This is a genomic window from Pseudomonas sp. GW823-FHT06B06 (assembly GCF_058795195.1).
Window position 1 is genome coordinate 171,174 of the sequence record NZ_JBXAHO010000003.1, and the last position, 57,074, is coordinate 228,247.

50 protein-coding genes, 2 tRNA genes and 1 pseudogene (2 of these 53 cut by a window edge) are annotated in these 57,074 nt (G+C 59.6%); 40 read left to right on the forward strand and 13 right to left on the reverse strand.

Annotation, left to right across the window (positions count from 1 at the left end):
- From AC1Q8Q_RS03790 to AC1Q8Q_RS03825, 8 genes are all read right to left on the reverse strand, one after another.
- Nucleotides 1–758, reverse strand: partial view of a fumarylacetoacetate hydrolase family protein gene (locus AC1Q8Q_RS03790; RefSeq protein WP_492614839.1) — the 5' portion only. Its footprint begins 94 nt before the window's first position; the window shows 758 of its 852 coding nt (coding positions 1–758); it begins with the start codon at nucleotides 756–758; its stop codon lies beyond the left edge, outside the window.
- A gap of 56 nt (nucleotides 759–814) precedes the next feature.
- On the reverse strand, nucleotides 815–1,693 hold the full coding sequence (locus AC1Q8Q_RS03795; protein WP_492614840.1) for an SDR family NAD(P)-dependent oxidoreductase: 879 nt from the start codon (nucleotides 1,691–1,693) through the stop codon (nucleotides 815–817).
- 106 nt (nucleotides 1,694–1,799) lie between these two features.
- The gene (locus AC1Q8Q_RS03800; RefSeq protein WP_151141948.1) at nucleotides 1,800–2,378 is read right to left on the reverse strand and encodes an HD domain-containing protein; all 579 of its coding nucleotides are present in this window, start codon (nucleotides 2,376–2,378) and stop codon (nucleotides 1,800–1,802) included.
- Nucleotides 2,379–2,468: 90 nt separating this feature from the next.
- On the reverse strand, nucleotides 2,469–3,200 hold the full coding sequence (locus AC1Q8Q_RS03805) for an SDR family NAD(P)-dependent oxidoreductase (protein ID WP_020799097.1): 732 nt from the start codon (nucleotides 3,198–3,200) through the stop codon (nucleotides 2,469–2,471).
- 37 nt (nucleotides 3,201–3,237) lie between these two features.
- A complete protein-coding gene (locus AC1Q8Q_RS03810) occupies nucleotides 3,238–4,569 on the reverse strand; it encodes an MFS transporter (protein WP_020799098.1) in 1,332 nt (443 codons plus the stop codon).
- Between the two features lie 113 nt (nucleotides 4,570–4,682).
- Nucleotides 4,683–5,738: a beta-keto acid cleavage family enzyme gene (locus AC1Q8Q_RS03815; protein ID WP_033040775.1), complete on the reverse strand. Its 1,056-nt coding sequence runs from the start codon at nucleotides 5,736–5,738 to the stop codon at nucleotides 4,683–4,685.
- Nucleotides 5,739–5,795: 57 nt separating this feature from the next.
- On the reverse strand, nucleotides 5,796–6,644 hold the full coding sequence (locus tag AC1Q8Q_RS03820; RefSeq protein ID WP_020799100.1) for a TauD/TfdA dioxygenase family protein: 849 nt from the start codon (nucleotides 6,642–6,644) through the stop codon (nucleotides 5,796–5,798).
- Nucleotides 6,645–6,654: 10 nt separating this feature from the next.
- Nucleotides 6,655–7,635, reverse strand: a complete 981-nt coding sequence (locus tag AC1Q8Q_RS03825) for a quinone oxidoreductase family protein (RefSeq protein WP_020799101.1) — start codon at nucleotides 7,633–7,635, stop codon at nucleotides 6,655–6,657.
- Nucleotides 7,636–7,664: 29 nt separating this feature from the next.
- Here AC1Q8Q_RS03825 and AC1Q8Q_RS03830 point away from each other — a divergent pair, with 29 nt between their 5' ends.
- A complete protein-coding gene (locus tag AC1Q8Q_RS03830; protein WP_231989915.1) occupies nucleotides 7,665–8,792 on the forward strand; it encodes an AraC family transcriptional regulator in 1,128 nt (375 codons plus the stop codon).
- 955 nt (nucleotides 8,793–9,747) lie between these two features.
- Nucleotides 9,748–10,552, forward strand: a pseudogene (locus AC1Q8Q_RS03835) (tyrosine-type recombinase/integrase); the annotation flags it as partial.
- 60 nt (nucleotides 10,553–10,612) lie between these two features.
- On the opposite strand, the gene AC1Q8Q_RS03840 reads toward AC1Q8Q_RS03835, so the two are convergent.
- Nucleotides 10,613–10,699: transfer RNA gene (locus tag AC1Q8Q_RS03840), tRNA-Leu, on the reverse strand.
- Between the two features lie 414 nt (nucleotides 10,700–11,113).
- Here AC1Q8Q_RS03840 and AC1Q8Q_RS03845 point away from each other — a divergent pair.
- Nucleotides 11,114–15,253 (forward strand): CheR family methyltransferase, encoded by a 4,140-nt coding sequence (locus AC1Q8Q_RS03845; protein ID WP_492614841.1) that lies wholly within the window; start codon nucleotides 11,114–11,116, stop codon nucleotides 15,251–15,253.
- Between the two features lie 454 nt (nucleotides 15,254–15,707).
- Complete coding sequence (acnB, locus tag AC1Q8Q_RS03850; protein ID WP_492614842.1) at nucleotides 15,708–18,308, forward strand: bifunctional aconitate hydratase 2/2-methylisocitrate dehydratase; 2,601 nt, start codon at nucleotides 15,708–15,710, stop codon at nucleotides 18,306–18,308.
- A 191-nt stretch (nucleotides 18,309–18,499) separates the two neighbouring features.
- Here acnB and AC1Q8Q_RS03855 read toward each other — a convergent pair.
- Nucleotides 18,500–18,573 (reverse strand) — tRNA-Cys (locus tag AC1Q8Q_RS03855).
- A gap of 680 nt (nucleotides 18,574–19,253) precedes the next feature.
- Between AC1Q8Q_RS03855 and AC1Q8Q_RS03860 the strand changes: the two genes are divergently transcribed.
- The 10 genes from AC1Q8Q_RS03860 to AC1Q8Q_RS03905 all read left to right on the forward strand — a co-directional run bounded on the left by AC1Q8Q_RS03860 (nucleotide 19,254) and on the right by AC1Q8Q_RS03905 (nucleotide 27,804).
- The gene (locus tag AC1Q8Q_RS03860) at nucleotides 19,254–20,147 is read left to right on the forward strand and encodes a LysR family transcriptional regulator (RefSeq protein WP_092234976.1); all 894 of its coding nucleotides are present in this window, start codon (nucleotides 19,254–19,256) and stop codon (nucleotides 20,145–20,147) included.
- A gap of 488 nt (nucleotides 20,148–20,635) precedes the next feature.
- Nucleotides 20,636–20,848 (forward strand): AlpA family transcriptional regulator, encoded by a 213-nt coding sequence (locus AC1Q8Q_RS03865; RefSeq protein ID WP_046482923.1) that lies wholly within the window; start codon nucleotides 20,636–20,638, stop codon nucleotides 20,846–20,848.
- 36 nt (nucleotides 20,849–20,884) lie between these two features.
- Nucleotides 20,885–21,748 (forward strand): ParA family protein, encoded by an 864-nt coding sequence (locus AC1Q8Q_RS03870; protein ID WP_092234975.1) that lies wholly within the window; start codon nucleotides 20,885–20,887, stop codon nucleotides 21,746–21,748.
- Nucleotides 21,732–21,992, forward strand: coding sequence for a hypothetical protein (locus AC1Q8Q_RS03875; protein WP_092234972.1), 261 nt, complete (start codon nucleotides 21,732–21,734; stop codon nucleotides 21,990–21,992). The genes AC1Q8Q_RS03870 and AC1Q8Q_RS03875 overlap by 17 nt, the downstream gene beginning before the upstream one ends.
- Complete coding sequence (locus AC1Q8Q_RS03880; RefSeq protein ID WP_492614843.1) at nucleotides 21,985–23,691, forward strand: ParB family protein; 1,707 nt, start codon at nucleotides 21,985–21,987, stop codon at nucleotides 23,689–23,691. Before AC1Q8Q_RS03875 ends, AC1Q8Q_RS03880 begins: the two co-directional genes overlap by 8 nt.
- A gap of 11 nt (nucleotides 23,692–23,702) precedes the next feature.
- A complete protein-coding gene (locus tag AC1Q8Q_RS03885; protein ID WP_092237371.1) occupies nucleotides 23,703–24,263 on the forward strand; it encodes a DUF2857 domain-containing protein in 561 nt (186 codons plus the stop codon).
- Nucleotides 24,263–25,453: an STY4528 family pathogenicity island replication protein gene (locus tag AC1Q8Q_RS03890; RefSeq protein ID WP_103404717.1), complete on the forward strand. Its 1,191-nt coding sequence runs from the start codon at nucleotides 24,263–24,265 to the stop codon at nucleotides 25,451–25,453. Before AC1Q8Q_RS03885 ends, AC1Q8Q_RS03890 begins: the two co-directional genes overlap by 1 nt.
- Before the next feature lie 619 nt (nucleotides 25,454–26,072).
- Complete coding sequence (locus AC1Q8Q_RS03895; protein ID WP_092234963.1) at nucleotides 26,073–26,900, forward strand: PFL_4669 family integrating conjugative element protein; 828 nt, start codon at nucleotides 26,073–26,075, stop codon at nucleotides 26,898–26,900.
- Nucleotides 26,897–27,412: a DUF3158 family protein gene (locus AC1Q8Q_RS03900; RefSeq protein WP_092234960.1), complete on the forward strand. Its 516-nt coding sequence runs from the start codon at nucleotides 26,897–26,899 to the stop codon at nucleotides 27,410–27,412. Before AC1Q8Q_RS03895 ends, AC1Q8Q_RS03900 begins: the two co-directional genes overlap by 4 nt.
- Nucleotides 27,409–27,804 (forward strand): single-stranded DNA-binding protein, encoded by a 396-nt coding sequence (locus tag AC1Q8Q_RS03905; RefSeq protein ID WP_092234957.1) that lies wholly within the window; start codon nucleotides 27,409–27,411, stop codon nucleotides 27,802–27,804. The genes AC1Q8Q_RS03900 and AC1Q8Q_RS03905 overlap by 4 nt, the downstream gene beginning before the upstream one ends.
- Nucleotides 27,805–28,005: 201 nt before the next feature.
- On the opposite strand, the gene AC1Q8Q_RS03910 is transcribed toward AC1Q8Q_RS03905, so the two are convergent.
- Nucleotides 28,006–28,203, reverse strand: coding sequence for a DUF7740 domain-containing protein (locus AC1Q8Q_RS03910; RefSeq protein ID WP_235861014.1), 198 nt, complete (start codon nucleotides 28,201–28,203; stop codon nucleotides 28,006–28,008).
- 463 nt (nucleotides 28,204–28,666) lie between these two features.
- Here AC1Q8Q_RS03910 and AC1Q8Q_RS03915 point away from each other — a divergent pair, with 463 nt between their 5' ends.
- The 17 genes from AC1Q8Q_RS03915 (at nucleotide 28,667) to AC1Q8Q_RS03995 (ending at nucleotide 47,464) form a co-directional block, all read left to right on the forward strand.
- Nucleotides 28,667–29,710, forward strand: a complete 1,044-nt coding sequence (locus AC1Q8Q_RS03915) for an ATP-binding protein (protein ID WP_310650596.1) — start codon at nucleotides 28,667–28,669, stop codon at nucleotides 29,708–29,710.
- 1,671 nt (nucleotides 29,711–31,381) lie between these two features.
- Nucleotides 31,382–33,406: a DNA topoisomerase III gene (locus AC1Q8Q_RS03920; protein WP_103404718.1), complete on the forward strand. Its 2,025-nt coding sequence runs from the start codon at nucleotides 31,382–31,384 to the stop codon at nucleotides 33,404–33,406.
- 1,536 nt (nucleotides 33,407–34,942) lie between these two features.
- Nucleotides 34,943–35,656 carry a DUF5983 family protein gene (locus tag AC1Q8Q_RS03925; protein ID WP_092234949.1) on the forward strand — a complete coding sequence of 238 codons (714 nt, stop codon included), beginning with the start codon at nucleotides 34,943–34,945 and terminating at the stop codon, nucleotides 35,654–35,656.
- Nucleotides 35,657–35,965: 309 nt separating this feature from the next.
- Nucleotides 35,966–36,766: a GTPase gene (locus tag AC1Q8Q_RS03930; protein WP_092234946.1), complete on the forward strand. Its 801-nt coding sequence runs from the start codon at nucleotides 35,966–35,968 to the stop codon at nucleotides 36,764–36,766.
- An 83-nt stretch (nucleotides 36,767–36,849) separates the two neighbouring features.
- Nucleotides 36,850–37,212 (forward strand): DUF3085 domain-containing protein, encoded by a 363-nt coding sequence (locus AC1Q8Q_RS03935; RefSeq protein WP_092234943.1) that lies wholly within the window; start codon nucleotides 36,850–36,852, stop codon nucleotides 37,210–37,212.
- Between the two features lie 143 nt (nucleotides 37,213–37,355).
- A complete protein-coding gene (locus AC1Q8Q_RS03940; protein ID WP_028622303.1) occupies nucleotides 37,356–38,198 on the forward strand; it encodes an adenine nucleotide alpha hydrolase family protein in 843 nt (280 codons plus the stop codon).
- A gap of 319 nt (nucleotides 38,199–38,517) precedes the next feature.
- The gene (locus AC1Q8Q_RS03945) at nucleotides 38,518–39,069 is read left to right on the forward strand and encodes an STY4534 family ICE replication protein (protein ID WP_092234940.1); all 552 of its coding nucleotides are present in this window, start codon (nucleotides 38,518–38,520) and stop codon (nucleotides 39,067–39,069) included.
- Nucleotides 39,070–39,332: 263 nt separating this feature from the next.
- A complete protein-coding gene (locus AC1Q8Q_RS03950) occupies nucleotides 39,333–40,160 on the forward strand; it encodes a DUF932 domain-containing protein (RefSeq protein ID WP_092234937.1) in 828 nt (275 codons plus the stop codon).
- Nucleotides 40,161–40,482: 322 nt separating this feature from the next.
- Entirely contained in the window at nucleotides 40,483–40,755 is a 273-nt protein-coding gene (locus tag AC1Q8Q_RS03955; RefSeq protein WP_050483106.1) for a hypothetical protein, read from the forward strand.
- Between the two features lie 133 nt (nucleotides 40,756–40,888).
- Nucleotides 40,889–41,197, forward strand: coding sequence for a hypothetical protein (locus AC1Q8Q_RS03960; protein ID WP_092234931.1), 309 nt, complete (start codon nucleotides 40,889–40,891; stop codon nucleotides 41,195–41,197).
- A gap of 235 nt (nucleotides 41,198–41,432) precedes the next feature.
- Nucleotides 41,433–42,017, forward strand: coding sequence for a PFGI-1 class ICE element type IV pilus protein PilL2 (pilL2, locus tag AC1Q8Q_RS03965; RefSeq protein WP_169870711.1), 585 nt, complete (start codon nucleotides 41,433–41,435; stop codon nucleotides 42,015–42,017).
- Complete coding sequence (locus AC1Q8Q_RS03970; RefSeq protein ID WP_028622307.1) at nucleotides 42,014–42,670, forward strand: hypothetical protein; 657 nt, start codon at nucleotides 42,014–42,016, stop codon at nucleotides 42,668–42,670. Before pilL2 ends, AC1Q8Q_RS03970 begins: the two co-directional genes overlap by 4 nt.
- Before the next feature lie 9 nt (nucleotides 42,671–42,679).
- Nucleotides 42,680–43,423, forward strand: coding sequence for a TIGR03759 family integrating conjugative element protein (locus AC1Q8Q_RS03975; RefSeq protein ID WP_028622308.1), 744 nt, complete (start codon nucleotides 42,680–42,682; stop codon nucleotides 43,421–43,423).
- On the forward strand, nucleotides 43,402–43,989 hold the full coding sequence (locus AC1Q8Q_RS03980; RefSeq protein ID WP_028622309.1) for a transglycosylase SLT domain-containing protein: 588 nt from the start codon (nucleotides 43,402–43,404) through the stop codon (nucleotides 43,987–43,989). The genes AC1Q8Q_RS03975 and AC1Q8Q_RS03980 overlap by 22 nt, the downstream gene beginning before the upstream one ends.
- Nucleotides 43,986–44,537 (forward strand): integrating conjugative element protein, encoded by a 552-nt coding sequence (locus AC1Q8Q_RS03985; protein ID WP_092234928.1) that lies wholly within the window; start codon nucleotides 43,986–43,988, stop codon nucleotides 44,535–44,537. Before AC1Q8Q_RS03980 ends, AC1Q8Q_RS03985 begins: the two co-directional genes overlap by 4 nt.
- 10 nt (nucleotides 44,538–44,547) lie before the next feature.
- Nucleotides 44,548–46,722: a type IV conjugative transfer system coupling protein TraD gene (gene traD, locus AC1Q8Q_RS03990; protein WP_092234926.1), complete on the forward strand. Its 2,175-nt coding sequence runs from the start codon at nucleotides 44,548–44,550 to the stop codon at nucleotides 46,720–46,722.
- Nucleotides 46,715–47,464: a TIGR03747 family integrating conjugative element membrane protein gene (locus AC1Q8Q_RS03995; RefSeq protein ID WP_092234923.1), complete on the forward strand. Its 750-nt coding sequence runs from the start codon at nucleotides 46,715–46,717 to the stop codon at nucleotides 47,462–47,464. Before traD ends, AC1Q8Q_RS03995 begins: the two co-directional genes overlap by 8 nt.
- A gap of 15 nt (nucleotides 47,465–47,479) precedes the next feature.
- Here AC1Q8Q_RS03995 and AC1Q8Q_RS04000 read toward each other — a convergent pair whose 3' ends face one another.
- Nucleotides 47,480–48,769 (reverse strand): type II toxin-antitoxin system HipA family toxin, encoded by a 1,290-nt coding sequence (locus tag AC1Q8Q_RS04000; RefSeq protein ID WP_167362631.1) that lies wholly within the window; start codon nucleotides 48,767–48,769, stop codon nucleotides 47,480–47,482.
- Entirely contained in the window at nucleotides 48,766–49,089 is a 324-nt protein-coding gene (locus AC1Q8Q_RS04005) for a helix-turn-helix domain-containing protein (protein ID WP_024718120.1), read from the reverse strand. The genes AC1Q8Q_RS04000 and AC1Q8Q_RS04005 overlap by 4 nt, the downstream gene beginning before the upstream one ends.
- Before the next feature lie 376 nt (nucleotides 49,090–49,465).
- Between AC1Q8Q_RS04005 and AC1Q8Q_RS04010 the strand changes: the two genes are divergently transcribed.
- The 9 genes in view from AC1Q8Q_RS04010 to AC1Q8Q_RS04050 are tightly spaced (at most 16 nt apart) and all read left to right on the forward strand, a layout consistent with a single transcriptional unit that may run on beyond the window.
- Entirely contained in the window at nucleotides 49,466–49,822 is a 357-nt protein-coding gene (locus AC1Q8Q_RS04010; RefSeq protein ID WP_092237365.1) for an integrative conjugative element protein, RAQPRD family, read from the forward strand.
- A complete protein-coding gene (locus AC1Q8Q_RS04015) occupies nucleotides 49,819–50,052 on the forward strand; it encodes a TIGR03758 family integrating conjugative element protein (RefSeq protein WP_092234917.1) in 234 nt (77 codons plus the stop codon). The genes AC1Q8Q_RS04010 and AC1Q8Q_RS04015 overlap by 4 nt, the downstream gene beginning before the upstream one ends.
- Before the next feature lie 16 nt (nucleotides 50,053–50,068).
- Nucleotides 50,069–50,431, forward strand: coding sequence for a TIGR03745 family integrating conjugative element membrane protein (locus AC1Q8Q_RS04020; protein WP_092234914.1), 363 nt, complete (start codon nucleotides 50,069–50,071; stop codon nucleotides 50,429–50,431).
- Nucleotides 50,432–50,441: 10 nt separating this feature from the next.
- A complete protein-coding gene (locus AC1Q8Q_RS04025) occupies nucleotides 50,442–50,843 on the forward strand; it encodes a TIGR03750 family conjugal transfer protein (protein WP_092234911.1) in 402 nt (133 codons plus the stop codon).
- Complete coding sequence (locus tag AC1Q8Q_RS04030) at nucleotides 50,840–51,532, forward strand: PFL_4703 family integrating conjugative element protein (protein WP_103406366.1); 693 nt, start codon at nucleotides 50,840–50,842, stop codon at nucleotides 51,530–51,532. Before AC1Q8Q_RS04025 ends, AC1Q8Q_RS04030 begins: the two co-directional genes overlap by 4 nt.
- Nucleotides 51,529–52,437: a TIGR03749 family integrating conjugative element protein gene (locus AC1Q8Q_RS04035; protein ID WP_103406365.1), complete on the forward strand. Its 909-nt coding sequence runs from the start codon at nucleotides 51,529–51,531 to the stop codon at nucleotides 52,435–52,437. The genes AC1Q8Q_RS04030 and AC1Q8Q_RS04035 overlap by 4 nt, the downstream gene beginning before the upstream one ends.
- The gene (locus tag AC1Q8Q_RS04040; protein WP_103406364.1) at nucleotides 52,427–53,863 is read left to right on the forward strand and encodes a TIGR03752 family integrating conjugative element protein; all 1,437 of its coding nucleotides are present in this window, start codon (nucleotides 52,427–52,429) and stop codon (nucleotides 53,861–53,863) included. Before AC1Q8Q_RS04035 ends, AC1Q8Q_RS04040 begins: the two co-directional genes overlap by 11 nt.
- The gene (locus AC1Q8Q_RS04045; protein ID WP_103406363.1) at nucleotides 53,844–54,278 is read left to right on the forward strand and encodes a TIGR03751 family conjugal transfer lipoprotein; all 435 of its coding nucleotides are present in this window, start codon (nucleotides 53,844–53,846) and stop codon (nucleotides 54,276–54,278) included. The genes AC1Q8Q_RS04040 and AC1Q8Q_RS04045 overlap by 20 nt, the downstream gene beginning before the upstream one ends.
- Nucleotides 54,278–57,074, forward strand: partial view of a conjugative transfer ATPase gene (locus AC1Q8Q_RS04050; protein WP_103406362.1) — the 5' portion only. The gene runs 68 nt beyond the window's last position; 2,797 of the gene's 2,865 nt are visible here — the first part of the coding sequence; its start codon is at nucleotides 54,278–54,280; the stop codon falls past the right edge of the window. Before AC1Q8Q_RS04045 ends, AC1Q8Q_RS04050 begins: the two co-directional genes overlap by 1 nt.

Sequence of the window (57,074 nt, forward strand, 5' to 3'; positions counted from 1 at the left end):
GGCTTGATCCCCATTCCAACGCCTGGCGGCGTACCCGTGGTGATAATATCGCCAGGGTAAAGTCGCATGAACTGGCTGATATACGCGACGATGGTGGGCACATCAAAAATCATCGTCGCCGTGTTGCCTGTTTGCCTGCGAACGCCATTCACATCCAGCCACATGGATAAGTTCTGTACGTCGCCTATTTCATCTTTGGTGATGAACCATGGGCCAATCGGGCCAAAGCTGTCGCAACTCTTTCCTTTATCCCAGGTACCCCCACGCTCCAATTGATAGGCTCTTTCCGAAACATCATTAACCAGGACGTAGCCCGCTACATACGCCAGTGCATCCTTTTTTTCGAGGTAGGCGCCTTCGCTGCCAATAACAATGCCGAGTTCGACTTCCCAATCGGTTTTTTTACTATCGGGTGGAAGGATGATTTCATCATGGGGGCCCGTGACACAGGAGTTGGCTTTCATGAACACTATCGGTTCCGAGGGAATCGGCAGATTGGCCTCCTGTGCATGATCCCGGTAATTCAAGCCGATCGCGAGTAACTTGCCGGTTACCCGCAGGGGCGTTCCCAACCTTGGATTCCCCTCCACGGCCGGGAGAGTCGATGGATCGATATCCTGTAGATGCTCCAGGGATGATGGCGTGAATATACTTGCGTCGATGTCGCTGAGAATACCGCTCAGGTCCCTGATGATGTCCTGGCTATCGAGCAGGCCAGGCTTCTCCTTGCCCTTTTCTCCGAATCTTACCAGTCGCATAGTTTTGTCCAGATGTTGAAGTGGGGGTGTCGTACTCAACAGCAAGTTCGCACTGTTTAAAGGACTGCTCCCCCATTGGGACTGATGACCTGCCCCACGAAATAGTGATCGCCTGCAAGGAACGTCGCCACGGACGCATATTCATCGGTTGTCCCGAACCTGCCCGCCGGTATGACTTGCCAGAACCTGCGCCGGCCTTCCTCGCCGATGGAGTCGAGATACTCTTCAAAGAAGGGAGTCGACACCCCGCCCGGTGCCAAGGCATTGACCAGGATGTTGCCGCCGGCAACTTCCGCCGCGACCGATTTGGTGAAGGCAATGACGGCGCCCTTTGACGCGCTGTAGTGCGGACTGTGCGCGCTGATTGCCGACATCCCGGCGATCGAGGCAAGGTTCACGATGCGACCATAGCGTTGCTCCTGCATCAGCTTGAGCGCTTCGCGCGTGCAATAGAACATGCCGTGCACATTGACATCCCAGTACCGATGCCACTCCTCGTCGGTTATTTCACTGGTGAAACCCAGTGATTGCCTCGGTTGCGCAGTGGTGATGTAGGCGTAATGCTTGTTACGTCGTACCGCATCAGCGGCCCCGGTGGGCGCCAGCGCCGCGTTATTCACCAGAATGTGCAACGTGCCAAAACGCTGGACAATGTCGGCGAACAGGGCGACCACCTGGCTGCTCGAGGAGATGTCGCAGTGCAGGGCCAAACAGTTGGCACCCGCCGCTTCAACGGCCTTGCGGGTTTCCTCCAGGGCGGGGATATCTATATCGCAGATGACAACATCCGCACCGGCCCGCGCGAAATGCCGGGCAATGGTTCCCCCCAGGCCTCGGCCCGCGCCGGTAATCAATACGACACGGCCTGCAAAGTTGCGCGTGCTAGCCTGCGCCATTTCAAATGGCGCGTGTTCAAGTTGCTCGTCCAATTGCATAAATGACTCCGGTATCTGGATGACGTGAGACAAGTATCTGCAGAAAACCAAATTCGCTTTTGACGATTTGGGGTAATAATTTTACATTTTGGGGTTGGCGGGTGTTTCAGCGCTCAAACATGGGCCCATAGAGGGACAACTTTGGCTTGGCCAATACACGGCGTAACATCGGCTCAAAGAAGCTCAAGGGTAAAGTTTCACCTTCGGGATCGAAGGCGGGACTGTCGTACAATTCGATAAATTCTGCCGTGCGCGCATAGTTCGACTGTTCCTTGAACATGTCGCGCATGTTGCGATCCATTCCAATGCGGTGAAAGAAATTATAACCCTGGAAAATTCCATGGTTCTGGATCATCCAGTGATTTTCTTCGCTGACAAAGGGTTTGAGGATGGCCGCCGCCACTTCGGAATGATTGTAGGCGCCCAGCGTATCACCGATGTCATGCAGTAACGCGCACACCACATACTCTTCATCGCGACCATCACGATAGGCGCGCGTAGCCGTTTGCAGGCAGTGATCCAGACGATCAATCGGAAAGCCGGAAAAATCACCCGAGAGCAAATTCATGTGCGCGATGATTCGATCAGGCAAAGCGCTGGCAAAGTTTTTAAATTCTGCAGATATGATATCCCAGTCTTCCTGGGTGCTTTGATCCATCCGGGTAAACAATGCAGTTGCACTCATTTAACGCTTCTCACAGGATGAGTTTCAGTTAAAGCGACATTCATGGGTTAAGTTAAAGTCGTCACTGGGTCCAAGACGACGTCTTACCCATCAGATCGCCCGGCGCATAAGGCTATAACTCTGAGCGGTAGGTCCTGCATCAGGCATATTTGCCAGGAACAAGGCCAGCGACACCACGTCTTCCGGGGTCTTGAACCACTCCCCCGGGGGAATCGCCGCATCACGCGTCATCTCGGTCTGTACAGGCCCTGGAATCAGTTCGTTGACGCTGATGTTGTATTCCAGCAACTCCACCGCGAGCGACTGGGTGAGCATCCACATGCCGCTCTTGGAGCAGGAGTAAGCCGAAAAACCGGGGGTGGCACGGTGGCGCTGGCCAGAACCGATCATGATGATTTTCCCGGCACCGCGCCGGCGCAGGTAAGGGATGGCGGCATGAGCGGTGTGGTAGGCACCGGTCAGGTTGATGTCGATGGTCTTGCGCCACTGCGCCGGGTCACTGTCCTCGATCCGTCGTTGCTCGATGGCGATGCCGGCGTTGGCGACCACGATATCGACGCCGCCGAATTCATCGCTGGCGCGCTGGTACAGGGCGGCGACTGCGGCGTAGTCACCCACGTCGACTGTCTGGGCGACAGCCTGGCCGTCTGCTTCGATGATCATGCGCACAGTCTCGGCTATTTCCGCCGTGCTGCGGGCACTGCAAACCACCGCGGCGCCGGCCTGCGCATAAGCCAGGGCAATGGCGCGGCCAATGCCACGGCCAGCGCCGGTGATGACGGCGACTTTACCCTTGAGCGGTTTTGAATGGATGTGATTCATCGTCTGCATTTCCTTACGGGATGTGAGAAGTGTTTTTTCAACGCGATTGATGGCAACTTGAGGATTCATGGCGGCGCAGGTCGTGGAGGTAATGGGACCTTGCGAAAGCAAACGCCAGTGCTGAGCCAATCGAGACTAACGGGACCCACTGCAACGCGCCGAGCAGGCCGATCCTGTCGGCGAGCAGGCCGGTCAGGTAGGGCCCTGGCGCGGCACCCAACAGGTTGCCGGCCAGCGCCAGGGTAGCGATCGCGGTTCCGTGAAGAGAGACGTGCACCAGATCGGTGACGATGGCGCCCGCTGAGCCATAAGTGCCAGCCGCAAAGAAAACGCCCGCGATGATCACCGCGAACTGTCCGGTGCCGGGTGGCAAGCGCATGCTGATCATCAGCAGCAGGCAGGAGCCCAGGCAGTAGAGAATGGCGGGCAACGTTTTGTTTTTGTCCGACTTGCGCCCCACCCAGTCAGTGAACACGCCGCACAGTCCCATGCCGAGCCCGCTGGCGATCAATAACACTGCCGCCGCCAGTGCCGACTTGTCAGCGGGTAAATCGTAGTAGCGGTTCAGGTAACTGGGCATCCAGGCAATGATGGTGTAGGCGGTGAAGAGCTGAAGGCCACTGCCAACATAGGTGAACACCAGCGTCGGCGCGCCAAACAACGTCTTGAGAAGTGAGCGCAATCGAATTTTTTCAACACGTTTGCCTTCGACCGGCGACTCGACTAACTGAAGGGGCCTGTGCTGCGCCAGGCGTGTTTCAGTAATGGTGAATGCAAAGAACAGGATCAATAGAAACCCGAGCGCCGCCATGGCAATCAACGCGGCGCGCCAGCCAAAGTGATTCGCTATCACGCCGCTTGAGGCCAGGCCCAGTACCGAGCCAAACATGCCGGCAGAGGTAAAGGCCCCGGTCAGCGTGGCACGCATGGAAGACGGGAATACACTCAAGATAATTGCGAGCCCCACGCTGCCGTAGCCGGCCTCGCCAATACCGACAAACAGTCGGGCCAGCAGCAGCTGGTTATAGTGCTCTGCCAGTCCACAGGCCAAGGTGCTCAGGCTCCAGAACAGCGCCATGATCACCACACTTTTAACCCGCCCCCAGCGGTCCGCCATCAACGCGGCCGGAACAGCCAGCAAGCCAACCGCAAGCCCCACGATGCCACTGAGCAGGCCGAGTTGCGCATCGCTCAAGGCCCACTCGGCCTTCAGTTGTGGAAAGACTGCATTGAGTGCCTGTCGCGACATGTAATCGGACAGCATCAATGCGTAGATAACGATAAATACCAGCCAGCAATAGGCTCGCGGGCGTGAAATCCCACGCGCAGGATTCGCCGCAACCGATATGGAAAACTTCTCTGCCTGCATATCGCCCCCATTATTTTTATCCACGCAACTCAAGGGAATTGCGCACGGCTGCATCGGTACAACCGGGCAGGAAGGCGCTGGCGCCTTACTGCCCGTGCTCACGCTGAGGCGAACTATCGACCGTGGGCCGAGGGGACGATCGGGCCCGCAGTGCGGTTGGGCAGCATGCCGTTTGCAGCGAGCGTTTCGTCTGCATCCTTGTACCAGGTGCCGATGCGGTAGATTTGGCGCGCCTCTTTGCCGGTCGCAATTTCGCGGCCCAACTCTTTAGCCACACGCACGGTTTGCTTGACCTGATCCACTGAGCCGAAGCGCTGGCCATGTTGACCAATGATGGTGTCTTCGTTGCCGCAGCGCGGGTGCAAACCCATGGCCAATGCCATCATGTTGAACGGCAGCACATTCTTGAGCAGAGACTCGGCGGTCAATGTGCAAGCTTGCGGGACACGCTGTACGAAGTTCATGAAGTTGAACGGATTGGGCCCCTCAAATCCTCCACCTACCCCGATCCAGGTCAAATTCAAAGGACCGGTGTAGAGGCCTTTGCGCACCAGGCGCTGCAGGGTTTCCAGCGCGTGGATACCCGTTAACTGGAAGTGCGGCTGAATCCCGGAGGCCTGCAGGCGGCGCAGGTGCTCTGCCACCCAGGCAGGTCCTGCGGGCACTGTCATTTCGCTATAGGCTGCGCCGAGTAGCGGATTGCCCAGCGAAGTGCCCTCGATGTATTCGGGATAGAGCAACTCCATGATGTTCATCTGCGTGGTGTTGATCGCTACCGTTACCTGGTCGGGTTTCGGATCAAGGTCTGCCAGCATGTGGCGCGTGTCATCGGACAGCCACTTGGCAGCCTGGCCATCGTTTTCCGGGGCGAATGAAATCGAACCGCCGACCTGGATGATCATGTCCGGCACAGCCTCGCGCACACCGGCGATCAGCTCGTTGAATTTGGACAGGCGTTTCGATCCCTTGCCATCAAGTTCCCGCACATGCAGGTGCAGCACAGTGGCGCCAGCGTCGTAACACTCGACTGCCTTTTCGATGTGTTCTGCCATGGTGACAGGGATATCTTCCGGGAAGTCCTCAGGCATCCACTCGGGACCGTACGGGGCGACGGTAATAACTACTTTTTCCTGGTTTTCCGGGTGCAGCGAATCGTCTAGAAATTGCATTTTCTATCTCACTGTCAGCTAGTTGGATCGGATTGGAAAAAAGCTGTGTCTGCCCGTTCAGTAAGGCCGGTCACCGATGATCGTGGCGCGGTCCATCTGGCGATGGCACGGCGGGTAATCCATCACGGCGTAATGCTGGGTGCAGCGGTTGTCCCAGATGGCCATGCTGTTTTTCTTCCAGCGCCAGCGCACTTGATATTCAGGGATGTACGCCTGGCTGATCAGGTATTGCAGCAGGTCACCACCCGCCTGGTTGCAGTCCTGTCCGTAACGCACACGTTCCTTGGTGTGGTAATTCACGAAGTGCGTCGCAAAGGCATTGACGAACAGCACCTTTTCGCCGGTTTCAGGGTGAATGCGCACGACTGGATGCTCTGCATCCGGAAACTGGGCCTTCAGCGCATGGCGTTTTTCACGCGGCATCGCCGCGCCGAAACTCGACTGGATGCTATGACTGGCAATCAGGTCGCCGATCTGCGCCTTGACCTGATCCGGCAAGTTGTCATAGGCCAACACCATATTTGCCCACATCGTGTCACCGCCGACTGGCGGGCACTCCACGCAACGCAGTACGGCCCCCATGGGCGGTGCCTGGCGCCAGGTCGCATCGGTATGCCAAGTGTTCTCGTAGCGATCGAGCGGGACGTCCGGGCGCTTGTAGATTTGCACCAGGCCGGGCGCCTCGGGGTCGGTCGGCGCTACCGGGTGGTCCTCCAGATCGCCAAAGCGGCGTGCAAAGCTCGCATGCTCAGCCCGGGTAATGTCCTGATCACGCAAAAACAGCACCCGATGCTTGATCAACGCTTCGCGGATAAGCCCGAACACTTCATCGTCGTGGATGGCGTCGGCGACATTGACATCGATCAGCTCGGCACCGATGGAACAGGTCAGTTGTTCAACTCGCATGGCGACCTCCTCAGATCACAAAAATCGAGGAGCCTGTGGTTTTGCGCGCTTCCAGATCGCGATGGGCCTGCACCGCGTCCTGTAGCGCGTAACGCTGGTTGATCGGGATGTTGATGCGACCGGCTGCAACATGACCGAAGATTTCCGCAGCGAGTGCGGCCTTTTCCACCGGGTCGACGATGTAATCAGCCAGCGCCGGGCGGGTCAGGAAAGGTGAACCCTTGGTGGCAAGGATTTGCGGATCAAAGCCTGAGACCGGGCCGGAGGCGAAGCCCAGGCAAACGACCAGACCGCGCCGCTTGACCGAATTCAAAGAGGCGTCGAAGGTGTCTTTCCCCACGCTGTCGATCACCACGTTGACGCCAACGCCATCGGTCAATTCACGGACCCGCGCGGCCACGTCTTCGTGGCTGTAGTTGATCGTATGGTCACAACCATGGGCCCGCGCAATCTCGGCCTTGGCTTCGCTCGATACGGTGCCGATAACCGTCACACCGAGTAGCTTGGCCCACTGCGACACAATCAGTCCAACACCGCCAGCCGCCGCATGCATGAGGATAGTGTCGCCCGCTTTGAAGTCATGGATGCGTCGCATCAGATAGGACGACGTCAGCCCGCGCATGGTCATCCCCGCCGCTGTTTCGCACGAAATGGAGTCGGGCAGCTTGATCAAGGGCGCCGCGGGTATCAGGCGCTCGGTGCTATAGGCGCCCAATGTGTTAAGGAAGCCGGTGTAGGTGACACGATCGCCGACCGCAACATTACTCACCCCTTCGCCAACGGCCTGGACTACGCCTGCGCCTTCCACGCCCATGCCGGCGGGAAGCGGCATCGGGTACAACCCGGAACGGAAATAGGTGTCGGCAAAATTCAGGCCCACCGCTTCATGACGCAATCGAACTTGCCCTGGACCCGGATCGCCAACCTCCATTTCTTCCCAGCGCAAAACATCCGGACCACCTGTTTCATTCATACGAATAACGTGTGCCAAATTGATTCTCCTCGAATACGAAATGCCGAATGTTTGCGCTCAATATCAGTGTGCTTAGCGCCACTCGTAGAAAAAGTATCCGCGAATGGCCTTTGTTGGACTTGACATTTCGGGGTATTTTTTTTACATCTCGAGGCAAAAATGGAGTTCCAATGCCGAGTTTGCTTAGAAGTTCAAGCCTGACGAATTTTATCGACGTTGCGATCTCCGTCGGACTCGACCCCTATCGACAGTTGCGCAAGGCAGGCATCACCGATGCCGCGTTGATGGACCCAAGCATCATGATCCCGGCGAAATCGGTCATGCACTTGCTGGAAGACTCTGCGTATGCGGCGAAGGTCGAAGACTTTGGCCTGCGCATGGGCCAAACCCGCCAGCTGGAAAACCTCGGTCCCCTGGCCATTGCCCTGCGCGAGGAGCAGACGCTGCGCAAAGCCTGGCAATCGTTGACACGTCGTCTCGGGCTCACCAACGAATCAATGGACTTGAGCATTGAAGAAGCCAACGGCGTGGCGATTTTCAGGCAGGAACTCACGGACAATATGGGGGGATCGGTAAGACAAGCCACCGAACTCGTCACGTGCGTGATTTTCCGAACGTTGAAACAACTGCTTGGCCCCACCTGGAAACCTCGCAGTGTCTGTTTCACGCACCAGGCGCCAGTCAATCTGGCGATGCACCGGCATGTGTTTGGACCATCGGTTCGGTTCAATCATGAATTCGACGGCATCGTATTGGCCACCACCGATTTGGATGCAGCGATCCAGTCGTATGACCCATTGATTGCGCGCCATGCCCGGGAATTCCTCGACGCCAAACTGGCCCAGTCCGACGTGACGATGCCTGACAAGGTGCGCAAACTGGTCTTCGCGCTATTGCCAACGGGCGAGTGCGTAGCCGAAAAACTGGCCCAGCAGCTTGGCGTGGACCGCAAGACCCTGTATCGCCACCTCGCCCATCACAATCAAACCTACTCATCCATTGTCGATGACGTTCGGGTCGACCTGGTAAACCGCTATGTCGTGAACCGCGAGCGACCGCTTTCAGAAGTCGCCATTCTTCTGGGCTTTTCTTCCCTGAGTGCCTTTTCCAGATGGTTCTCGGGTCGCTTTGGTTGCAGTGTGACGACATGGCGTCGGGAGAAGCAAAAAGCGTAGCCAACAAAAAAGGGCCTACCGCGAAAACGGTAGGCCCTTGATATTCATGGTGCCCGAAGCCGGAATCGAATAACACCTATTTTGACCAATGTTTACTGCACGATAAGGTAATGACACCCATCCTATATACCTACATGTGCACTTAAAACCACAGCCTGACTCACCCTCACCTACCCATTGAGGGTGGATCAACATCTCGCAGTTTGGTGTCAGCTTTTCTTGCCCGATGGAGCGTTACCCCTGGCGCCGCCTGAGGGATTAGCCGTTGTGCTTGGCCAATTACCACCGTGCCCTGGATGACTCGAAGGGCCGCGCGAGGAACCGCTGGCTCCCTTGCTCGCCCTACCAGAATTGCTTGAGCTTTTACTACCTCCACTTTTGGACATGATGATCTCCTCGATTATGGGAACTGCCCATCAAGAGTAGGCGATCACGGGCGCGCACCAACGCCCCACTTGTCCGGACCACTCCACTTCAACGAATCACGCCAGCCGGCGAGAAGGGAAGAAGATAGAGGCATGGCGGCAGCTTAAACCTGGATCAGAAGGCTAGCCTGCTGCGAATCAATAGTTGGGATCTGCCCCGAGCCCTGTGAATGTAAAAGCCAAGCCCGAGTCAGCTTCACGTCGAAGCGCCAGCCGTGGGTTTCCATCCATACAACCGCTGTATGGGTAACTCGATAGTGTCCGCATTCTGGACATGCTCTTTCCTGGTAATCATCACCAACATCGACCTCCGAAGCAGGCTCAAAGCAAATTAGGCATTCCATATCTACCTCCATTGGCTGAGCCTTTAAATATAGACGATTCCCACCCCTCCACCGCCCGGGCATGACCCGGCATAGGACGCCCCATGCCCACAGAAAACAAACCGGCCGAGCCGTTCCAGCGCGAAGAACGCTATATCGTCATCAAGCGCAGCGACATTGAGCGACTCTCTCCAGGAGATCGCCGGGTACGTCGCCGAAAAATACCTGGTCGACGTCGCGCCAACCAAGAAACCAGCAACGCAAAAGGACAACGTCAGGGAAATGAAAAACCTGATGGCATTCTTCGACGACCCACCGGCCCCGCTCGAAACGATCCAGCCGCTGCATGTCCGCCAATACCTGACCTGGTGCAAGGCCGCGCCGGTACGTGCCAACAGGGAGAAGGCCCTGCTCAGCGCAATCTGGAACTTCGCCCGGGATATCGGCTGTACCGCGCTCGCCAACCCTTGCGTATGAATCAAGGGCTATAAGGAGACGGGACGGGGCATCTACATCGAGGACGCACTGTTCAAGCGCGTGTACGAGAAAGCGGATGCCGGCCTACGGCATGCGATGGACTTCAGCTATTTGACTGGCCAGCGGGTTACCGACACTCGATTTGGATGAGCGAGACGTTCGCGAAGGTCAGATATGGGTGCTGCAGGGCAAGACAAACGCAAAGCGCCGAATTGAAATCACTGGCGAGCTGAGGGTTTTGATTGATCGAATCATGTCCCGGAAGTCAGAACACAAGGTCCGCTCGACGCGGCTGATCGTTTCTGAGGATGGCACACCAATGTCGGTGGCGATGCTACAGGGGAGATTTGACTTGGCCAGGGAAGCGGCCGGGGTCGAAAAGTCCGAGTTCCAAATGCGCGACTTGCGCGCCAAAGCCAGTACGGACAAAGCCGAATCAAGCGGCGATATTTTGCAGGCTAGGGATCAACTTGTGCATACGACCGTCGTAATGACGAGTCTCGCCAACCAAGTGAATTGCGGACCAATCCAATAATTGCGGACCAGAAACGAACAAGGGCTTGCTTAGCTTCCGCTCGCAAACCCTTGAAATATATGGTGCCCGAAGCCGGAATCGAACCGGCACGCCCTTACGAGCGGGGGATTTTAAGTCCCATGCGTCTACCAGTTTCGCCATTCGGGCGGTAGCGCGGTGAAGCAGAGGGGGGAATATATACATCCCGACCGAGTGAAGCAAGTTTGCAACGGTGTTTTTCGAACACTGCCCGCAGTCGGCTGCGAAAAAAAAAGCGCCTTAAATCATGCATCTACAGTGATTTTCTACAGCATCTCGCAGAATCGATAGCGCACTTGCACCCAAGGCATCACGAAAACGACATTATCTCCCAATGTTTCAAAAGCCAGCGCAATCCCACCTTTTCAGTGCGCCTGCTCGCTGCCATGCCAGACAACCCCGAAACCTGATCTATGCTGGTGCCAGCAGCGCCGCTGTTTGGCTTAGCAATGCGGCGCTACCCACATTATCCTTACCCCTTTCATGAACCCGTTTGAATTGGCGTGGGCAGGCTGCTGCGGTCGCCATTTAAGGCCTTAATGTATGACGTCTTCCACGAAGCACGCACCCGATGCCCCCCAGCGCAGAGAGTTGACCCCCAGTACCCTGGACTTTCCTGTGGTAGGCATCGGCGCTTCCGCCGGCGGGCTTCAGGCCGTGAAGTCATTTTTTCAACACATGCCCGATGACAGCGGCATGGCCTTCGTGGTGATTCTTCATTTGTCACCGGATCACCACAGCATCGTCGACCGGATCATTCAGGATGTCACTGCGATGCCGGTGCTGCAGGTGACCGAAACGACTGATATCAAGAAGAACACCGTCTACGTCATCCCGCCTGCGCACCACCTGGCAATGAGCGATGGACACCTGTCGGTGACTTCGACCGATCGGTACCCTGGCTTGAGCATCGCCATCGACCTGTTCTTCAGGGACCTGGCGGATGTGCACAAGGAACGCGCCTTTTGCCTGGTGCTTTCGGGCACTGGTTCTGATGGCGCGGTGGGGTTGTCGCGAATCAAGGAGCAAGGCGGCGTCACGTTGGTGCAGGCACCCGAAGATGCCGAGTTCGACGGCATGCCGCGCGCGGCCATCGACACCCGGATGGTCGACCTGGTGCTGCCGGTGGTGCAAATGCCGGAAAAGCTGCTGGAGTTGTGGCGCAACTCGCAAGCCATTCGCCTGCCGAACGCCAACGATCCTGACGCCAGTATCGGCCCGGCTCCCGGCGAGCGCGACGCCGCCGTCGCGGAACAACGGCTGCAGGACATACTGCTACAACTGCGGGCAGGCACTGGCCATGACTTCAAGCACTACAAGCGCGCGACGGTGTTGCGCCGCATCGAGCGGCGCCTGCAAGTGACCGCGCAACCGGATCTGGCCGCCTATTACCAGTACCTGCAGGCTCATCCGCAAGAAACCAGGGAACTGCTGTGCGACATGCTGATCGGCGTGACCAATTTCTTTCGCGACCGCGAAGCCTTCCAGGCGCTGGAGCGCGATGTCGTACCGAGCCTGCTCAAATCGTTGGGGCCACAGCGTGACGAGATACGCGTCTGGTCGGCAGGCTGCTCGACGGGCGAAGAAGCCTACAGCCTGGCGATGATGTTGACCGAACAGCTGGCGCAGCATGACAGCCCCGCCAAGCTGCAAGTCTTCGCCACGGATATCGATGACCGGGCCATCGCCTTCGGTCGCAACGGCGTCTATCCCGAAGCGATCGCAACCGACGTCCCGCCGTCATACATGCGCCAGTACTTCAGCCGCGAACAACAGCACTTTCGCGTGCGCAAGGAAGTCCGCGAGAAAGTGCTGTTCGCCAAGCACAGCCTGTTGCTGGACCCGCCGTTTTCGCAAATCGACCTGATCGTCTGCAGGAACCTGCTGATTTACCTCGACCGCGACGTACAACGCGACATCATGCAAATGTTCCATTTCGCCTTGCGCCCGGGCGGCTACCTGTTCCTGGGGACCTCCGAGTCCGCTGACGCTTGCCTGGACCTGTTCACCCCCGTGGACAAACGCAACCGCATCTTCCGCGCCAAGAGTGGCCTGACCCATACCCGACGGGCACCGGCCATGCCTCGCGGTGGCTACGTGCGCACGACCATCGCCAGCAGCCCCGTCGTCGCTCAATCCGCACGCAAGACGTCCTATGCCGATATCCATTTGCGCGCCCTGGAAAAGGCCGCGCCGCCGAGCATCATCGTCGATGCCAATGCCAATATCCTGCACATCACCGAAGGTGCTGGGCGCTTCCTGCGTTATGTGGCGGGCGAGTTGTCGCGCAACTTGCTGACGCTGGCCCATCCGGACCTGCGACTGGAGATCCGCACCACGCTGTTTCAGGTGCAGCAGGCCGGCACGCCAGCGACCTCGCGCAAAGTGCGAATCGAGCGTGAGCGGCGCAGCTATCTGGTCGACCTGACCGCTCACCCCTACAAGGACGACGAGACCGAAAACGAATACGTCCTGGTGATCTTTGAGGAGCGCGAAGTCGAGCCTCAGGACTCGCTCGCCAGCGTCTCTGGCCAGACCGAAAACCGGATGTTGAGCAATCTCGAACAAGAGCTGCAACGTACCAAGCTGCATTTGCAGGAGACCATCGAGCAATCGGAGGTCTCCAGCGAAGAGCTCAAGGCGTCCAACGAAGAGATGCAGGCCATCAACGAGGAGTTGCGTTCAGCTACCGAAGAGCTGGAGACCAGCAAGGAAGAGCTGCAGTCGATCAACGAGGAACTGCTGACGGTCAACTACGAGCTCAAAACCAAGGTTGAAGAAACCGACAAGATCAACGACTACCTTTCCAACCTGATTACCTCCACCGACATCGCCACGGTGTTCGTCGATCGCAACATGCGCATCCGCTGGTTCACCCCCAGGGCCACGGACATCTTCAGCATGCTGCCGGTCGACACCGGGCGCTCGTTGATGGACATCACCCACCGCCTCGATTACCCGCAGATGGCCGAGGACGCGGCGACCGTCTTCGAATCGCTGAACATGATCGAGCGCGAGGTCAGCAGCAACGACCAACGCTGGTACATCGCCCGATTGCTGCCCTATCGTTCCAGCGAGGATCATATCGACGGCACGGTGCTGACCTTCATCGACATCAGCAAGCGGCGCGCCGCCGAAGACGAGCTGCGCCTGGGTGAGGAACGCATGCGTCTGGTGGCGCAAAGCACCCACGACTTCGCGATCATCATTCTCGACGAGCATGGTGTGATTACCGACTGGAACACCGGCGCGCAGCTGATTTTCGGTTACGCCAAGGACGAAGTGCTCGGCGCCTGCTATGACCTGATCTTCACTCCCGAGGACCGCGCCGAGGGCGTGCCTGAAGCCGAACTTGCGGCGGCACGCAAACATGGGCGCGGCGAAGACGAGCGCTGGCACTTGCGCAAGGACGGCAGCCGCTTCTATTGCAGTGGCGAAGTCGCCTTGCTCAAGGGGGAAAGCCTGCAGGGCTACGTGAAGATTGCCCGCGACCTCACCGGTCACAAGCGCATGCACGACCAACAAAGCCAGCAACTGGCCGACACCCAGACCAGCAGTCACCTCAAGGACGAGTTCTTTGCGGTGATGTCCCACGAACTCAAGCACCCGCTCAATCTCATCCAGCTCAATGCCGAACTGCTGCGGCGCCTGCCGATGACCAAATCCGCCGGGCCGGCGATGAAAGCCGTGAACACCATCTGCGATGCGGTCGCCAGCCAGGCGCGGATCATCGACGACCTGCTGGACGTCGCCCGGGTACGCACCGGCAAGCTCAAGCTGAAAAAACAGGCAGTGGACCTGGGACGAATTCTCCAGGATATCTACACCGTGGTGATCAATGACCAGCATCCGTGCGAGGTCACGCTGCAGCTGCCCCAGCCTCCCAAGCCGCCCCTGGTGGTCGATGCCGACAGCACACGCCTGGAGCAGATCATCTGGAACCTGCTCAACAATGCACTGAAGTTCACGCCCAGGGATGGCCGCATCGAGCTGATCGCCCATCGTGTCGAGAACATGGCGCAACTGGACGTCATCGACAGCGGCGTGGGGCTCGAGCAGGACAATCTGTACAAGGTGTTCGATCTCTTCAGCCAGGCGGACAACCAGCATGCCAGCCATCAGCGCGAAGGCCTGGGCATTGGCCTGTCTTTGGTGCGGCAACTGGTGGAAGCCCACGGCGGTTCGGTGAATGTACATTCCGCAGGCCTGGGACGGGGATGCAGGTTTACCGTCCTGTTGCCACTGTGCCAGGCGCCACAGCACGCCAACGAGCAACCGCATGGGCCGGGTGAGTCGGGGCGACTGATCGGCCAGAAAGTGCTGCTGGTGGAAGACTCCAAGGACGTCATGGAAGTCCTGCAGACGTTGCTGGAAATGGAGGATGCTCACGTCGATGCCTTCAGCGATCCGCACAAGGCCCTGAAAGCGGCCAGGGACAGCAGCTACGACGTGATCATCTCGGACATCGGCATGCCGCTCATGAATGGCCACGAACTGATGCATGCCATTCGCCAGATCGCCCATCTCAAGCACACACCGGCCATTGCCTTGACGGGCTATGCCACCAGCAGCGACGAGAAAAAAGCCAGGCAATCGGGTTTCAATTACCACGTGAGCAAGCCAGTGTCCCACGATGACTTCCTCGACATCATTGGCGAGGCCTGTCATTCACGGCGCTTTTGAAACGCCCAAAAAAGCAATCGGCCCGGTACGTCAAAGGCACCCGGGCTAAGGCGATGAACCTGAGAGCACCGAAGGTATCCGGTGCCCAGCGTCATCGTTGACGACCATCGCGCGCAAGCTTCGCGCCTACAAGGCCGGCTATCAAGCGGCCTCGCAATCCTCAATACCTTCTCGAGCGGAGCCCGTCAGGCGCTCCGCGGTCTTCTGACGAACAAAAATCAACCATGTGTCGACAATATAGTTGCATTAAGCGAATTATCCTTTTAGATTTCGCATCTAAATAGCAATGTGTCGACAATCAATGATTTTATAGTTTTGCAGGAGCAGGTTCTTTTCGGTGCAGCCACGGGTGGTCACCCTCGGTGAAAACCGAATCCCTGCTTTTGCTTTTTTCCCGGGAATGGACTGTCCCACTACCCCACCTCGCGTGCCATTACCCCCGCAGGAGATTGCCGTGCTCCAAGCCTATGACCGTCACGTACAAGAGCGCGCCGAGGAAGGCTTGCCGCCCCTCGCGCTGAACGCCGAACAAACCGCAGGCCTGGTCGAGCTGCTGAAAAATCCCCCGGTGGGTAAAGAGGCAGTCCTCGTCGACCTGATCACCCATCGCGTGCCGCCAGGCGTGGATGAAGCGGCCTATGTCAAGGCAGGCTTCCTGTCCGCCATCGCCAAGGCCGAAGCCAGATCCCCCCTGATCGACAAGCAGCGCGCTGTAGAACTGCTGGGCACCATGCAAGGTGGCTACAACATCGCCACCTTGGTCGAACTGCTGGACGATGCAGAATTGGCCGCCGTTGCCGCCGGACAACTGAAGCACACCCTGCTGATGTTCGACGCCTTCCATGACGTCGCTGCAAAAGCCAAGGCTGGCAACCCGCATGCCCAAGCCGTAGTGCAATCCTGGGCTGACGGCGAGTGGTTCACCGCCCGCCCGGCCATCGAAGAAAAGTACAGCTTGAGTGTGTTCAAGGTGCCAGGCGAAACCAACACCGACGACCTGTCCCCTGCCCCGGACGCCTGGTCGCGCCCGGACATCCCGTTGCACGCCCGGGCCATGCTGAAAATGGCCCGTGACGGCATCGTGCCGCAAGAGCCTGGCGCCATTGGCCCGCTCAAGCAGATCGACGCCGTCAAGGCCCAGGGTTTCCCGGTGGCCTACGTCGGTGACGTGGTGGGTACCGGCTCCTCGCGAAAATCGGCGACCAACTCCGTGCTGTGGTTCTTCGGCGACGACATCCCGTACGTACCGAACAAACGCGCCGGTGGTTTCTGCTTCGGTAACAAGATTGCCCCGATCTTCTACAACACCATGGAAGACGCCGGCGCACTGCCGATCGAGTTCGATGTTTCGAAACTGCACATGGGCGACGTGATCGACGTCTACCCGCACGCCGGCAAAGTCTGCAAGCACGGCACCCAAGACGTTATCACCACCTTCGAATTGAAGACCCCGGTGCTGTTGGACGAAGTACGCGCTGGCGGCCGTATCCCTCTGATCATCGGACGTGGCCTGACCGAGAAAGCCCGCGCCGAGCTGGGCCTGCCTCCTTCGGACCTGTTTAAAACGCCAGAAGCACCGGTTCAAAGCACCAAGGGTTTCACCTTGGCGCAGAAAATGGTCGGCAAGGCGTGTGGCGTGACCGGCATCCGCCCGGGCACCTACTGCGAACCGAAAATGACCACCGTCGGCTCCCAGGACACCACAGGCCCCATGACCCGTGACGAGCTCAAAGACCTGGCGTGCCTGGGCTTCTCGGCTGAGCTGGTGATGCAGTCGTTCTGCCACACCGCGGCGTACCCCAAGCCTGTGGATGTGAAAACCCATCACACCCTGCCGGACTTCATGCGCACCCGCGGCGGCGTTTCGTTGAAAGTTGGCGACGGCATCATCCACAGCTGGCTCAACCGCATGCTGCTACCGGATACCGTCGGCACCGGTGGCGACTCCCACACCCGTTTTCCGATCGGCATCTCGTTCCCGGCCGGTTCCGGGCTGGTCGCCTTCGCCGCCGCCACCGGCGTCATGCCGCTGGACATGCCGGAGTCGGTGCTGGTGCGCTTCAATGGTAAGCTGCAACCAGGTATCACCCTGCGTGACCTGGTGCATGCCATCCCCTATTACGCCATCCAGCAAGGTCTGCTGACTGTCGAGAAGAAAGGCAAGATCAACGCCTTCTCCGGACGCATCCTGGAAATCGAAGGCCTGGACGAACTGACCGTCGAACAAGCCTTCGAACTGTCCGATGCCTCGGCTGAACGCTCCGCCGCAGGCTGCACCATCAAGCTGCCTGAAAAGGCCATTGCCGAGTACCTGCGCTCGAACATCACCTTGCTGCGCTGGATGATCAGCACAGGCTACGGCGATGCACGCACCCTGGAGCGTCGTGCACAAGCAATGGAAGCCTGGCTGGCCAACCCTGAGCTGCTGGAAGCGGACGAGGACGCCGAATATGCCGAGATCATCGAGATCGACCTGGCCGACATCAAGGAGCCGGTACTCTGCGCACCGAACGACCCGGACGACGCTCGCCTGCTGTCGACCGTTCAGGGCCAGGTCATTGACGAAGTGTTCATCGGCTCCTGCATGACCAACATCGGCCACTTCCGCGCTGCCGGCAAGCTGCTGGAAAAGGTCAAGGGCAGCCTCCCTACCCGACTATGGCTGGCCCCGCCAACCAAGATGGACGCTCACCAACTGACCGAGGAAGGCTACTACGGCATTTACGACAAGGCCGGTGCGCGCATGGAAATGCCAGGCTGCTCGCTGTGCATGGGCAACCAGGCGCGAGTGCAGACCGGCTCGACCGTGGTCTCGACGTCGACCCGCAACTTTCCGAACCGACTGGGCGACGCCACGAACGTCTACCTGGCCTCGGCCGAGCTGGCCGCCGTGGCCTCGATCCTGGGCAGGCTGCCAACCTTCGAAGAGTACATGGAGTACGCGAACAACATCGACAGCATGGCGGCCGACGTTTACCGCTACCTCAGCTTCGATCAAATCGCCGAGTACCGTGAAGCGGCAGTGAACAGTCATATCCCGGTCGTCCAAGCGTAGCGCGTAATAGGCTTGGTCTTCAAAGCGCCGACAACCCTGTCGGCGCTTTGCTGATGAGCGCACCTTTTGGGACACTCATTTGTGGCCGCTTTGATGGGTTGCGGAACTCATGCCAAAAATTGCGGAAACTTTCACTTTCCCGAGGGCAATAAAAAACCCCGTAGATCATTGATCTACGGGGCTATTTATAGTGGAGGCCGAGGTCGGAATCGAACCGGCGTAGGCGGATTTGCAATCCGCTGCATAACCATTTTGCTACTCGGCCTCAAAACATCTGCTGTCAGTAGCGCGACATCAAATGCGTAAAACTTGGAGCGGGAAACGGGACTAGAACCTAGCCTCTAACCTTCTGATTTAAAAAGGTTTTCCTTGCTTCCTACCTCAGGAATGGACGCTATTCTGGACTTGTTCTGGCCCATTGGCAAGTCCTATACCAAGTTTTTTTCCATTGATGGCCACAGACGGCCAACAACAACCATGACTCACCCTTCACACGCCCCTGAGGCGAGTTGTTCGTGGAGGGGCAATAAGACCTCGTTGCCCCAACGAGACGGTCGCTCGGCAGTGCATGTGAGGGTGTCATGACAGGCCGCCCCTCATCCTCAGACCAGCCCAAGCCCAAGCCCAAGCCCAAGCCCCGCTCGTAACGCAACGTCTCGGCGATTGCCAGCAGTGATCTGCGCTCGGCAAAGCACCAACGCGCACGGCTGGCCCGCCCCACCGATCAAGCACCTATCGCAACTGAAGGGGCACGCAGCGACGCCGGTAGGATCAACACTTAAGGAAGCAGACACACAATTACGATTTGTGCGTGTCCACTTCGGCCACGTCAAAACTTGTGGATTGCATCACACAACGGTTCACCGAAACCACTACCAGTGCGCGAATAACAGTGCACCGCCCGCTGTCAAAGAGCATGTCAACAAGCAAAAAGGAAGATACACCATGAGGATACGTCACCTGCGCTATTTCCTTATCGTCGCTGAAGAACAAAGCTTTGCTCGTGCGGCGGCCAGAGTTCACATCGAACCTTCCCCGTTGTCGAGAGCCATAAGAGATCTTGAATCCTATCTCGGTGTCCGACTGCTCCATCGCACCAAGGGGCGTATACAGCTGACTTGGCCTGGGGAGATTTTCCGTGAAGAGGCTCGCCGCGTACTTGCCTACATGGATAACGCCCTGACACGAGTGCAATCGGCGTCTCAGGGCTATCGCGGCCGGGTACGCATCGGCATCGCCGACAGCCTGGCTCAGCCTCGGCTGACACAGCTGCTGGCTCGATGCCGAGAAGAGGAGCCTGCCACCGAGATTCGGATCGTTGAAATGACCGTCAACGAGATGCACAAAGCGCTCTTACACGACGAGATAGATGCGGGTTTCACTGTCGACAGCACAGTAGCCACCAATGGCCTCACAAAGTTTAGGGTTTGGGCCGAACGCCCTGCCATTGCTATTCCCACTCACCATCCGCTGCTTTCCCTGGATAAAGTTCCTCTTGGGGAAGCACTCCGGTACCCCCTGATTCTTTGCCATCCTGAACATTGCGCCGGCGGACGCAATGTCATTAATCATTGGTTTGAGGACGACTCGCTGCCCTCTCCCACCATTGCTGAACATGTTTCTGGTCATGAGCCCATGATGATGCTGGTGGCCGCTGGCTATGGCATTGGTATCGGGTTGGAATCGCAGCTTTCCATTTACAACCACCCTGACGTCATTGTTCGGCCGGTTATCGACGATATCCCCGACACCGCAACATTCATCGTTGTACCTGACAGGCCAATTTCAGCAGAACTGGAGCGCTTCATTAAAAGAGCGCAACAAATCGGGGAAGCATGACCGATGCGTGAGCAAGAATGATCACCCCATCCTCAGTTTTGGACTCTCACATTAAGTTCCATACATTTTTGTCTGGAGCACGACCCAAATATCCCCTTCATCGTCGCGAGATAAAGGGGATAGCCTTTGAATTCAGTGGGTGTGCACCGGCTCATGCACAAGCGCGCTAGCTTGTAGCGCTTGTCAATCGCAACCTACCGTTACTGACGGACATTTTTTGTCGCCCGCATGACAGAAAATGCCGCGCTCACTCGCGCAAAGATTAAACAGCGAGCGTCCGCCAGACGGACTATTTATCAAGACGCCGAACCTTTTAACAGTATCCGTTCCACGGATAGAGTTGGCCGCAATGCTTTGCCTCGCAGCCGGATGACGGAACATCAATACGGTGGTCAGTACCGTCCTATTGTTTGATGTGCTTCAGGGGTGGCAGCGATTCAATACGGGTCAACCCGAGAAGTGCCACTGAGCATTAAGGAGTGACCGCTATGTCTGAACAGAACCCTGCTCCAGCCCCGGAGCGACGCATCCTTCGCCGCCCGGAAGTTGAGGCCAAGACAGGCTTCAAGCGCGCCTATCTTTACAGCCTCATGAAGGCGGGCCAATTCCCCAAAGCCATAAAACTTGGCGTCCGCGCCGTTGGTTGGGACTCCGCAGAGATCGACCAGTGGATCACTGACCGTCTTAAAGAACGCGTCTGACTGAGCTCCCCATTCCTTGCCGAAGAGGAGCAAGCCATGCAGGTGATTTCTGTTATCTCGACCAAAGGCGGCGTAGGAAAAACCACGGTCGCCGCCAACCTCGGCGGTTTCATTGCTGATGCCGGCCTGAGGGTCCTGCTGCTCGACCTGGATATGCAGCCCACATTGTCCTCGTACTACGAGCTTACCCGTCGCGCGCCGTGCGGGATCTATGAGCTGCTGGCATGCAACGAACGCGACATTGCGCGACTGGTATCGCGCACCGTCATAGACCGTCTGGACGTCATTCTGTCCAATGACGAGCATCGGCAGTTGAACACCCTCTTGCTGCATGCACCGGACGGGCGGCTTCGACTGCGGCACCTGCTACCGGTGTTTCAGCCGCACTACGACCTGGTGCTACTCGATACGCAAGGCGCTCGCAGTGTGCTGCTGGAGATGGCCGTGCTTGCCTCCGAGCAGGCGGTCTCGCCCGTCACGCCCGAAATTCTCGCCGCGCGTGAAATGCGCCGAGGCACTCTGCAGCTCATCGAAGACATCGCCCCCTATCGGCATCTGGGCATTAACCCGCCACACCTTCATCTCCTGCTCAACCGCGTACCTGCTGTATCAGCCAATGCAAAATTGATCCAGCAGACACTGCGTTTGATCTTCAGAGATCAGGAAGGGGTTCACGTCCTGCATACCGAGATCCCCGCGATCGAGGCATTTCCCCGAGCGGCAACGCGTGGTTTACCGGTCCATCGGGTTGAGCACCGACGGCCCACTGGCCGAGTCGCGGCAGCCGCACTGGACATTGTGCGCGGGTTGGCCAGTGAACTGTGCCCGCAATGGCAGGAGCAGTTCGCCCTGGTCAGCGGGAAGTTTGAGGGGAGACACTCTCATGTCAAACGCCCATGAACTGGCCCGTGGCCACAAGCGACTACTTCCGCTGATTGAACATGCCCTGAGCGAGGGTTGGAATGTCTCCCGGACACCTGGGGGGCACCTCAAATTCGTCAAGCCGGGCTTACCGCCGATTTATACCAGCGCGACAGCCAGCGATCACCGGGCAGAACGCAATGCACGCGCCATGCTGCGTCGCGCACAACGCCACGCCACGGTGGTCGAGCACCCCGATCAAGAGGGAGCCGACTATGGCTAATGTCTCCCCGCAAGAGATGGCCAACAAGCTGATGAGCGACGGTTTTAGTCGCTCCGGCCCTGTTGCAGAAACCTTGACAGACCCGATCACCGATACCGCGATGGTGGTGACGCTGGACCAGTTGCGCCCCTATGAACTGGACCCGCGGCTGACGCGCAATCCGCTGTACGAGGAGATCAAAGCGTCCATCCGCCAGCGTGGGCTGGATGCCCCGCCGCCGATCACCCGTCGCCCCGGTGCCGATCACTACATCATTCGTAACGGCGGCAACACGCGCCTGGCGATACTGCGCGATCTGTGGAGTGAGAGCAAAGACGAACGATTCTTCCGTATCGGCTGCCTGTTCCGCCCATGGCCGGAGCGCGGTGAGATCGTCGCCCTGACGGGACATCTCGCAGAAAACGAACTTCACGGTGGCCTGTCGTTTATCGAACGTGCCCTGGGTGTTGAAAAAGTCCGTGAGCTCTATGAACAGGAGGATGGTAAATCGCTGTCGCAGTCAGAGCTTGCCCGACGCCTCAAGGCTGACGGCTACCCCGTGCCTCAGCCCCACATCAGCCGCATGCAGGAGGCCATCCAGTTCCTGCTGCCAGCGATACCGAACGTGCTCTATGCCGGCCTGGGACGCCCCCAAGTCGAGCAACTGACCAGCCTGCGTAGAGCCGGTTCCCGGATCTGGGATGCGCGCGTCACCAAGAACAATCTAAGCATTGATTTTGCAACGCTGTTCCAGGATGTCCTGATGGTATTTGACTCCCCAGGGAGCTTTACGGCGCAACGGGTGCAAGATGAACTGATCGGCCAGATGTCCGAGTTGCTCGGGGTGGACTATGACACGCTGGTGTTCGAAATCACCGATTCCGAAAAGCGCTGGCAGTTGCTTACTAGTGAACCGAACACACCGCCAGGTACGGAGACCACAGGGTCGGTCTCCACGACCAAGCCAACATCTCCATCCGTAGTCGCACCGCCCACGTCATCATCCACACCGCGGGTAACAGAGGCACCCAGGATACCGGCAAGCGATACCCTTTCGATTCAAGAGGGGCCTGCGACACATCCTCTGGCCGACGTGAATGACGATCAATATGCTAAGGCCGATCACTCGGCCTTACTTCAGGAGCATATCGTCTCACCTGCCGAGACCACCGAGCGCCTACAGTCGATCCAACGATTGGTGACCGAGCATGTCGGCGAGACGCCACCTGATTTCGAAACCAGCGTGCTGCAGGCCATCCCTGTTCAGGCAGGCGGTCTCTACCCCATCTCGGATGTCTGGTACATCGATCCCGGCCTCGATACGCCGGATCGGCTGCGCGTCCACATCGCTCAGTTCGCGCGTGAGATCGCCAACGAAGCGGGTCTGGAAGAGGCCATTGTCGCCTGCGACGAGGGCATCGGCTTCACATGCGCGGGAATATCTACCGATGCGAACACGCACTCAAATCTCCGTGGTGCATTACTGCTGCTGCATAGCCTGAGCGTTCCCTACCAGCCGGACCGGACTCCGCCTTTACGGATGCCCGGGGATTTGGGCGCTCTTCTGCTGGGGCTGGAACACAGCCCTTCATCACAACCTACCGCTAGATTGAGCGATACGAGCCTGGTGAAGCTTTTCCGCTTGGTGCGACTCGCCCGGCGACTGCTGGACATCGAGGAGGACATCACTGATGGCGATGCCGCCCTGAACGGATCATGAGGGCGCCGACCATGCCCGAACCGCATCCGCTCAATCAGGCCGTCATCGCGCAAGCGCTCCACGATTTGCGCAATGGCCAGTTGCGCCGGGCCAAGTCCATGGGATTTGACGATGCTGCTCTGGATGCACTCAAGCATCCGGCCATGGCCAGCCTCCTGGCCAACGCCACCGTCTCATGGTGTTCCGTGAGCGTGAATTCGGAAGTGCTGCGACGCCTTCTGAGCCAGGTAGACAATCTCTCACGGGAAATCGAGGAGATCGATCGGTTCCTGCGACTGGGTGCGAGCACAGAACTCATCAGCAGATTTTATGGCCTGAACCATCAGGAAATCGCCCTCAGGCGCGACGTCATCGGGCTACCGAAACGCAAGGGCCGGCATCCGGTTCTGACAGAAGAGCAGGACTCCGATCTCTGGCATCGCTGGTCTGAAACCGTAAAAGAGCGTGGCACTGCGCTGACCGACGACATGGCCATGCTTGCCATTACAGCTGATCTTGCGGAGTCTACGGGCCTGCCCATCTCTGTCATTTGGAGCGCTATCCGAGGGTGGATTGATGAAGGGCTGATCTGATGGGCAGTCCACGTCATTCACGCGGTCCCGTATCGCTGGGGGAGTTGTTCGATCAGGCGCTGCAGCACATGCCGCCTCCCCCGACCATGGCAGCGGCACCACCAGCTCCGTCTGATGGATTCATCTTCAGTGGTAATCGTCATGACAGCGTGCCACGTGCGTTGTTGCTGGACAATCGACTGACCCCGCTTGAACGAAACGCCTGGCAAGTCTTCCGTCTGCTGCTCAATGATGACGGGGTCACGGCCTTTCCCACTTATGAACAGCTCGCTCCCTGGCTGGCCTCAATGCCGTGTACGACGCGCGCATCCCATGAAACTGTTGCCCGCGCGCTGACCCTGCTAAGGCTGACGCGCTGGATCAGCCTGGTGCGTCGCAGGCGTGACCCGAAGACCGGACGGATATTGGGTAACCTCTATGTGTTGCACGATGAACCCCTGACGCCCTATGAAGCCATCCAGCTCGACGCCGATTATCTGAGGCTGGTCAGCCGGTCCTTGGCCCACGCTAGCAAGTCCATCCAGCGCGTCGGTGTGCATGTGCTGAAAGAAATGGCTGAAGATCCGTTGCTCAGCGGCCAGATGCTTCCCACCCGGTTACAGGTACTGTCGCAGCGCCTGGCCGCGCAGGGTTGGGTTCAGACGGCGACTTATCCACAGCCTGGGGATGCCCACAATTCCGAAGAAGGGCCAGAAAGCCTTCTTCGGAATCAGCCGCGCCCGACTTCGGAATCCGAAGCAGGCGAAAAGCCCAGTAAATCCGGCTCACTTCGGAATCCGAAGACCGATAGTACTGTACGTAAAGAAAAAGAAATAAAAGAAGTACGTACTGTACCGCGCGCGCACGAGTTGGGAGTGCTTCGGCTCCCCGAGCGCTTCCTGTCACTCAAAGCAGAGCAGCAATCAGGCGCACTCGCCGCCCTACAGGCCGTGGATACGCAGTTGCATCAGGCTGTCCTCGACGAATGGGATGCCCGCTGCCAAGCCAGCACGGTACACAATCCCGCCGGGTACTTGTTCGGCATCATCCAGAAAGCCATGCGTAGCGAGTTCCGCGCCTGGGCTGGACAGAAGGCAGCCAGCGTCACGACAGCACCAGAGTCGCAGCCCCAGAAATCACCGCCACCTGCGGACCCCGCCGTGGCACAGGAGCATATCGCCCGTCTGCGGGCACTGATGCGCCTGCCCTGAACACAGCCGTCGCAAACTTTCTAGATGACGAGCATGCCATGACTCGATCTGTCCAAACGCTGCGGCGGCCTGCGCGTGCGTCCACCGAGTGCCAGGGTCGCCTATACCACGGGTATAGCTGAACACGCTGCCTTCCCTGCAATGCATCACTTCCAGCTCCGGGTCATCAGCATGGAGGAGTCCACCAAAGTCCATAGTCGCCTATACCACTGGTATAGTTGAACACACTGCCTTCCCTGCAACGCATCACCTCCAGCCTGGGGGCATTCGCAGGAAGAGTCCACCGAAAGCCACTGTCGCCTATACCACTGGTATAGCTGAACAGACTGCCTTCCCTGCAATGCATCACCACCAGCCCCAGGATCATTCGCCTGAAGAGTCCACCGAAGGCCATGGTCGCCTATACCACTGGTATAGTTGAACACGCAGCCTTCCAGAAACTGCGAAGGGCAATGGTCACGATATACATCTCGCAGCCGGTCAGCCCCGGCGAAGCGCAAGACTTCACGGCAGCCGTGTGAACGCCTAAACAGGCATTCATGCGGTGCGGTTTGATGACTGACACCCTTCCGGTCAATGCCGATGCTGGCGACTCGTTTCCTTACCGAGAGTCGTCACGATGGCCACCGAACCCAAATCTTCCCTGCAGTTGAACCTTGGTTCACTGCGCAGCGCGATGTCGCTGACGCTGCACACCCATCATGCATCCCGCATCTGGCACGGACGCGCGCCCTCCGAGGGCAAACCCGGCATTGTCGGGCTCAACGGCTTTGTCGCCATCATGACCAAGCTCAAACGCGGCGCCGAGCAGGATGATCCCTACTCCGACTGGTGGATGCTGCGCATTGAGGACAAGCTCAGCACCACCAAAGAACAGCTTCAGGCCTTACGCGAACAGGTTGATCAGGCGCTGGCCGATGTGCCGGCTGCACTCAGCCTGGGCGAGAACCTCAACGTCCAGCCGGTAAAGCTGCCGCTGTTCGTGGCCTCGCAGCTCGGCTTCATGGCGGTCTATCTGCTCGCCGACTACGACGATCTGGCCCGGCGTCTGATCCTGGCGCATCACACCGCCTTGATTGACCGCAGCACGCTGGAGCGCTGGCTCAGCGAAGGCGCGCATGCGTTGCGCAGCCTTTTCAGCCTGGCGCAGCAATACCGCTACTCCGGCACGAAGCGTGACGATTTTGCCGCGAACAACGCCGCGGCGCGCGCGGCCCTGGAGAAGTACGGCGAACTGCCGCAGGACGTGCTCGAAGGCACACGCCGTTCACGCTTTGCACCGCCGCTTCTCCATCGCCCTTCTCCGACATCCGCGCCAGGCCTGTCGACAGTTTCAGAGGTTGCGCCAGCCAACGACATTGACACCGTTGAACCAGCCATATCAAACGAGGAGGATCTGGACGGCGGTACACCTGCGTCTGTCGACAGTGAGGACGAACCAGCATGACCGCAGCCAACCGCTTCTTGGCACTAGAACAGGCGGACTTCCAGAGGCTGGAACAGGCTGCCTACCTAAAAGGCCTTTTAAAGCCTTTTAAAGGTAATGGGGAGCTTGCGACCTGGGCCAGCCAGTGCCAAGCGCTGCGGGACGATCTAATCGGACTGGCGCAGCGCAAGGTGCTGTCGCAGGCCCGCAGCCACCCCTTCAACCTGCTTGCCGTGCAACTGGCCCAGCAAACCACTGGCGCAGGCACGACCTTTCTGCGTTGGCGCAACCTCGATCGTTCGCGCATGGGTACTGCTTTGTGGGAGGAGCTGCTTGCCAGCCCCGGCACACCGGCATCGCTGATCGACGACCTCTTCGCCATCGAGGTGCAGCGCATCGTGCTGAACCTGCAGATCAGCCTTACCCACAGTATCGCCCGGCAAACCTCGGCATGCGCCAGCAAGTTGGCCCATGCCGAGGGGGCTTACCAACGGCGTGTCCACGCCACCAACCCCAAGGAGTCACACTCATGAGCACGCATTTCTACGGTGAGGGCAACATCGGTTCGGCGCCAGAATTCCGCGAGTTTCCGAACGGCAATAACGAGCCGCGTAGGCTATTGCGCCTGAATGTCTATTTCGACAACCCTATTCCGACAAAGGACGGTTTTGAAGATCGCGGAGGGTTCTGGGCCCCGGTCGAGATTTGGCATCGCGACGCCGAACGTTGGGCTGCGCTGTACCAGAAGGGCATGCGCGTCCTGGTGGAGGGGCGGGCCGTGAAGGACGATTGGGAGGATGCGGAGGAAAACGAGCGCGTGACCTTCAAGATTGAAGCGCGCCGCGCCGGGATCCTGCCGTATCGCCTTGAGGCGGTCGTGCTTGGGGCCAAACCCGCAGCAGCGGAGCCAGCCGAGAACGAGTGATCATTCCCGCCCTGCGTGCACCTTTCCCGCTGAGCGATTGCGCCAACCACCAGTCGCTCACCGGGCAACAGCCAGCGTCCATGGAGTTCCACTGAGATCCACAGTTCGCGGCACATGGAGAAGCTCCCGGAAAACCAACCTACGGCCTCCATTCGCGGCCCCATTGCTTCCGACTCTTGCAGACTCTCCTCGCTTGCTACATCAGTCGAGATTCTCTGCGATATGGAACACAAGCCTCAGCGGCTCCTTGCTGTCCACGATCTGGTACATCACATCCCGCTTGCTTCTCGGCAGCGTTTTGGCACAGCGCTTCGCCGTATCACGCACGGCGGCATTCGTACCGTGGATGGTCGCCGCCAACAGCAGCACTAGGTATGCATCGGTCAGCGTCTTCGCCATCACCTCACTCTCGTTGCAAATCGCCACTAACACTTGACCCATCACATAGTGTCTTTCTTCGGCTGATCAGGGGGGAGCTTAATGGCCATCACTCGCTGTACCGCCACTTTGCACCCACCCGCTTGGGTCTGGATCATGTCAAATTGCTCCACTGACGTCCACTGAGGTCGCAGCCCGCGGTACATGACGATGCTCCCGACGCGCCATCTCACGACACGTTTGAACCTCCTGAGAACTCCATCACACGCCACTTACGTCGGTCTGATCACGCCCACGCACGCTGAATACGGATGAGCAGTGGCTCGGTTAGGTTTTCGACAAACCCGGTAATCGCCGGCATCAATGATCGCGTGTCCATCCTCTTCCGGTGCACAGATCGAATGCCGGGCGCTTCATTGTGCATCGGCAATGAGATGGACGGCGTATTCATCAATATTTTGACCTAACGCTACAAGGAGGGTCCATGCGTCTGCCATTCGAGCTCGATCCGCAGATCATCCACCACATCATTTACAGCCAGGCGGGCTCCATCGGCAAAGCCCTCATCGAGTTGCTGATGAACTCGGTCGATGCCAGGGCCAGTGCCGTACATCTTTCGCTGTCCCGCACCGGCTTCACCTGCAGCGACGACGGCCAGGGCTTTGCCCGCCGCGAAGATGTCGTTCGGTACTTCGGTCGTTTCGGCACGCCACACGATGAAGGCGACGCCACCTACGGCCGTTTCCGGCTCGGACGCGGCCAAATCATGGCCCATGCCACAACAGTCTGGCGTTCTAACGCCTGGATGATGACCGTCGATACACGGGCGATGGGCTATCACTACGATCTTGACGACCTCCACGACGCGTCGCCGGGCTGCTCGATCTCTGGCGAATGGTACGAAGTCCTGAGTGATGCGGAGCTGATGTCGACCATCCAGGAGGTTCGGGACCTGGTGCGTTACACCCCCGTCAGTGTTGAGCTGAATGGCCGGTGCATCACACGCGATCCCCGCACCGAGCGCTGGGATGCTGAGGACGAATTCGCCTGGTATCGCGTGAAAGCGGACGGTGCTGTCTCCATCTACAACCAGGGCGTACTGGTACGTCACGATCCCGCTCACACGTGGGGCGCGGGCGGCCTCATCGCTTCCAAGAAGGCCATATGCCTGAACGTGTCCCGTACCGAAATCCTGCGCAAGACCTGCCCGGTGTGGAAATCAATTGCCAGGCAATTTGGCCAAATGGCTGACCAGATGGCGTCCCGTCATGGTGACCACCGTAAACCGAGGCTCGCCGTGAAAAATCCGCGCGGGCATTACTTTCGGGCGATGCCAACATCGTTCAAATCTATTCTCAGGAAGAGGTCGTCACGCTTCTGCCCGGCAAGCGGCACGTGTCGTTGGAGGACTTTCTGCGCAAATGCCGCTATAGCCACAACCAGCGGCAAGGCGGAAGGTTCGCGGTCGTCGATAACGCCTTCGATGTCCCGAAGGGTGAAGCCATCGCCCGCGAAGGTATCGCCGTGATCGTTCACCCCAGCACACTCGACCGCTTCGGTTGCTACAACGCACAGGATTTTGTCGAGTGTCTCGTTCGGGTCCATGCCAATCTTCACCACGACGTGGAGCAGAATGGCACACAGTACTGGTGGCTCAACGGCCTCTTCGTTCCGGACTTGCTGGCTTTCTCCACACTGCGCGACGCGTTCATTGAGCGGACCCATATCGTGACGGAAAAAGATGCGCTCGATCACGAGACACGCCGCGCCTGGACGGCGTTGCGTTGGTGCCTGCATCACTACGCCGCCCTGTGCACGGGTGGCCGCCCTGCATACGGGGGGCAGGTCCGTGACGGTAAATCGCTGCATATTCTGCTTGGGCAGTCCAATATTGCCGAGGCATGGACCGATGGCAGCAGCTACATCGCCGTCGACGTCACCCTTGTGAAGCGGCTCAAGTCCAGTCCGCTCAGGACTGCGGCCTACATTTTTTCCCTCATCGAGCACGAGGCTGCCCACGAGGGTGACAGCCTCGACTGCGGCCACGATGAAGCGTTTTATCAGCGCCTCCATGACCTCGCCCTGCAGCACAGCGAGCAACGCCAGCGCTACACGCACATGTGGCTGATGAAGTACACCATGAGTCTGGAGGGTGAAGGGAAGCGCGCGCGTGGCGAGCCCTGGCGTGAACGCTTTCTGATCGACCGTGCCGGCAGCGGTCGGGAGAAACGCGGCCTGCCGCCGACCATCGAAGATGTCAGCAACGACCCTGTCGTGGTCGGTGCGATTCCAGACGAAAACATGGACTTCATCGACTACCAGAACACGCTTCTTACTGTGGCTGACACCGGCTCCCCGGCACCCGACTGGTCGGAGGTCCTGACGCGTGCCGAGGCAGACCAGAAGCTCATTGAGGCGCAGAACCGGGTTGACACAGCACAAAGTGTCGCAGCGCAGCGCCAGCATGACGACGAAACCGCTTATTGGGCCGAGATCGATGCTTATGAGAAAGCCCAGACCGAGGCCGACGAAGCTGCACGGCAGCGATTTTCCACGCTGTTCCATGTACAGGTCGAAGAGGTCCATCCTGACGCTCTGTGCTACCTGATGCGTGAGGATCTGAGCGCTGACCAGCTTCATACCCTGTGGGCTGCAAAGCCCTGGGAGGCTTACGAGCTGGAGGGCTCTGCCTATTACGAATTTGAAGACGGTGACCTCGATGAAGCCGACGGGCACACCGGTCGTCACCGGGCTGCCGAAGACCTGCAGGTGCTGATTCGCCCCGGCGAGACTGCATTGACGCTTGAGCGCAATGCGGCCGCCGCCGGCTTCTTTTGGGTTGATGACTATCTGAAGTGGCGTGAAGAACCCGATGCCTGATCCGAGGGCGGCTGTAGCAGTCTATGGTCGCCTTCAATGCGCCAGATCCTGTCGGCCTGAAAAGCACCGGTCTCTATCAAACACCTCTATACCCAAGGTATAGCGCCATAGACGTCCACTGAACTCCCCGCGCGCGACCAAAACGAAGCCCCTTCTCTGACGATCTCCTAAACGACCCTGGACTCAACTGTCGCAACCTTAATCCCCCCGTTCAAAAAGCCGGTCATTATCGAGTCCACCTTGTTTGCTGTCTCTCGCGCTCTCCCCGGACATGCTGGTACTCATTCGATGAACACCACGCCAACTCCGGGGAGGCTACATGCGCGTGTATCTGTGCGAGAAGCCTTCGCAAGGCAAAGACATTGCCCGCGTGCTGGGTGCGAAACAGCGCGGAACTGGCTGCTACAACGGACCAGGAGTTGTCGTGACCTGGTGCATCGGTCACCTGATCGAAGCCGCACCACCGGAAGCCTACGGCGAACAGTACAAACGCTGGTCGATCGAACAGCTCCCCATTCTTCCCGAGCGCTGGCGCAGCGAGGTCAAGGCCTCTACTGCCGCGCAATTCAAGGTCGTCAAACAGTTGCTCGGCCAGGCCAGCGAGCTGGTGATTGCCACCGATGCCGATCGCGAAGGCGAGATGATCGCTCGCGAGATTATCGAGCTATGCGGCTACCGTGGCTCCATTCAACGGCTGTGGCTGTCTGCACTGAATGACGCCTCCATTCGCAAGGCCCTGGGAGCGCTCAAGCCTTCGAATGAGACCCTGCCGCTGTATTACTCGGCACTCGCCCGCTCTCGCGCCGATTGGTTGATCGGCATGAACCTCAGCCGATTATTCACTGTGCTCGGCCGCCAAGCCGGCTACCAGGGCGTCCTCTCAGTCGGTCGTGTGCAGACGCCCACGCTGCGTCTTGTGGTTGGTCGCGACCGCGAGATCGCCCGGTTCGTGTCTGTTCCGTTTTGGTCCGTCGAAGTGCAGCTATCGCACATCGGCAATTCTTTCACCGCTAACTGGATGCCGCCCCATGCCACCACAGACACTGCAGGTCGGTGCCTGGCCCAACGAACCGCTCAGCAGGCAGTAAGCAAAATCGGCGGCGCTCGTGAGGCTCAGGTGCTGTCGGTGGAAACCGAGCGGGTCCGCGAAGTCGCGCCTCTCCCGTTCGACCTCAGCACGCTGCAGGAAGTCTGCTCGCGCCAGTTTGGTCTCGACGTGCAAGAAACACTGGACATCGCGCAAGCGCTGTACGAGACGCACAAGGCGACCACCTATCCCCGCTCGGATTCCGGCTACCTGCCGGAGAGCATGCTGGCCGAGGTGCCGACAGTGCTCGACGCCATGCTTGCCAGCGATCCCGGCCTGCGCCCATTGTTCGACCAACTCGACCGCACCCAACGCTCACGCGCCTGGAACGATGCGAAAGTCACTGCTCACCATGGCATCATTCCCACGCTGGAACCGACCAACCTTTCTGCCATGTCGGAGAAGGAGCGGGCCGTTTATGGGCTCATCCGTTCGCATTACCTGGCGCAGTTTCTACCTCACCATGAATTCGACAGAACAGTCGCCACCTTGTCAGCCGGCGGCCAGACACTGCAGGCGACGGGTAAGCAGGTTGCCGTCCTGGGATGGCACCGGGCGCTAATCAACAGCGGGCCGGGCACACCCGGCGGTGCGGACGACGAGCCAGCCCAACGCAGCCAGATCCTGCCGCCGCTATCCGAGGGTACACATTGCCAAGTCGGCTCTGTCGATCTGAAAGCGCTGAAAACACTGCCGCCCAAGCCGTTCACGCAGGGTGAGTTGATCAAAGCCATGAAGGGTGTCGCCAAACTGGTGACAGACCCACGCCTGAAACAGAAGTTGAAGGAAACCACGGGCATCGGCACCGAGGCCACCCGAGCAAACATTATCAATGGCTTGTTGAGCCGAAGCTTCCTGATCAAAAAAGGTCGATCCGTCCGCGCCTCCGAAGCGGCTTTCACGCTGATCGACGCTGTTCCAGCGGCCATTGCCGACCCGGGCACGACCGCTATCTGGGAACAGGCACTGGACATGATCGAATCCGGGCAGTTGACCCTGGACACCTTCATTGCGAAACAGTCGGCCTGGATCACGCAACTGATCCAGCAATACAGCGGCACCACCCTGGCGATCCGGATCCCGGAAGGCCCTGCCTGCCCTCTGTGCGGCGGCGCTACACGCCAGCGAACCGGCAAAACCGGTCCCTTTTGGTCGTGCAACCGTTATCCCGACTGTAAAGGCACCGTAGCGATCGAATCGTCCAGTGGCAAGCGAGCCGCTCCGCGCAAGCGGCGGACCGCTCCCAGGGCTTCCTGAAGCCTGCCAGACACGTCCTGCCCCAGCCGCACTTTCCAGCGGTTGTCAGGCATGGCCCCGCGACCCGCGGGGCGTCCCAAGCATGTCCCCGCCTTCTGCAATGGCATGTCCCTCTCCTGCGACTCGCGTCGCCGAGAGGATTGAAGGTGCTTTCCTGACCGGCCAGATAACACGGCCTGCTGATCGGCACTCTCTACGTCCGGCCCGAAGGGTCTCCTGGCGCCTTGTGCGCGAGATGCCAGGAGACCCTTCGGGGACGACGGTGTTCGCCCCCGGTGCCCGCCGGTGAAACAACGGGCTCCTTTTGTGCGCGGATGTGCGCCGAAAGATATCGACCCCAACCACGAAACGGGTCGGGTGCGATCTGCTCCAGCGACAGGCGTTGACGACGGCCAAGTCCCTGCGACAGCCACAGGTGGTTTTCCTGTCCCCCGCTGGAGGCGTAATGCCTCCAGCGCCTTGTTCCTCTCCGCATCTTGAACGCCGTCTGCCTGCGGGCTGTCCAGAACCGGGTGACTTCGCCACAACCAGAACAGAAGATGGACACATGCACCTTCAACCCCTTCGGTACGGCAGCATGTGCCGCCGCATCAAAGTCATGAACTTGACCGCCGAACAGGGAGAGTGGCATGTCGCCATAAATTAGGCGTCAGCACCGGTAATGATGACAAAAGCCCCATACCGGTGCCGAACTACGACCCTATTTCTGCTACTACGGGAATACCCCGGCACAGCGGACAGGTACCAATGACGGGGGCGCCGGCTAATGCCCAAGGAGTGCCGCCGCTTTTAAGGCATACCGGACGACTACACCCTGGTGCCGTATCGCGTGCACCTCGCTGCAAAGCCATTGGCAACTCAATGGCCGTGCCTTGCGGCCTAGCTCGGACGACACCTGCAACAGGTCTTGCAATAACAGGGGCGCGCAAAAAGCCCATTGTCGGCAGACGCCATGAAGCCGCTTTGCCATTCTGCCACCATCTGTTGCTAACTCCGGTCAGCACCATGCCAGCAGCCACGGTCCCCAGGCTGCGACGTGGAGGTTCCACGTAGACCGATCCAGTCCGCTTCGCATCGTTTTACGCGGATGTGCGCCACACCTAGCGCCGATGCTCTTCATTCCCGCGCAACCCCGCGTTTCTTCATTCGACGCATGGCACTGACCCGTTCAGAACTGCCGTCGTGTCGGCTTACGCGAATTCAATCCACCGCGGCCACGGCTGCCTCATCAACAACGAGGTGATATTCCACCCACGACTCAGCACAGGCACTGAATCTCGGCGAACAACTGCGCGAGGCCGTGCTGCAGAACCAGATCGATGAAACATCGTGCCTACTCAAGCGCTAGACGGTGAGCCTGCTTGTCGGCATCTCCGACCTGCATATTCGAGCGATCCTGCGAGCGCGCGTTGCGCAGCTTCTGCTTGATACGTCCGACGCTGAGTGCTTCGACTGAAGCACCTGCATTTATTCACCCACAGGGACCCGATCCTCAGTTGGGGATGGGCTCCGCCTAACCTCTGCTGGAGAAATACCATGTCTCAGACTCCCAATCCTTTCATCCGCGGCTACCAAAACCTGCATGTCGTTCGTACTCTCTGCATCACCTATGAGGACGACAGCCCGCCCGTATGGCGGCAACTTCATCCCAGCCAAGCACACCTTCTGGACGATCAAATCGCGCAGTTTCCCTGCATTCTCTGCAATGACTTCGTCCTGATCACGGAGGGCCAGGAGGTCGGAGACGACCTTGAGGCACAGTGCCAAACCGAAGGCATCGTCCGCTCTGTGGTCTACGCCGTCCTCGGCAGCGATGCCGGGCAGCCCATCCACATCGGCGATACCTACGCCGCTGAGGACGCACGGGAAGTTGTACGGCGCCTGACTTTTGAGACCGGCTTCTACAGCCGATGCTGGGAAATCAGCACGGCGCACATCACCGAAGAAGCTGGTTGCTACCTGACAGAGCTTGCAGACATCGCCACGCCGATCGGCTTTCTGTTCGTCGTTTTCCGGATCCCATACAGCCCGGCGATCGGCGTCAAGGTGATTGCCACGCCCTGGACCGATGCCAACCTGCAGTACGTCGAAGGCATCACCGCCGAGCAGTTGCGGCAGGAACAATGCGACAAAGGCATGCCAGAGTCGCTGGTGAATGTTCTTCATCTGGCCGCGCTGGCTGATGTCCGCATCCTGATCTTCGACGCCGACGCACCGGTACTCGACGGCTTGCCGTTGTACGAAGAATGACTCTTGCCACGACATACCTTCTAGCCCCTCAACCGAGGGGCTTTTTTCTGCCCGGATGAAACAACCAATGCGGGGCACCCCGGTTGCCGATTGACGCGGGCCTGCCGCCGCATGGCGATGTCATTCTGCGCACAGGTTTGCTGGCGTAGCCGGCACCATCCCAGGTAGTCGAGACCTTCAAGACTTCGGTGCGGCTTTGCGCGCTGGTCACTGTACTCCCTGATGCACGCAGCATCTATTTACTCACCCCCCAAGGGATACCCTCCCTTGCGGGCAGGAGTCCCTTGTTTTCCTCAAAGGAGTCTCCCCATGGATCACTCATCCATTCGCACGCAGATACCAGCGTTGGTGTCGGCCCATGTTCCGCGCAATGTTCGCAGCTTCAAGTTCCGCATCTACGAAGACCTTCCGCAGGAATCCTCGCTCGGCTTCCGTATGGACCCGCAGCCCTTCGAGGGCAAAGTTGTCGCCAAGACCGATCAGGTCATTGTGATCAAGACCGGTCGTGCCGAATTCGCCGTACTGGATCGCCACCAGGTGAGCCAGGAGCCCGACGAAGGTATCAAGGTACAAGTCCAACCCTATGTCCGTCGCCGCTTCGACGGTCTTCGCGCGGATACGCCCGAAGAGCGCACAGAAGTGGCCTCGGACGGCACTCCCTACACGGTGAAGACACACATTCTCGGATCAGCACCGGCCAAGTTGCCGGCTCCTGAACTGCGTTGCCCGGAGTTGCAGGAGCTCGTTCATCAACTGGAGCAACTGCCCGCTCCCGATGGTTTCCGGCGCATCACCCACCTCCTGGTGGATGCCGAGGCCAGGGATTTCACCTGGGTTGACCCGTTACCCAACAACATCATCGAGACGCCACCCGCGATCAGCTTCACGGTCTCCACGGAGAAATTCCAGGGCCGCGTCACGGTGCTCTATGACCGTGCTGGCGACCATTACGCCGTGGAGTTGCGCCACGCTGATGAACTCATCCAGCGCGTGGACGAGGTGTACTTCGACATGCTCGGCGAAACGCTGGAACACCTGATCGACGACGGGCATTGGCGGCAGATCCAGGTGGAAATCCTGTCGGACGGGCGCAAGCCGATTCGGCACTGATCAGTCGGCCAACGCCACTCCTTACCTGTCCAGCTTCCTGCCTTCTTGGCGGGAAGCATTTTCCTCAAGCAATGGAGATCACCATGTTGCGATTCAAAGGTACAAATTTGCGTCCCGTGCTGGCCGAGGCTATCGCTCACAAGGGCCGCCTCATCCTCGCCAAGGATCATGGGGTGTATTTCCTGGCCGAGTTCGGCGAGCGTACACCCGATGGGCAGCAAAAACTGCTGGCCTACGCCGTTGGCTGCGATCCCGACATCGATCCGTTCGATAACTGGTGGGAACTCGCCCGCACCGAGCTTGGCGGGGATGACTTCGGGGAGTTTCTTGATCCCCACGATGTTGTCTTCACCCGCATCCTCAACAGTGAAGACGATCTTGAATTGTCGGCCACGCCGATACAGCTTTCGCTGCGAGCCGTTGCGTCCAAGCCAGGTAAAGGCTAGCTCACCACCTGATCACAAAGCCTCCATCCGGGGGCTTTTTCTGAACAGCGGCCATGTGACCGCATGCCTGTCTCTCGTTCCTTTCACAAGGAGCGCCCTCTGCCGTCGGTGCCCGCCGGCACGCCAGCCTGGAGACAGCCCACATGCGCGACCCGTTCAAGATCGACCAGCCCACCTGTATCAGTTTCAGCGCTGGTCGCACCAGCGCCTACATGCTGTGGCGAGTGTTGCAAGCCAATGCGGGCCGGCCTATCGATACCGTGGTCTGCTTCGCCAACACCGGCAAGGAAGTGGAGGCCACGCTGCGTTTCGTGCGCGAGTGCAGCATACGGTGGCAGGTGCCGATCCAATGGCTCGAATACCGCGATGCGTTGCCCGGCTTCGCGGTGGTCGATTTCGCAAGCGCCAGCCGGCAAGGCGAACCCTTCGAGGCGCTAATCCGCAAGCGCCAGTACCTGCCCAACCCGGTAGCTCGGGGCTGCACCACCTCCCTGAAAATCCGTGCAATGCACAAGTTCGTACGCAGTTTGGGCTGGACCGATTGGGATCAGTTCATCGGCATCCGGGCTGACGAGCAGCGCCGCGTGGCGAAGATCAGGACGCGCGGTCATTCCACAGAGTCCAGCAGAGAGACGATGTGCATGCCGTTGGCCGAGGCTGGCGTGAGCGTGCGCGAGGTGACCGCCTTCTGGCAGGCCCAGCCCTTCGATCTGGAATTGCTGACCGTGAACGGCCGCACGCTCGAAGGCAACTGCGACCTGTGCTTTCTCAAGCCACAGGGACAGCGGCTGGCACTGATCAAGGCCAAACCGGGGTCCGCCGTCTGGTGGATACGTATGGAGTCTTTGAATCTTGCCAGCAAACCCAGCGGCGCGCGCTTTCGCAACGATGGCCCGACCTATGCCGACTTGGCCCGATTCGCCGCCCACCAGCGCGACATGTTCGATTCCGACAAAGAGTCCATCGCCTGTTTTTGTGGTGACTGAACAATGGGGATGCGCGCCAGTACCGATTTCCGGTAGCGGGCACATCGCACGGGTGCCACGTTACAGCCATGTTCCGCTGACGTTGTCAGCAACATGCCCAGGTGGTCACGATCTTCAAGACTACGGCGCGGTTCCGTCCGCGTTGATCAATCCAGTTCGCACTCGGCATCCCAGATGCGAACGCCCATCGAGTCTTCGATGGTGATGCCAATCTAGTTGTACCGGATCCCAGGATCCATCAACCCACGCGGGGGTTACACACCTCCCGTCCGGGTCGGTGTGTCTCCGCACTCTTGTCCTTCAAGTCTGGAGATTCACCATGACCACTTCATCCGAAAAAACCTTTTTTGATCTTCACATCACCGGCCTCGGTTATCTCAATCGCGTTCGCGAAGTGAAGCCAAAGAAAGGTGATCCGTTCCTGGCCTGCGATATCGCAGCGCTCAATGGTCCGAGCGACGACGTCTCGTACGTGCGTTTTGATACGCGCGTTTCGGGCTCGGAAGCACAACATCTGGTTCGTCGCTGCATCGAGGCCGTCGAGGCTGAGAAGAAAGTGATGATCGGGTTCCGACTCAGCGACCTGTGGGCCGACACCTTCACTTACTCCAAAGGTAAACGTGCAGGCGAACAGGGCGTGAGCTTCAAGGCCCGTCTGTTGTTCATCAGTTGGATCAAGGTCGACAGTGCTTTGGTTTACAAAGCCGAGCCGAAATCGACCAAGGCCGATGAAAGCGAATCGCAAGCCCCTGCGGCTTCCGAAACGCCTGTCACCCAGGAAGCACCCGGCTCGGAAACCTCCGAGCCTGTCGCAGAACCTGTCGACGAAGCCACCGATGCGCAAGCACCAGCACTGGCCGAGTCGTTCTAATCCGTAACGCCGGGGTGGTCCTTCGATTCAACCCTCGTGGGGTTGACTTCGGGCCGACATAAGCCCCGGCCTTCCTTCATTGCCTGAATGGGTTATTACGCCAATGGCGTATCCATCCGCATCGGTACGACCGACATGCAGATGGGTTTCTCCCTGCCAATTTTCGTCCAGCCCCTGCATTGCAGGGCTTTTGTCCTATGCACTCGTGTTCGCCTGGCTCCATGCCAGTCGTTGCCGGCTGCTCAATTTTCAAGGAGTTTGTCATGCAACTTGCATCTCGTTTTGCATCACGTTCCCCAGTGCTACGTGCTGATCATCCGCTGTCCGATGACCAGATCCGCGCAATCGCCCCTTCCATCTTCGCGGAAAACCCGCATGAAAGCCGTTCCGAGCGGTACAGCTACATACCGACCTGCGCTGTACTGGCGAAACTACGCGATGAAGGGTTCGAGCCCTTCATGGTGTGCCAGACCCGCGTGCGTCACGAAGACCGTCGTGAATTCACCAAGCACATGCTCCGGCTTCGTCATGCGAGCCAGATCAATGGCAAAGAGGCCAATGAAATTATCTTGCTCAATAGTCACGACGGCACGAGCAGCTATCAGATGCTGGCTGGCATGTTCCGCTTCGTCTGCCAAAACGGTCTGGTGTGCGGCAACATCGTCGGCGACGTCCGTGTGCCTCACAAGGGCAACGTGACGGAACATGTCATCGAGGGCGCCTATGAAGTCCTGCGTGGCTTCGACCAGGTACAGGACTCCCACGAAGCCATGCGAGCTATCACGCTCGACGATGGCGAAGCAGAGGTCTTTGCGCGCTCGGCACTGATGCTCAAGTACGACAGCCCGGACAAGGTGCTGCCGATCACTGAAAGCCAGGTGTTGGCGACACGCCGGTTCGATGACCAACGCACGGATCTGTGGTCGGTGTTTAACCGAGTACAGGAAAATCTGGTCAAAGGAGGTCTGTCTAGTCGGACCGCCAACGGTCGCCATCAACGCACACGCCCTGTGCAAGGCATCGATCAGAACGTGCGCCTCAATCGGGCGTTGTGGTTGCTGGCCGAAGGTCTGCGGCAACTCAAAGCTTGACCGCACGCTGACTGCGCCCACTCCGGGCAGAGTCCGCGGTTCTCACACATCGTTCCTGCCAGAGCGTTCTTCAATCCCCAAGGGGCTGTACTGGCCTCGCGGGCTGGTGCCGTCCCTGCTTCTTCGAAAGGACATCACCATGCCTCATGTATCCGCCATCCAACCGCTACTGCGCATCGACGAATACCCAGACCTGATGGCCGACGGCTGTGCTAGTGATGTTTGTCTCCCGGTAGCCCTCGTGTCGCCTCAATCCACAATCGGAAGCAACCGCCTGTTCAAAGGTAGGCGATCGATTTCTTCATCCCAAAGGAGCTTTACCATGAACCTTCGATACCTTCCACGTCTGCGCTCCGCGCGGCCCTCCTCTGCCCCCAGGTTTTCAAGCGGCCCCCTGAAGCTCAGCGACAGAATGCAGTCGCTGGACAGCAAGGGACTGATCGCCCCCCAACGCTTTCTGCATCGCCATTTGCACGGTGACTGGGGCGAACTTGATGAGTCTGAGCGCCGTGCCACCAGTGCTGCTCTTGAGTCCGGGGGCATTGGCCTCACGCTATCAAGTGACGCCACGATTGGCGTTGGTGGTTATCACTGACGAGCAACGCAGTCTCACGATCATTCAATTACTCGTCGAGGCAGTTGCACCCTGAAGGCCGAGATTGTCGGTTTATCCACCTGTTGGGGCCCATCACCCCAAGGGTGCTGTGGTCCTCAACAAGGAGACTTCCATGGCACATTCATCCAGAAACCACCGCCGCCACTCCAAGCTGCTGTTTCCGGTTGGCGCGTTGATCTTCAGCAAGGGCGTCGATCGCCTGATGCGTGAAGGTCGCCTTGATCCAATGCCGTTCTTTCAACGTCATGCGCATGGCGACTGGGGCCAGGTTTCCGACGAGACCTGGTACGCCAACAACGCCGCGCTGAAGATCGACGGGCAGCTCAATTCATTCTACGTGGTCACCCGCGAAATCCGCCTTAGCATCATGTCCGAGGCCGACCGCAGTGCCACCATGATCCGGCTACCGTCGGAACGCTGAGGCCGCTCTTGCAATTATCTACCGACTTCCGGTCGCCAGTACCGGTCAGTCACTTTTTTCACCGCCCCGGGGCCTAACTCGGCCCCTGCCCCCCCTGTCCCCCTTGGCCTAAGGCAGAGTTTCCGAGCGAGGTCAAAGGCATGATCAATCTGGTGACTCGGCGAATCCTATTGTTTGCTGATACACCGGCCTTGTGAGGCGATGGTGTCGGTTCCACGCTCCAGAGAACTGACCGATGCCAGCATTCAGCCAAAATCACCCCAGCAGGGTCTTACTCTGCCTGCTGATGACAGCCGCTCTGGCCAGTTGCACGACGGCATCCGCTCCGACTCCACCCACTTCGGTTGAACCCGCAGAGAAAGGTCCCAGCACGTCCACGCGCGGGGTGCCGGAGTTCATCTCAGTGGTGCGTTATGGTCGGTACACCCTGGTCGAGTTGGCTCCGGTATCAGCGCAACAGGACCTGCTGCTTCAGGTCGTCGACGTGACCGTTCCCGGCACACGCACAGCCACCGTTGGGGACGCCCTGCGTCATGTCCTGCTCCGTTCTGGCTACCAGTTGTGTTCCAGCAGTGATATCGCAGCGCTGAATGCGCTCCCGCTACCGGCTTCGCACTACCGACTGGGCCCGCTGTTATTGCGTGATGCCCTGCTCACGCTGGCCGGTCCTGCCTGGGATCTGGAGGTCGACGACGGCGCACGCCGGATCTGCTTCACACGCGCAGTGCAGCCCACCACCGGTGGTGCACTTCCCCAATCCGGACCGGTCGCCCCTGTCGACATAGCGCGGCCTCCATTGAAAACGGAGGCCAGGCCATGAGGGGATTTCAATCCACCCCAGGCGACTCCCTCAGCATGCTGTTACGTGCGGCCAGCATCGCATGGCTGACCCTCATCAGCGCAGCCACGATCGTCAACCACGTCTCGCTGTCGAGTCTGGCCACCCAGGCCAGAGCCAACGCTCAGGCCAGCCAGGTTGTTGCCCTGGAAACCCGTCTGACTGAGCTGAGCCAGCGCCTCGACTCATTGCAGAAACAGCCTGTCGCCTTGACCCAAGCCCATTATGAGGCTGATAGCAAAGCTCTTGCCCAACGGATGACCGCCGTTGAAAGCGGGCTTGATCAGCGTCTGACAGCAGCCAGCCTTTCCTCCCTGGAAACACGCATCGACCAATTGACCAGTCGTCTGGATAAACCCAACCAGACGACTCCAGTATCGGTACGCGCCCGTGTGATACACCCGACAAAACCGACCCAAGCAGCGAGCCTACCGTTCACGGTTATGGGGACCGAGCTTCGCGGCGGCGAACGATTCCTGTCGATCCTGCCAACCGGCACTACCGCCTTTTCCGAGATACGCGTCCTGCGTCCCGGTGAGACCGACAGCGGCTGGCGCCTGCAAGCCATCGATGGCCAGACCGCCGTGTTCCAGCGCGAGAACGGTGGCCAGATGCACCGATTGACGCTGCCATAGGGGCTCCGGATGAACAGCAATCTTGTTTTCCGCGCGTTAACGCTGAGCCTGATCGCCTTCTTTAACTCTCCGGTGATCGCACAGAACGCTCTCACGATTGCCTCCACCGTCGCGCCCAGCGAGGAACAAACAGCGACCTCACGCGTCAGCGACGAACAACAGGCCCGTGACTGGGGGTTGCACACGGAAGAATGGGCTCGCTATCGCCAATTAATGCAGGGACCGCTGGGCCTCTTTTCGCCCAACCTCGACCCATTGACCGCACTTGGCATCGAAGCGCGCTCCGACAAGGAGCGCCGTCGCTATGCCGAGTTGCAGGTTCAGGTTGAAGCCCGCCGCGCCGAAAAGACGCTGGCATACCAGCGGGCCTACGACACCGCCTGGCAACGTCTACACCCGGGCATGCAACGTGTCACCCTGCCCGGCCATACTCCAGGCAATTCCTCCACCACCGTCAACAGCACGGACCGCATCGCCGTGTTCATCAAGGACGGCTGCGCGCCATGTGGCCTGGCGGTTCAGCAGTTGCAGGCATCTGATGTCGGCTTCGACCTCTACATGGTCGGCAGCCGCGCCAACGACACGCTCATTCGCGACTGGGCGAAGCGAGCCAGCATCAATCCAGATCGCGTACGCAACGGTTCAATCACGCTCAACCACGATGCCGGACGCTGGCTGTCTTTGGGCCTGCCGGGGGACCTGCCTGCCGTTGTGCGGCAGGTCAATGGCCAATGGCAACGGCAACGGCAATGACCCGCTGGCGTCATCTGCTCGTGGTACTGGGCTGGATGACCATCATCGCCCCCGCCGGCGCGCAGGACGTACCGCCTCCGGCGTACCAGATCGCCGCGCACCGAGCTGGCATTCCCTCTGCGGTGCTGTATGCGGTGGCGTTGCAGGAGAGCGGCCTGCAACGCGATGGCCGGCTGGTGCCGTGGCCCTGGACCCTGAATGTGGCGGGCGTATCGCGCCGTTTCAGTTCCCGCGCCAAAGCATGTACGGGTCTGCAAAAGGCGCTGCGGGAGGCTCCCCCCACACGGGTCGACGCCGGCCTCGGCCAGGTCAACCTGGGTTATCAGAAGCACCGCTACCCGCAGCCCTGCGATCTACTCGACCCGTATCGCAACCTCGCTATCGCAGCGGAAATTCTGCGCGAACAGCACACCGACGGCGAGGACTGGCTGCTCGCCATTGGACGCTACCACCGCCCGGCAGGCGGGGCAGCGGCTGCCCGCTACCGCATGAGTGTGCACAAGCACCTGCAGCGCGTGCTCGGCGGCGCCCTCGCTGAAAACTCCCCCAGGAGAAAACCACTATGAAGCTCCATCTTCCTCTGCGAATCGCCGCCCGATCGCTGTTCGGCCTGCTATGCCTGGCCACCGGGGGAGCGCTCGCAGACGCCGCCTCGTTGATCGTGGTCGAAGATCGTGGCGGTGTTTCGGCATGGCCCTACTACCAATCACTGAATCTGCGACCCCACCAGGACCAGCCGTTAGCCCCGTCCCTCGCCGCACCTCATCCGTCACAGCAACGTTTCAACGAAACAGACATGCTGCCGGTTCGTTCCGGACGCCTGTCGCCGGGGGAGGAGCCGCGCAGGGTCATCCAGGCCCCCGGGCTGCGGCCAATGTTTCTGGTCGGCGATGACGACCGCTCGCGCCAATGGTTACGCGAGCGTGCAGCAATCCTGGGCGAATTGAATGCGGTCGGCTTGGTCGTCAACGTGGCATCTGCAGACGCACTTGCCACCTTGCGCGGGCTGGCCCCGGGCCTGACACTATCGCCGGTATCGGGCGACGATCTCGCAGAACGTCTGGGGTTGCGCCATTACCCCGTGCTGGTCACTGCCACCGGCATTGAGCAGTGAGCCACTCGCCATGGCCCAGCCTCATGCGGTGGAAGTCCTGCTACGGCCAGCGGTGGAGCTGTACACCGTGGCCGTCTGCGCCGTTGCCGCGCTTCTGTGCCTGGTGGCGCCATGGTCGCTGGCGTTAAATCCACTGCTGGGCCTGGGATCAGCCCTGGCGTTCCTGCTGTTTGGCATTATTCGGCTCCGTGAGGCATGGTTCATCCTGCGCTATCGGCGCAATGTCCGCCGTCTGCCGAAGTACGTGATGACCAGCCGTGCTGTGCCGGTCAGTCAGCAGCGCCTGTTCATCGGCCGAGGGTTTCGCTGGGATCAGCGGCACACGCATCGGCTGATGCAAACGTACCGCCCCGAGTTTCGTCGTTATGTGGAACCCACGGCCGCCTACCGCATCGCCCGCCGTTTGGAAGAGCGGCTGGAATTCGCACCCTTTCCACTCTCAAAACTTGCCCGACTGACGACCTGGGACAGCCCATTTAATCCGGCGCGGCCGCTACCTCCAGTCGGTGGCATGCCGCGCCTGCATGGCATTGAACCGCATGAGGTGGACGTCACGCTGCCGCTGGGGGAACGGGTTGGGCATTCACTCGTCCTGGGCACCACGCGGGTGGGCAAAACAAGACTCGCCGAGCTGTTCATCACCCAGGACATCCGGCGGCGTAACGCAGCCGGCGAGCATGAAGTGGTCATCGTCTTCGACCCCAAAGGCGATGCAGACTTGCTCAAGCGCGTGTATGTCGAGGCCAAACGCGCCGGACGCGAAGGCGAGTTCTATGTTTTTCATCTTGGCTGGCCGGATATCAGTGCGCGCTACAACGCCGTGGGCCGGTTTGGCCGCATCAGCGAGGTGGCCACGCGCATTGCCGGCCAACTCTCCGGCGAGGGCAACTCTGCGGCGTTTCGCGAGTTCGCCTGGCGTTTCGTCAACATCATCGCCCGTGCACTCGTCGAGCTGGGGCAGCGGCCCGACTACCTGCTGATCCAGCGGCATGTAGTGAACATCGATGCCTTGTTCATCGAGTACGCCCAGCACTACTTCGCGAGCAACGAACCGAAGGCGTGGGAAGTCATTGTGCAGATCGAGGCCAGGCTCAACGACAAGAACACTCCCCGCAACATGATCGGCCGCGAGAAGCGCGTCATTGCGCTCGAACAATACCTGTCACAGGTCAGGGTCTACGATCCGGTGCTGGACGGGCTCAGATCTGCGGTACGCTATGACCGCACCTACTTCGACAAAATCGTCGCCTCGTTGCTGCCCCTGCTGGAAAAACTCACGACCGGCAAGATTTCTCAGTTGCTGGCCCCGGACTATGCCGATCTGGCCGACCCCCGTCCCATTTTCGACTGGATGCAGATTATCCGGAAGAAGGCCGTGGTGTATGTGGGCCTGGACGCACTCTCGGATGCCGAGGTTTCAGCCGCCGTGGGCAACAGCATGTTCAGCGACTTGGTGTCGGTCGCTGGACACATCTACAAGTTCGGTATTGACGATGGTCTACCCGGCACGGCGTCTGGGGTCAAAGTACCGATCAACGTGCACGCCGACGAGTTCAACGAACTGATGGGTGATGAATTCATCCCCATGGTCAACAAAGGCGGCGGTGCCGGTCTCCAGGTCACCGCCTACACGCAAACGCTCAGTGACATTGAAGCGCGTATCGGCAACCGCGCCAAAGCCGGCCAGGTGGTCGGTAACTTCAACAACCTGTTTATGTTGAGGGTGCGGGAAACTGCGACCGCCGAATTACTCACGAAACAGTTGCCCAAGGTTGAGGTGTACACCACCTCACTGATGAGCGGCGCCACCGACAGCTCCGACATTCACGGCAAGACCGATTTTACCAGCAACACCCAGGACCGCATCACGACGACGAGTGTGCCCCTGCTCGAACCCGCCCATGTTGTCGGCCTGCCCAAGGGGCAGTGCTTTGCACTGATCGAAGGCGGCAACCTCTGGAAGATTCGCATGCCGCTGCCGGCACCCGACCCTGACGAAGTGATGCCCAGGGACCTGCAGCAGCTTGCTGGGTACATGCGCCAACACTACGTCGAGGCGGGTGACTGGTGGGACAGCAAAGCACTACCGGGCCTGCAGGATGCCCCCCTACCTGATGACCTGCTTGACGGGTTCCGGCATATGGCGACCGCCGAAACGACTGCTGAGAGGCGCAACCGTGAGTGACCCGGCCAACACAGCGCAGCGCCAGCAGACCCAACAGCAGGGTTTGATCACCGGCATCATCACGCTGCCATTCCGGTTTGTGGGCGTGCTGTTGGGGTCTTTGTTTCTGTCCATCGTGATCGAATGCGTGGGTATGCACCTGTTCTGGGCCGATCAAGGCTGGCGGCACGCGCAAGGCATGCTGGACTATGAACTGACGCAACTCTCACAACACTTCACACGCAGCGCCGTGGTGCAGGAACCGGGACAAACGGCGTCCTGGTTGGTAGAAACGGCTTACCAATGGGTGTTCGTCAAAAGCGGGCTCATCGACTGGATGCGCGATACATCCGCCAAGGCCAGTTCACCCAGCCAGGGAGCGGGTCGGGATTTCCGTTTTTATCTGAGTCAGGTTTATGTGTACCTGGAGAACTATCTGATCGCCAGTGCGTACACGCTACTGGTGTTCCTCGTCCGGCTGCTGGTGCTGGTACTGACCATTCCGCTATTTCTGATGGCAGCATTCGTCGGTCTGGTCGATGGCCTGGTGCGGCGGGACATCAGGCGCTTTGGTGCGGGCCGTGAGTCCGGCTTTGTCTACCACCGGGCAAAGGCCAGTCTGATGCCGCTCGCCGTCATGCCTTGGGTCCTTTACCTGACCCTGCCCGTCAGCGCACACCCGCTTCTTCTCTTGCTTCCCTGCGCAATTCTGTTAGGTGCCGCAACAGACCTCGCAGCAGGCAGCTTCAAAAAATACCTATAAGTGCTGACCGGTATTTCAGGCCAGTAATGCCTGCGCCGCCTCCATTTGCTCGTGCTCAAACGCTGGAGCAAAATCGTCCAACTCGCTCGCTTGCAACCCCACCACAGCACTGAGCGCAATCTGCCGCCAGTCCAGCACGGCGTCATACACTTCTGCCAGCACGGCCAACGCATCCTCCCGACTCAACGAAAAATAGGTGCTCCGCGCCAGCAGCATCTCAAGATCGGTGATCGGTCCATCCTCCTCCGACAGCCAGGTTTTCGACTCTCGCTCTTTGTCCGGGAAGGGATTGACGTCGAATGCCGGTGCCAGCCGCCAGAGCCCCTTTTCCACATGAAGAAAGCCATGGTTCTGCAGGTGGTCATCCACATTGGTGATCAGTAGGTTAAAAACCAGTCGCCGCCACAGCTGCTGCACATCTGCGGTCGGTGCATGCCCCACGGAACGGATAGCATCGGCAATTTCGGTATAGCTTCGATCCTCTTCGCGCGACGCCTGCAGCAAAGATGCGGCGGACTGGTATGGAATACGCCCATCAGCACCATCGCGATCGAAACGGCGGATGATAGCGACCGGTACGCCATCCAGCTCTATGATACGGGCCGGCGCGGCATTGATACCTGCTTGTTTTGCCAAGCATAAGGCCAGCACTTCGCCGCGCGTCACGCTACGGGCGTCGCCCACGCTTGGGAATTTTCCAATGGCGAGTGCACCATCCTCATCAACCACCGTGCTCTTGGGGCGCATCCCGCCGAGCGATGTGCCTTTGCCCTGAAGGTAACGCAAATCTTCAGTGCTTTCCTGACCTTTCTCAACTGCCCGGCTGGCTTGGTAGATGCGCTGCAATTCCAGCAGTGGCGGTGTAGCGCGCCGTCCATCTTCAATAGTCCGGCAATATTGTTCATTCTGATCGCGCAGTCTCAGCGCGCCGATCCGGCTGAAATCGTCAACCGCCAGCAGGTAGTCCATCTCTGTCAGCGACGCGAGCGATGGATTACCCTTACGACGCTTGGCATGGTCACGTGCGATGACCCGACGTCCCCAAGCGTCCGGTGCTGTATCGGCAATGGCGAAATGAAAGACCGAATCGTGAGCTGAGGGAGCTCTACGTGGCTGATAACCCGAGATCAGGCTGAGATCGGCAGAAACATTGAACCCATCCTGATTCCCCAACCATCCCTGCTCATAGGCAAAGGTGGTGTTCTCGCGGCGCCCCTGCTTGACGTAAATAAGAGTGCCAACAGGTATTTCCGCCTTACCAAGACAGACCTGGACTTGCTGGCGAACTGAAGTAACCGATTTCATAATGCCCCCGATGCCGGCGGTTTACTGCGTACACGTTTAGGCAATTGTTCATCCATCAGCGTCAGCCCGATGTCGTCGTGCGCCGTATCCAGCAGGTTGGCCAGCGCCTGTACCTCACCGAACACGTGCAAGGCGCGGGCGAAGAAATGAATAGGCACCCGCATATCCCCTTTCTCCATGCGCCGAACAGTGGATACAGAAGCCCCCATTCGCTCTGCAAGCGAGGCCTGTGAAATCCGTCGACGCCTGCGTGCAAGCTCAATGTCGCTGCCGAGCTTGCGGAGCGCCCGCTCGACGGGTAACGGCAGTGGTGTACTCATTTATCATCCTCATAGGAATTCTTAAGGCCATTATCAGCTCCCATGAGAACAATTACCTCATGTCTCGTTACTGTTGTCAATAAACATCCCACGGGAGCGCTAGTAAGCGATTAGCAGTCCAATCAGAATGCTAAAGTGAAATCTGAAAATATATCAGCCCTTAGCGTCCACGATTTCGATACGCAGAGACACAGATGAAGAGATAGCTGTTCTGCGATGAAACAGTCGCCCATACCACTCTCTTCAGAATGCACAACGCAACACCACCGAAAAATGTATGTAAGGAAAGTGGTGAGGAGTAACTCCCCATTGTTTGCGGCTTTCCACCAGCCATCCCCGCAGCATCGAGCCGTTCGAGTCCATCGGAAATGGCGCAATGGCAAGGTTTCACAATTCGGCTTACGCATGGCGACGTCCGGTCGTAGCGTTGCTGCTCACCAGTATCTTCATCACTCAGCTCGCCGCCGCCGCTGACGATGGGTATGAGCGTGAACACCTGGCCGCCGTCGCCCGCCAGCTCGACCTGCTTGACCGTCTGGCCAAACAATCCGCCAGCACCGCCCCCGAGTCACGCTCCCGCTATCACTTCGACTATCGGCGTCTGGACGCCGACCTGCAGCGCATGCGGTCGAGCATCGACGATTACCTGTCGCCCCAGCGTGCACAGCCACGCGATCCCTCTGTACTGCTTGGCGATTACCGCCAGGACGCCGAACAGGGGGATGACCAATGAACGCCAACCAGCTTGCCGCCTTTCAGGCCAATGCAGGCTTCACTCCCTCTGCTGTCGCCGGCGTACTACTCGGTGTCGTGTTCGCAGTCCTGCTGCTGTGGGGCGTATGGGCCCTGCGCACAGCCTATGTCGGCTGGTCGGAACAGCGGATTTCCCAGCGTCAGTTCCTCGGCGTTGCGGTGAGGTTTATCGCGATGTACGTCGTGCTGACTTTTTTCCTGCTCTCCTAACGCAAAGGCGCACATCATGAACCCGCTCTCGCATCGCTTGCATTCGGTACGTATGGCCGTCCTGGCCTCGGCATCCACACTCGTCATGCTGCCATCGCTTGCCCAGGCCGATCTCCCAACCCTGGAAGACCCGTCACGGGGCACGGGCTCGGGCATCATGGAGACGCTGCGCAATTACGGTTACGACATCGTGATGCTCGTCGCCTTGCTGGTGGTCGCCTCGATGTTTGTCGGCGTCTGCTACCACGCCTACGGTACCTATGCAGAGATCCACACGGGCCGCAAAACCTGGGGGCAATTCGGCCTGACGGTGGCCGTGGGCGCCGTCCTGCTGGTCGTTGGTGTCTGGCTGCTCACTGAAGCCACCGGCGTGCTCTAGGAGTCATGCCATGAGCACGCATCAGGACATTCGGCCTGACGGGACGGTGGTGTTTCTTCCACACCGTCTCAACCGTCACCCCGTGGTCGTCCGCGGCCTTACCGCAGACGAGCTGTGGATCTGCGCCGGGCTGTCGGCAGCAGGCAGTCTGGTGGTAGGCGTGCCGCTGGCCTTTGTGTTTTCGACGATTGCCATCGTGCCCACGGCCATCATGCTGGGCATCGCTGCCGGGGTGTTTGCAGGTGGAGGCATGCTGCGTCGCCAGAAACGTGGCAGACCCGACACCTGGCTGTATCGCCAACTGCAGTGGCGGATCGCACAGCGTTATCCAGCCTTAGCCGCTTTTGTGGGCGCGCACGCCCTGGTGATCAGCTCGGGTTCTTGGAGCACGCGCAGGACCAAGGCAGCGTGAGCCGGTTCAAGAACGAAATTACCCACCTCCAGTCGCACATCAGGACCCTACGACTGGGGCTTGGCGCACTACTTGTCATCGTCTTGGTGATGGGCGGCGGCTGGTGGAGCGCACCGCGTGACCTGACCGTGCACGTCCCGCCCGACCTGCGCTCCGGCAGTACCCGGAAGTGGTGGGAAGTGCCACCCGAAAGCGTCTACGCCTTCTCGTTCTACATCTGGCAGCAACTCCAGCGCTGGCCCACCAACGGTGACGAAGACTATGCGCGCAACATCCACGTGTTGGCGCCCTATTTCACTCCCGCCTGCCAGACCTTTCTGCGCAATGACTATGAATACCGCCGTACGGCAGGTGAGTTGCGTCAGCGAGTACGAGGCCTCTATGAGATCCCGGGGCGCGGCTACGGCGAGAACCCAACCCTGCGGGTGAAAGTCGTCTCCGACCGCGACTGGATCGTCACGCTTGATGTAACGGCGGATGAATACTACGGCGCCGAGCAGGTCAAACGGGCCCTTGTTCGCTACCCGCTCAAGGTCGTACGGGTGGACGTCGACCCCGAGCGCAACCCTTTCGGCCTGGTCCTGGACTGCTACAGCGGCGCACCGCAACGCATCATCAGCCCCGACCCTGTCACGCCTGCAAGCACAACGCCGGGCGGGCTGGGTGGCGCTATGGGAGAGACGCCATGAAACACCTGCTTTGTGCCTTCAGCCTGCAGCTCACCGTTGTGCTGTCGCCGGCAGTCCACGCCGTGGAGATCCTGCGCTGGGAGCGCCTGCCCCTGGCGGTTTCCCTGATCGTGGATCAGGAGCGGATCGTGTTCATCGACCGCAACGTCCGCGTGGGTGTGCCTGCCTCGCTCGCCGGACGCCTGCGGGTACAAAGTGCCGGTGGTGCACTCTATCTGCGCGCCAGTGAGCCCATCGAACCGACACGCCTGCAACTGCAGGATGCTGACAACGGGACACTGATCCTGCTGGACATCGCGGCCGAGCCCGCTGTGACAGGCCAGGCGGCGATGGAGCCGGTGCGTATTGTTGAGGCTGAGGGCCCGGCTCAACGCTACGGCGAGACGCAGACATCTCAGGGCAGTCATGGCAGTGTCGACACAACCGCCCCGCCTCGCGCCGCCCATGAAACGCCTGTGCCCGTGGTGCTGACCCGCTACGCCGCGCAGAACCTGTACGCCCCACTGCGCACGGTCGAGTCCGTTCCTGGCGTGACGCGCGTGAACCTGCGCCGCCATCTGCCCCTGGATACGCTGCTGCCCACCCTACCCGTTCAGGCCAGGGCCATCGCCGCCTGGCGGCGGGATGACGTGTGGGTGACCGCCGTCAGGCTGGCCAACAGGTCGACCCGCCGGCTCGCCCTGGATCCGCGTGAACTGCAGGGTGATTTCATGACCGCTGCGTTTCAGCATTCAACCCTGGGGCCTGCCGGTACCCCGGAAGACACCTCGGTGGTTTACCTGGTGACCCGGGGGCATGGCCTGGCCAAATCTCTGCTGCCGACACTCAGCCCGATCAATGCGGCGCTGAATCTGCCGTCCCCCTCAACGCCAGCCCCGAAGGACGGAGCTCGTCATGAAAGGTAATGGCCTGCTGAAATGGCTGATGGTGCCCATGACGCTATTGCTGGTGTTCGTCGGGATCAAGCTGTTTTCCGGCGGTAACGGCCAACCGGTCCATGACGGCACTCCCCGGCTGACGTCCCAAGAGGCAAAGGCATTGGGTATCGAAGGCGATACGCCTCGCGACACCGTGGCGACGCTGGTAGGTCAGGTCAAACAACTGCGTACCGAATTGCAGAGCGCGATGGCGGACAACAAAACGCAGAAGTCTGAAAACGAGCGGTTGCGTCAGCGTGAAGGCTCAATTGACCGGCGCATTCAGAGTGCGCTGGAGACCGAACGTAACCAGTTGCGCAACGACCGTGAACAGGTCTCCGGCGAGCGGCAGCAAGCTCAGGGCTTGCTGCAAGACCTGCAGCGCCAAATCGAAGGGCTGTACAGTCAGCGTGGCGATGCCGACCTTCCCATCGGTCTGGGCCTGAAGCCCGGGGACGGCGATGGACTCGGCAGTGACGGTATTCACTGGATTGAACCGGACGATGCCAGGCGCGATGGCAAAAGTGGCGCCTCCGGCAAGCGCGACAGCTTCAGCTTCCCCACCCGTTTCGGGCCCGCGCAGAAAACGCTGGAAGCGACCCGGGAGACCGTCGTGGAAGCTGGCAGCAAGGCGGCGGGTGTGTCCACCGCAACGCCAGTTTACACCGTACCAACCAACGCGACGCTGATGGGCTCGATTGCGATGACTGCGTTGATCGGGCGCGTGCCAGTGGACGGTACGGTGAATGACCCCTACCCGTTCAAGGTCCTCATTGGTCCCGACAACCTCACCGCCAACGGCATCGACCTCCCCGAGGTGTCCGGCGCGGTGGTCAGCGGTACCGCATCAGGCGACTGGACGCTGTCCTGCGTGCGCGGCCAGGTCCGCAGTGTGACGTTCGTGTTCCATGACGGCACCATCCGCACCGTGCCCGAAGAGGGCGAGCGCGGCGATAACCAGCAGCAGGACAACAGGGGCAGCAACGCTACCCAGGAGGGCCTGGGCTGGATCAGCGATCCCTATGGCATCCCGTGCGTTTCAGGTGAACGCCGCAGCAACGCCCAGCAGTACCTCAGCAGTCAGGCGCTGATTACGGCGGCGGGTGCCGGCATCGCATCGCTGATCAAATCGGACAACGACAGCGTCGCTGTGGTGGCTAACAACAACGGTTCAATGGGCACCGTCGGTATTACCGGCAACGAAGCGGTGGGCCGCATCCTCGCGGGCGGCGTGCAGGACATGTCGCAGTGGGTGAACAAGCTCTACGGGCAGGCCTTCGCAGCCGTCTACGTCAAGCCCGGTGCCCAGGTTGCCGTCCATCTCGAACAACCCCTCAGCATCGACTACGCCCCCAAAGGTCGTCGCGTCGATCACCGTCTCGGAGGAGCTCCCCATGCACAGGATCTGGACTAACGGCCTGACGGTCCTCATGGTGACCGCGGCCCTGGCCGGCTGTTCGACCAGCAAGGAAAAGATGCTGCCGCATGACGGCAACACCATGCTCGATATCTGGAACGAGGAGACCGGCGGTGCCGCGCGTGGCGGACAGAGCGCGCAGCAACTGCTGGACGCCCGGCAGTCGCTGCGCCGGCCACTCACGCAAGACGATGTAAACGCGGCGCCGACTGTCAACGCAAGCTATACCCGCACCGCACAGAACGAGATCTACCGGCAGTTTCACCGCCTGCCCAATCCGGACCTTGTGATGTACGTCTTTCCCCATCTGGCAGGCACTGATCCCGCTCCCGTTCCCGGGTACACAACCGTCTTTCCCCTGTACCAGCGGGTCCAGTACGCCATGCCCGGTGAGCGGGTCGAGGATTACTGATGCGCTGGCCATTTTCCCGCGTACCTGAGACAACTCAGGCAGACAGGCCAACCCCGGATGCCTGGGAGCGCCATGTTGCCGAACTGCAAGCGCACGGCATTCCGGCGCCGGGCAAGCCCGGTGCCGCGCGGCGGCGTCCTGCAACACAGGCCGACGAGCAGGCGCTTTATGACGTCGTACCCTCATTCGCTGATCTGTTGCCCTGGGTCGAATACCTGCCCGATTCAAAATGCATGCTGCTCGAAGACGGCGTCTCCGTCGCGGCATTTTTTGAATTGATGCCCGTCGGTACGGAGGGACGTGAGGCGGCCTGGCTTGCGCAGGCGCGCGACGCCCTGGAAAACGCGCTACAGGACAGTTTCGATGAACTGGATGACTCGCCCTGGGTGATGCAGCTCTACGCTCAGGACGAGACCGACTGGAACCCGTACCTTGCCTCCCTGCGCAGTTATCTCCAGCCACGGGCACAGGGCAGCGCCTTCAGCGAGTTCTACCTGCGCTTTTTCGGTCACCATCTGCGGGCCGTTGCCAAGCAGGGCGGCCTGTTCGAGGACCGCACGGTCACCAAGTTACCCTGGCGCGGCCAAACGCGCCGCGTCCGCCTGGTGGTGTATCGGCGTGCAGGGAATACGCCCGCCCGACGCGGGCAATCCCCCGAGCAGGCATTGAATGTCATTTGCGACCGGCTGGTCGGTGGATTGTCCAATGCGGGCATACGCGCCCGTCGCCTGCAGGCGGCAGATATTCATGCCTGGCTGGTGCTCTGGTTCAACCCGCGGCCGACGATGCTCGGCCCCACGTTAGAAGACCGCGAACGCTTCTACCGCCTCACGGCCTATCCGACGGAGTCCGAACCCGGCGAGCTGGAACTGGCCAGTGGTACGGATTTCGCGCAGCGCCTGTTTTTCGGCCAGCCCCGCTCTGACGTCGAAAACGGCCTGTGGTACTTCGACGACCAGCCCCACCGAACCGTTGTTGTCGACCGGTTGCGCACGCCGCCCAACACCGGGCACATCACCGGGGAAACCCGCAAGGGCGGTGATGCGATCAATGCCCTGATGGATCAGATGCCCGAAGACACCGTGATGTGCCTGACGATGGTCGTCACGCCGCAGGACATTCTTGAGGCGCACCTGAATCACCTGGCGAAAAAGGCGGTTGGTGAAACCCTGGCCTCGGAACAGGCATTGAAGGACGTCCAGCAGGCGCGCGGCCTGATTGGCAGTGCACACAAGCTGTATCGCGCCTCGCTGGCGTTCTACCTGCGGGGTCAGGACATGGCAGACCTCGATACCCGCGGTCTGCAACTGGGCAACGTCCTGCTCAACGCAGGCCTGCAACCGGTACGCGAAGAAGATGAAGTCGCGCCGCTCAACAGCTACCTGCGCTGGTTGCCCTGTGTCTATGACCCGGGCAAAGACAAACGTCAGTGGTACACGCAGCTCATGTTCGCGCAGCATGTAGCCGACCTGGCACCGACCTGGGGGCGCAGTGCCGGCACCGGCCGCCCCGGGATCACCTTCTTCAACCGTGGCGGCGGCACCATCACCTTTGATCCGTTGAACCGACTCGACCGCCAGATGAATGCACACCTGTTCCTGTTCGGCCCCACCGGTTCAGGCAAGTCGGCCACGCTCAACAACATCCTCAACCAGATCACCGCCATCTACCGGCCACGGCTGTTCATCGTGGAAGCCGGTAACAGCTTTGGCCTCTACGGTGAGTTCGCCGCGCGCCTGGGGCTGACGGTGCATCGCGTCAGGCTTTCGCCCGGCGCAGGCGTGAGCCTTGCACCCTTCGCCGACGCCTGGCGTCTGGTCGACACACCCAGCCAGGTCCAGACACTTGATGCCGACGCGCTCGATGAAGAATCCGCCGAGGGCGATGCCAGTGCTGACGAGCAACGTGATGTGCTGGGTGAACTGGAGATCACCGCACGATTGATGATCACCGGCGGGGAGGACAAAGAGGAAGCCAGGATGACCCGCGCCGATCGCAGCCTGATCCGTCAGTGCATCCTCGAGGCCGCCCATCGCTGCGTGATAGAAAAACGCACGGTACTGACCCGTGATGTACGCAATGCGCTGCGCGAACGCGGTTGCGATTCGACGTTACCCGAGACACGTCGTACTCGTCTGCTGGAAATGGCCGATGCGATGAACATGTTCTGCCAGGGCGTCGATGGCGAGATGTTCGACAGGCCGGGGACGCCCTGGCCGGAGGCCGATATCACGGTTGTCGACCTGGCGACGTTCGCGCGCGAGGGCTACAACGCGCAGCTGTCGATTGCCTATATCTCGCTGATCAACACCGTCAACAACATCGCCGAGCGCGACCAGTTCCTCGGCCGCCCGATCATCAATGTCACCGATGAAGGCCACATCATCACCAAGAACCCGCTGCTCGCGCCCTACGTGGTCAAGATCACCAAGATGTGGCGAAAACTGGGCGCCTGGTACTGGCTGGCAACGCAGAACCTGGACGATTTGCCGAAAGCCGCCGAGCCCATGCTCAACATGATCGAGTGGTGGATTTGCCTGAGCATGCCGCCGGACGAGGTGGAGAAGATTGCCCGGTTCCGCGAACTGAACGCCTCGCAGAAGGCCCTGATGTTGTCCGCGCGCAAGGAAGCCGGAAAATTCACCGAAGGGGTGATTTTGTCAAAATCAATGGAGTTGCTGTTCAGGGCGGTACCGCCCAGCCTGTACCTGGCGCTGGCAATGACGGAACCCGAAGAGAAGGCCGAACGTTTTCAGTTGATGCAGCAGCACGGCATCAGTGAACTGGAAGCCGCGC

Excerpts from the sequence above, each read along its gene's own strand:
- AC1Q8Q_RS04045 (WP_103406363.1), top strand. The coding sequence starts at position 53,844 with ATGCACAGGATCTGGACTAACGGCCTGACGGTCCTCATGGTGACCGCG.
- AC1Q8Q_RS03805 (WP_020799097.1), bottom strand. The coding sequence starts at position 3,200 with ATGAATCACATCCATTCAAAACCGCTCAAGGGTAAAGTCGCCGTCATC.
- AC1Q8Q_RS03935 (WP_092234943.1), top strand. The coding sequence starts at position 36,850 with ATGTTGCGATTCAAAGGTACAAATTTGCGTCCCGTGCTGGCCGAGGCT.
- AC1Q8Q_RS03920 (WP_103404718.1), top strand. The coding sequence starts at position 31,382 with ATGCGCGTGTATCTGTGCGAGAAGCCTTCGCAAGGCAAAGACATTGCC.
- AC1Q8Q_RS03960 (WP_092234931.1), top strand. The coding sequence starts at position 40,889 with ATGGCACATTCATCCAGAAACCACCGCCGCCACTCCAAGCTGCTGTTT.
- AC1Q8Q_RS03845 (WP_492614841.1), top strand. The coding sequence starts at position 11,114 with ATGACGTCTTCCACGAAGCACGCACCCGATGCCCCCCAGCGCAGAGAG.
- AC1Q8Q_RS03925 (WP_092234949.1), top strand. The coding sequence starts at position 34,943 with ATGTCTCAGACTCCCAATCCTTTCATCCGCGGCTACCAAAACCTGCAT.
- AC1Q8Q_RS03970 (WP_028622307.1), top strand. The coding sequence starts at position 42,014 with ATGAGGGGATTTCAATCCACCCCAGGCGACTCCCTCAGCATGCTGTTA.
- AC1Q8Q_RS04000 (WP_167362631.1), bottom strand. The coding sequence starts at position 48,769 with ATGAAATCGGTTACTTCAGTTCGCCAGCAAGTCCAGGTCTGTCTTGGT.
- AC1Q8Q_RS03795 (WP_492614840.1), bottom strand. The coding sequence starts at position 1,693 with ATGCAATTGGACGAGCAACTTGAACACGCGCCATTTGAAATGGCGCAG.
- AC1Q8Q_RS03910 (WP_235861014.1), bottom strand. The coding sequence starts at position 28,203 with ATGGCGAAGACGCTGACCGATGCATACCTAGTGCTGCTGTTGGCGGCG.
- AC1Q8Q_RS03870 (WP_092234975.1), top strand. The coding sequence starts at position 20,885 with ATGCAGGTGATTTCTGTTATCTCGACCAAAGGCGGCGTAGGAAAAACC.
- AC1Q8Q_RS03950 (WP_092234937.1), top strand. The coding sequence starts at position 39,333 with ATGCAACTTGCATCTCGTTTTGCATCACGTTCCCCAGTGCTACGTGCT.
- AC1Q8Q_RS04035 (WP_103406365.1), top strand. The coding sequence starts at position 51,529 with ATGAAACACCTGCTTTGTGCCTTCAGCCTGCAGCTCACCGTTGTGCTG.
- AC1Q8Q_RS03900 (WP_092234960.1), top strand. The coding sequence starts at position 26,897 with ATGACCGCAGCCAACCGCTTCTTGGCACTAGAACAGGCGGACTTCCAG.
- AC1Q8Q_RS03975 (WP_028622308.1), top strand. The coding sequence starts at position 42,680 with ATGAACAGCAATCTTGTTTTCCGCGCGTTAACGCTGAGCCTGATCGCC.
- AC1Q8Q_RS03815 (WP_033040775.1), bottom strand. The coding sequence starts at position 5,738 with ATGCAATTTCTAGACGATTCGCTGCACCCGGAAAACCAGGAAAAAGTA.
- AC1Q8Q_RS04020 (WP_092234914.1), top strand. The coding sequence starts at position 50,069 with ATGAACCCGCTCTCGCATCGCTTGCATTCGGTACGTATGGCCGTCCTG.
- AC1Q8Q_RS03915 (WP_310650596.1), top strand. The coding sequence starts at position 28,667 with ATGCGTCTGCCATTCGAGCTCGATCCGCAGATCATCCACCACATCATT.
- AC1Q8Q_RS04040 (WP_103406364.1), top strand. The coding sequence starts at position 52,427 with ATGAAAGGTAATGGCCTGCTGAAATGGCTGATGGTGCCCATGACGCTA.
- AC1Q8Q_RS03980 (WP_028622309.1), top strand. The coding sequence starts at position 43,402 with ATGGCAACGGCAACGGCAATGACCCGCTGGCGTCATCTGCTCGTGGTA.
- AC1Q8Q_RS04015 (WP_092234917.1), top strand. The coding sequence starts at position 49,819 with ATGAACGCCAACCAGCTTGCCGCCTTTCAGGCCAATGCAGGCTTCACT.
- AC1Q8Q_RS03800 (WP_151141948.1), bottom strand. The coding sequence starts at position 2,378 with ATGAGTGCAACTGCATTGTTTACCCGGATGGATCAAAGCACCCAGGAA.
- AC1Q8Q_RS03810 (WP_020799098.1), bottom strand. The coding sequence starts at position 4,569 with ATGCAGGCAGAGAAGTTTTCCATATCGGTTGCGGCGAATCCTGCGCGT.
- AC1Q8Q_RS03985 (WP_092234928.1), top strand. The coding sequence starts at position 43,986 with ATGAAGCTCCATCTTCCTCTGCGAATCGCCGCCCGATCGCTGTTCGGC.
- AC1Q8Q_RS03955 (WP_050483106.1), top strand. The coding sequence starts at position 40,483 with ATGAACCTTCGATACCTTCCACGTCTGCGCTCCGCGCGGCCCTCCTCT.
- AC1Q8Q_RS03820 (WP_020799100.1), bottom strand. The coding sequence starts at position 6,644 with ATGCGAGTTGAACAACTGACCTGTTCCATCGGTGCCGAGCTGATCGAT.
- AC1Q8Q_RS03945 (WP_092234940.1), top strand. The coding sequence starts at position 38,518 with ATGACCACTTCATCCGAAAAAACCTTTTTTGATCTTCACATCACCGGC.
- AC1Q8Q_RS03880 (WP_492614843.1), top strand. The coding sequence starts at position 21,985 with ATGGCTAATGTCTCCCCGCAAGAGATGGCCAACAAGCTGATGAGCGAC.
- AC1Q8Q_RS03875 (WP_092234972.1), top strand. The coding sequence starts at position 21,732 with ATGTCAAACGCCCATGAACTGGCCCGTGGCCACAAGCGACTACTTCCG.
- AC1Q8Q_RS03860 (WP_092234976.1), top strand. The coding sequence starts at position 19,254 with ATGAGGATACGTCACCTGCGCTATTTCCTTATCGTCGCTGAAGAACAA.
- AC1Q8Q_RS03890 (WP_103404717.1), top strand. The coding sequence starts at position 24,263 with ATGGGCAGTCCACGTCATTCACGCGGTCCCGTATCGCTGGGGGAGTTG.
- AC1Q8Q_RS03940 (WP_028622303.1), top strand. The coding sequence starts at position 37,356 with ATGCGCGACCCGTTCAAGATCGACCAGCCCACCTGTATCAGTTTCAGC.
- pilL2 (WP_169870711.1), top strand. The coding sequence starts at position 41,433 with ATGCCAGCATTCAGCCAAAATCACCCCAGCAGGGTCTTACTCTGCCTG.
- traD (WP_092234926.1), top strand. The coding sequence starts at position 44,548 with ATGGCCCAGCCTCATGCGGTGGAAGTCCTGCTACGGCCAGCGGTGGAG.
- AC1Q8Q_RS03885 (WP_092237371.1), top strand. The coding sequence starts at position 23,703 with ATGCCCGAACCGCATCCGCTCAATCAGGCCGTCATCGCGCAAGCGCTC.
- AC1Q8Q_RS03830 (WP_231989915.1), top strand. The coding sequence starts at position 7,665 with ATGTTTGCGCTCAATATCAGTGTGCTTAGCGCCACTCGTAGAAAAAGT.
- AC1Q8Q_RS03865 (WP_046482923.1), top strand. The coding sequence starts at position 20,636 with ATGTCTGAACAGAACCCTGCTCCAGCCCCGGAGCGACGCATCCTTCGC.
- AC1Q8Q_RS03905 (WP_092234957.1), top strand. The coding sequence starts at position 27,409 with ATGAGCACGCATTTCTACGGTGAGGGCAACATCGGTTCGGCGCCAGAA.
- AC1Q8Q_RS03895 (WP_092234963.1), top strand. The coding sequence starts at position 26,073 with ATGGCCACCGAACCCAAATCTTCCCTGCAGTTGAACCTTGGTTCACTG.
- AC1Q8Q_RS03930 (WP_092234946.1), top strand. The coding sequence starts at position 35,966 with ATGGATCACTCATCCATTCGCACGCAGATACCAGCGTTGGTGTCGGCC.
- AC1Q8Q_RS04025 (WP_092234911.1), top strand. The coding sequence starts at position 50,442 with ATGAGCACGCATCAGGACATTCGGCCTGACGGGACGGTGGTGTTTCTT.
- AC1Q8Q_RS04005 (WP_024718120.1), bottom strand. The coding sequence starts at position 49,089 with ATGAGTACACCACTGCCGTTACCCGTCGAGCGGGCGCTCCGCAAGCTC.
- AC1Q8Q_RS04010 (WP_092237365.1), top strand. The coding sequence starts at position 49,466 with ATGGCAAGGTTTCACAATTCGGCTTACGCATGGCGACGTCCGGTCGTA.